Below are 53,128 nucleotides of genomic sequence, written 5' to 3' on the forward strand. Positions count from 1 at the left end.
GCATCATCATCGCCACCATCGGCGCTGTAGTGCTCACATTGATCGTTCGGCTGATCAGCGGCAACCGGCGAGCAACTGCCTAGCGCCTCACTTCGATTTGCGGGCTCGCCGATAACCCTCGGCGAGCCACTCAATCGCCGCCTGCACACCCACCCCGCCGTGCAGCAGGTGCGCGACTTTCCCAGGCTGCGCAAAAAAAGTCACTCCAATAAGCTTTGTAACAAGGGCACGGCTTCAGCCGGGCCAATAAGCTCCCTGAGGATCTGTTGGGCTTCAAAAAACGTCACTCCAATAAGCTTTGTAACAAGGGCACGGCTTCAGCCGGGCCAATAAGCTCTCTGAGGATCTGCGGGGCTTCAGCCCCTGCTACGACTGACCTACCCAGAATCCCGCGTTTCCCGCAGCCCGATCAGCCCGCTAAACCTCCTGCAAGGGCTCTGTAACAGGGCGCGACTTTCCCAGGCTGCGCAAAAAAAGTCACTCCATAAGCTTTGTAACAAGGGCACGGCTTCAGCCGGGCCAATAAGCTCCCTGAGGATCTGTGGGGCTTTAGCCCCTGCTACGGCTGACCTACCCAGAATCCCGCGTTTTTCCCGCAGCCCGATCAGCCCGCTGACAAACCTCCGGCAAGGGCTCTGTAACAGGGCGCGACACTGTTTTGAAAGGGCACGAATTCCAGCCTGCCCGGAGCGGAGTCGAACGGTGCCCATAACCATGCACCCGTGACCGCCATCACTGACCGGAAATCAAAACCTGTCACAATAGCAAAGCCGCCGGGTGACTTGAGACCTGACCGTCAAATCGCAAAAGAATCACCCTAAGTTAACCAGAAAATTAATAGGTCATTGTTTTTCGCTCCCTGCGCACGCCGAGGGCCACTGATTGAAAAATAGAGACTTAGGTGGTCGACTACCTGTGATGCAGCTCACTTTTGCTGAAGGATTTCCCCGGTGCTCAAAGGCCGTGTTTCCAGCGAACCTAATCAGTAAGATGATCGATCAGTAAACAGACCCCCATCCAGCCCTTAACCACCAGAAACTCCACTCCTAGTAAACTGGATGTGAGGTTTGTATGCCAGAGATTCAGCGCAGGAAGACGCCGGCGGTTCGCATTGGCCAGGTCAAGGTTGGCTGGGAGGTTCCCGTCGTCGTCCAGTCGATGACCAACACCGACACCGCCGACATCCAGAGCACCATCGACCAGGTCGCAGCGCTCGCCCTTGCCGGTTCAGAGATCGTCCGCGTTACCGTCAACAATGATGAAGCCGCCGCGGCCGTCCCCCATATCGTCGAGGGCCTTGATAAGCGCGGCATTGCCGTCCCCATCGTCGGCGACTTCCATTACAACGGCCACCTCCTCCTGAAGAAGTACCCCGCCACAGCGCGGGCTCTGGCCAAATACCGCATCAACCCCGGCAACGTCTCCATCGGGCGCAAGGACGACGACAACTTCCGCACCATGGTGGAGTGCGCGGTCGAGAACCAGAAGCCGGTCCGCATCGGGGTCAACTGGGGCTCGCTTGACCAGGCGCTGCTGACCCGCATGATGGACGAGAACAACAGGTCCGCCAATCCCCTCCCCGCTCGCGACGTCATGATGGAAGCCATGGTGGTGAGCGCACTCGACTCCGCCAAAGCCGCCGAACGCTACGGCCTTCGCGATGACCAGATCATCCTGTCCGCCAAGGTCTCCGGCGTGCGCGATCTCATCGATGTCTACACCAATCTCGCCGCGCGTTGCCATTACGCCCTGCACCTCGGCCTGACTGAAGCCGGCATGGGCGCCAAAGGCCTGATCGCTTCCACCGCTGGTCTTGCTCCGCTGCTCCTCGCCGGCATCGGCGACACCATCCGCGTCTCCCTCACCCCCAAGCCCGGCGGCGATCGCACCGAAGAAGTTCAGGCCGCGCAGCAGATCCTGCAGTCGCTGCAGATCCGCAGCTTCATGCCCCAGGTCACAAGCTGCCCCGGCTGCGGCCGCACCACCAGTACCTACTTCCAGGAGCTCGCCGAGCAGATCCAGAACTACCTGCGCACCTCCATGCCCGAATGGCGCAAGGTCTACCCCGGCGTCGAAGAGCTCAAGGTAGCGGTGATGGGCTGCGTCGTCAACGGCCCCGGCGAAAGCAAGCACGCCAACCTCGGAATCTCTCTTCCCGGAACCTTCGAGGAGCCCAAAGCACCCGTCTACGTCGACGGCAAGCTCCTGAGGACCCTGCACGGCGACACCATCATCGCCGAGTTCAAGCAGATCCTCGACAACTACGTACTGAGCCACTACGGCAAAAAACAGGAAGAGCTGGTCGGAGCGCGCTAACTTCACTCAAGCTCCATGCGAGGCCGGACAGCAGAATGCTCTCCGGCCTTTTCTTCGTCTCCAAAGCCCACTCTCTGCTATCGTGCTCTACATCCCGGAGGCACGATGAAAGTCCGTTCTCTTGCAGCAGCACTCTCCCTGATGTTCGCCGGATCGTATGGCTTCGCGCAGCAGTCGCACTGGGCGGATGCCGGCGATGCCGTCGCCAAAATGGTGATCGACTCTGAGCGCAAGTGGGCCGAATCGAGCTGCGATCACAATCGCATTGGTGAGACCATCCTGGCAGACGACTTCTACGGCACCGCGCCCGACGGCTCTCGCTATGAACGGGCCAAAGAGATCGAAGGCGATTCGTCGCGCAAGGGTCGCGATTGCAAGCTGGATGGCGCCCGCGTACGCTTCTTTGGCGACGATCTGGCGATGGTCTACGGGAGCGAACGAGCCACCATCCCAGATCACGAGGGCAAAGACGCCCTTCGTTGCCTCGTCTGGTCCGACACCTGGCTCAAACGAAACGGCAAGTGGCAAGTCATCTCCGCACAGGACACAGCCGTAGCCTGCCAGTAGCTCGCAAAGAACGCGTTCCCATGAGGAAGACGGACCTAATCGTGTGCTTGCTCCGCCAGAGCAGGCGCAAAGCGCGCCCCCGATCCCAGAATGATCGCCGACGCCACCAGCGAAACCAGCGTCACCCCCAGCGCCAGCCGCAGGTTTGTCCGGTCCGAAACCGCCCCAATGATCTGCGGCGAAAACGTGTCGCCAAAGAAATGAATGCAGAACAGGTTCACAGAGATCGCCGTAGCCCGCACCGGCGCGGAAACCGAATTCACAATCGCAGCATTCAGTGGCCCGGTGTTGAGGAACAGAAAGAACTCCGCCGCGAATAATGCCGGCAGCGCCCAGGCCCGCGGTCCGAAGAACACCAGCGCTCCAAAAGGAATGGTCAGCACGACACTCCAGAACGACAACAGATAGAGCGCCTTATGGTTGGTCTTCAGCCAGCGCTGCGCAATGAATCCGCCCACGGCAGTTCCCGCGATGCCATCGATCACCGTGATCGCGCCTACCCAGGTTCCGGCCGCCGCGGTCGACATGCCCGCGAAGCGCTCCAGAAAGACGGCGATCCAGTTGGAGATGCCGCCCATGGCAAAGGTCAGCATCGCAAGGCCCAGGGTCGCGGTCAGGAACGCCTTGTTCTTGAACAGACCCCGGAACGTGGTCCGGTCGCCGGTAGCCTTCAGGTGATCGCTCCCGCCCCGCACCGGTTCGCTGCCAAAGACTCCATACAACGCCGCCACCACCAGGCCCGGAATGGCACAGACAAAAAACGGCGCCCGCCAGCCGTATGCGGTGCCCAGTTGCCCTCCGGCCGTGTACCCAATAGCTGCGCCTACGGGGATGGCCAGATAAAAAATGGACAGGATGCGGTTGCGGCTGCGTTCATCGTAAAAGTCCGAAAGCACGGCCGGCGCGAAAATGCCAAACGACGCTTCCCCCACTCCCACCAGGGCGTGTCGCACATACATGCTCCAGTAGTCGTTCACCCACGCCGTCGACAGCGTGAGCAGGCTCCACAGGATCGCTCCACCCACGATGAGCGGCTTGCGGCTGACGCGATCGCCAAGCCAACCCGTGAGCGGAGCACACAGCATATAGACCACGAACATAGCCGTGGTCAGCGCGCCAACTTTCTCGTCGCTCCAGCCGTATTCCTTCTGGATCAGCGACTGCACGCCCGGAAGGATGTAGCGGTCAATGTAATTGAGAAGATTAAGGCAGAGCAGCAGGCTCAGCGTGACAAACGCTGGACTGAAACGTGAACGCCGAACGGGTTGGGTCAGAGTGGACACCGTGCGATCAGAATACAGCGATCAGACATGAATCGATTCCGCTGCGCGCGATCAGCCCTACCACGCCACCTTCTCCGGCAGAAACTCCGCGAACAGCTCGTCGTAGTAAGGCTTCACCGCCTTCACATCCGGCTTCGTGTGCCCCTTGGAATAAAGATCGTACTGGTTGAACTTCAGCACCCACGGCAGCATCGCGCGGTCCTGCTCGTTCGCCAGATGCTCATAAGCTCCGTGCTTGTGCCACGGATAGAACGAGTGATAGCGCAGCATGTACAGCGCTTCGATATTCAGATACGGCTTCATCGCTTCAGCGATGTACCCATCGTGGCTGAACGACATGTGCAGCTTGTCCAGACCGCAACCCGGCTCGTAGATCCCGCACTGCGTCTGATACTCGCAAACTAAGCGGTCAGGATTGTTAGCAAAGTACTCGTGATAAACAATGTGCTCTGACCATGCGCAGCCCACCGGGAAGGTGTCACCCACCACCGCCCACTGCGGCTCGCCGTACAGGCAGAGGCACTTGCCCAGATCGTGCAGAAACCCGGTCAGCACCATCCAGCGCGGATGGCCATCGCTGCGGATCGCCTCCGAAGTCTGCAGCAGATGCTCGATCTGCGTGAGGTCGGTGTCCGGGTCGGAGTCGTCCACCATGGTGTTGAGGAACTCAGCCGCCTCCCAGATCGTCTTCATGCCCTTTTGCAGCGAAAAGTACTGCTTCTCTTTTTCAAGAACGAAGGCGACCGTCTGGTTTTCGTGATTCAGACGGTAGAACTCGGCCACACCGGGGTTCGCAGCCTTGTCGTACTGGCGGAACTCTTCGGTCGATTTGCCTTCGCGATACCGGCCTTCGACAAAATCATCCCATTGATCAAGGCTGGCAAGCGGGTTCTGGGCAGTCGGAGTAGCACTCATGGAAACCTCCTGCAGGCTGGATGGAAAGGATCCCATCCGGTCACGCAGCTAGTCTCTCAGAAATCTCTCGTGGGCGGATAGATTCCATGATGGGGATCAATGGTCTTGCGGCTGGATGCGGCTCATTCGATCCACAAGGCAGACTGAGCTTCTCGCAGATCAGTTCGAACAACTCGCCTTCGGTGCGCACCTGCTCCAAACGGGCGTTCTCCAACTCCGCGAATTCCTCGTCGCACCACAAAACCAGGTCAACCACATCGAGGCCCACTTTGATTACTCCTGCGGCCGCGGCCACCTTGCCACCACCGTCGTCCCAATCCCGCCCCGCGGCCGGAACACGCCCTTGACCTCAGCCCATACCGGCTCTGTAGCCTTCACGATGTCTTCCAGTACCTGGTTGCAGATGTTCTCCTGGAAAATCCCCAGATTGCGATAGCAAAACAGGTATTCCTTCAGCGACTTCAGCTCCAGGCAGCGCTCCCGCGGCATGTAGCGAATCAAAAGCGTCCCGAAATCAGGCAGGCCGGTTTTCGGGCAGACGGAGGTCAGTTCGGGGTCGTCAATCTCGATCTCGTAGCCCGGAAATTGATTCCTCCATGTTTCGATCGCGGGGAAGGCAAAGTCCAGGCCGGCCTTGGCGTGATCGTCCGTATAGCGGGGTTGCGTCGTTGCCATATTTCTATTGTACGGATTCTCAAATTCCGAGGCTAACCTGCCCCAACTCACGCCTTTGCATGGATTTTGCGCAACTTCGACCGCACTCATGAGTCCTATATACTGACCTAGGCTTCCGAATGGCTAGAGAAAGCAAACAACTGGACTGGCGTTGGGTTTGGCTCGGCGCCGGCGTAATCCTCATACTGGTTTTCTTCTCGGTTCGCTCGCTCACGCGCGATCGGCTGCAGGTGCGCGTGGTCGAAGCGGCCAATCAGTCGCTGGAAAGCACTCGCAGCACCAACGGGCGCGTTGAGCCTGAGATGAACTACGGGGTATTCAGCCCGCTCTCCACCACGGTGAAAGCCGTAACCGTGCAGACCGGCGATCACGTCGATGCGGGGAAACTGCTGGTATCGCTCGACGATATTCAGGCTCGCACCCGGGTAGCGGCCGCCGAAAGCGGCCTGAAGACGGCCCAGGCCGCACTGGAAGCCGCGCAGCATGGCGGCACGCTGGCCGAGCGGCAGGCTGCCTCGTCTGAGATTACCCGGGCACAGATTGACCGTGACCAGGCGCAGCACGACGTCGTTGCCCTGACCAAGCTTCATGCGTCCGGCGCTGCCTCGGCCAGCGAAGTGGCGGCGGCAGAACAACGGCTGCAATCGGCCAACGCCTCGCTCGAGGCCAGCCAGAACAGTTCCAGGAACCGCTATGCTCCGTCTGACCTGGCCCGTGCGGAAGCCGCCGTGCACGATGCCGAGACCGCCCTCGCCGCAGCACGCGATACCCAGAGCAGGACCGTGGTGCGCGCGCCGGCTCCGGGAACCGTCTACACCCTGAATGTGAAGCCCACCGATTTCGTCGAAGAGGGCAAGCTCATTCTGCAGCTTGCCGACCTGAAGCACGAGCGCGTACGCGCCTACTTCGACGAGCCGGAGATCGGCGTGTTGTCCGTAGGACAGTCCGCCGTGATCAAATGGGATGCCAAGCCAGGTCAGGTGTGGAAGGGCCACATCGAGCGCGTTCCCGTAACCGTCACGCAATATGGCACGCGCAACGTCGGTGAGGTGCTGGTGGCTGTCGATGGCGACGCCGACGGCCTCCTGCCGGACACCAATGTCACCGTCACGGTCACCACGTCCAGCCAGGCCAATGCACTCAGCATTCCGCGCGAGGCCCTCCACGTCGAAAACGGGAAACCCTACGTCTTCCGCGTCATAAAAGACGAGTTGAAGCGCACCCCCGTTCAATACGGCACTATGAATCTGAACCAGGTAGCCATCGTATCCGGACTGAATGCAGGGGATTGGGTGGCTACCGGATCCATCAGCGGCCAGCCATTGCAGGAAGGCGTGCCGATCAGGCCCGTGAAGTGACGCGCCTCGGAACGGCAATACTCGCAGCAGTGTCCCTGTGCGCAGCAGCGGCAGAAGCTCCCGTGCAGGCCGTCGGCGGCGGCATCGGCCAGGCCAGTGCCGCCCTGCAGGCCGGTCAGGCCGACTTGGCGATTTCCATTTTGAGTTCCCTCCCCCAACCCGAGTCCAACTCCGCTGATGCCCACGGCATTCGCTGCCGCGTGCTCTTCACGCTGGAGCAATACGACCTCGCGCAGCCTGAGTGCGAGAAGACCGTCGCGATGGACTGGCAAAACTCGATGAATCATCTCTGGCTCGGCCGGGTGCTCGGCGAGCGCGCTGAAACCGCATCGTTCGTCACCGCTTACAATCTGGCAAAACGCGCACGCGGTGAGTTCGAACAGTCCGTGCAGTTGAATCCTCGCAACGCCGAGGCGCTTGCCGATCTGGGTGAGTTCTACTACTCCGCTCCCGGCGTGGTGGGCGGCGGCATCGGCAAAGCCCAGGGCGTCGCCGCACAGTTGGACAAGGTCGATCCGGCACGCGCCCATGAGTTGCGCGCCGCCATTGCGCAGGAAAATCATGACTACGTGACGGCAGAGAACGAATTCCGCCAGGCCATCGCGGCCAGCCCCCATCCGGCTTTTCAGTGGATGCGGCTGGCGAGTTTCTTTCGCAAGAACAAGCGGGATCAGGAGATGCAGACCGCCCTGCAGAATGGCAAGGCCGCCGCGGAGCGCGATCGCCAGCACTCGGCCGTAGCGCTGTTCAATGGCGCATCGGTCCTGATCAAAGCGAATCAGAATCTCCTCCTTGCCATCAAGTTCCTGCAGCAATACATCGCCTCCAGCAATCAAACAGAAGAGGCGCCCGTCTTTGTCGCGCACACCTGGCTGGCCCGCTTGTACAAGCAGACCGGCGATGCAGCCGGCGCGGCGCGCGAACGCAGCGCCGCCTTGGCACTGGCGAGCACCTATAGACCCGCACAGGATTTGAAGATTTGATCGGACGCAGATTGAACATCAAAGCCATACCGCTGACTCGCTTCGGACTGCCTCTCGCAGCGGCCCTCGCATTTGCCGCAACCGGCAACCAGGCGCGCGGACAGGTGTCGTTAAAGACGGTGGTCGATCTCGCGCAGCGCAACAGTGCCACGGTGCGGATAGCCGAAGCCGACGTCGCAAAGACCCGCGCAGCCTTCGAGCAGAGCAGAGACGCCTACATTCCCTCGGTAAATTTTGGAACCGGAATTCCGGCGTTCCCGTCAGTTGGATTTACGGGCAGCCCGCCCTCGATCTACACCATGACAGTGGAATCGCTGGTCTTCAGCATTCCGCAAAAGCACTACATGGACGCGTCGCGTAGCGGATGGCGCGCAGCGGAATCGCGATTGAAAGATGCGCGCGAGCAAGTGGCGCTGGATGCAAGTAACGCCTATATCGAACTCGACACCGTGACTAACGAGCTTGCCGCCGCCAAACAGCAGGAAGCAGCCGCCAACCGCCTGGTCGAAATAGAACAGCAGCGCGGCGAGGCGGGAGTGGATTCGGTGCATGCACTGCTCGAAGCAAAGCTCACCGCGGCAAACATCAAGGTGGCGCGCCTGCATCTGGAGACGCGCGCTGGCACCCTCTCCAAGCAACTGGCCACCCTCACGGCTCTGCCGGTTGGGTCCATCTCGCCCGATCACGCCAGCATTCCGGAGATACCCGAGATACGCGGCGACATCAAACCAAAAACAATCTACGCCATTGAAGCAGCTCGCCTGGCCGCGCGTGCAAGGTCTCAGCTGGCCACCGGCGACAGGCAGACAAACTACATCCCTACCCTGAGCTTCGGCGCGCAGTACAACCGCAATACCACCATTCTGAACGAGGTAAACAAGTTCTTCGCTCAGCCGTTGCCCGCCAACAACTTTGCGTCGGGATTCAACGTCCAGGTGCCGCTGTTCGACATGGTGCACCGCGCCAAAGGCCGCGAGTCTGCGGCCGACGCATTGCGCGCCACCGCAGAGGCGGAGCAGGCCGAGCGCCAGAACGATGTGGTCATCGCCGAGCTGACCGGCACGTTGCGCGAAATGGACGCCCAGGCTGAAGTCGCCAGCCTCAAGCAGCAGATCGCAGCCGATGATCTCAAGACCGTCCAGACCCAGATGCAGACCGGCAACGGAGCAGGCGTCGGGCCGGGGGCTCCAGCGCAGATCTCACCCACCCAGGAACAACTCGCGCAAATCGACGAGAGGCAGAAATTTCAGGATGCCCAGGAGACCGGGCTGAATCTAACCAAGGCGCGCCTCAATCTGCTGCGGGCCCTCGGCCATATGCAGGACTGGTTGAACCAAGTCCATAGTCACTAAGTAGTTAGCCGTCAAACACCGGTCAGAAAAACTGCTCGATGTTAGAATTGAAGGGATGTCTATGCCTTTGAAAACCCTCTTCCTCAACCCACCATCGTTTGAGAACTTCGACGGTGGTGCCAGCTCGCGCTGGCCGGCGACGCGCGAGATTGAGTCGTATTGGTACCCGGTTTGGCTCACCTACCCTGCGGGCATGCTGGAAGGCTCGCGCCTGCTGGATGCGCCGCCGCACCACGTTTCGGCTGAAGAGACGATCAAGATCTGCAAGGACTACGAATTCCTGGTGCTCTTCACCTCCACCGTGGGCTGGGAGGGCGACCAGCGCCTCGCCGAGGCCATCAAGGCCGCCAATCCTTCTATCCGCGTCGCCTTTGTCGGACCGCCGGTGACCACCGACCCCGAGCGCGCTCTGAACGAGTGCTCGGTCCTCGACTTCATCTGCCGCCGCGAATTTGACTATTCCGTCGTCGAGTTCGCCCAGGGCAAACCGCTCAGCGAAATCCTCGGCATCAGCTATAAGCAGGACGGCACGATCATCCATAACGCCGATCGCCCCCAGGTGGAAGATCTCGACGCGATGCCGTGGGCGACCAAGATCTACAAGCGCGACATGGACGTGACCAGGTACAACGTCCCCTTCCTGCTGCATCCCTACATCGCGCTCTATTCCACGCGCGGCTGCCCGGCGCAGTGCACCTTCTGCCTCTGGCCCCAGACACTCTCCGGCCATGCGTGGCGCAAGCGCAGCACGGACGACGTTGCCGCGGAGCTCAAATGGGCCAAGGAGAACTTCCCCTTTGTGAAGGAGTTCTTCTTCGATGACGACACGTTCAACATCCAGAAGCAGCGCACCATTGAGCTGTGCGAGAAACTCAAGCCGCTCAACCTGACCTGGAGCTGCACCTCGCGCGTCACCACCGACCGAGATACCCTCAAAGCCATGAAGGACGCGGGCTGCCGCTTGCTCATCGTCGGCTTCGAGTCCGGCGATCCGCAGATCCTCAAAAACATCAAGAAGGGCGCCACAGTCGAGCGAGCGCGCGCCTTCGCCAAGGACTGCAACGACCTTGGCCTGGTGGTCCACGGCGACTTCATCCTCGGCCTCCCCGGCGAGACTAAGGAATCGATCCGCAACACCATCAACTTCGCCAAGACCCTGGACTGCGAGACCATCCAGGTGTCCATTGCCCACGCCTATCCGGGCACGGAGTTCTACGAGTTCGCCAAGTCCAACGGCTTCATCACCAACGAGAAGATGGAAGACGGCGGCGGACACCAGATGGCGCACATCGAGTACCCCGGCCTGCCCGTCGATTACGTGATGGAGATGGTGCACCGCTTCTACGACGAATACTACTTCCGTCCCAAGGCGGCCTTCCGCGTGGTCTGGAAAGCAATCGTCAATCGCGACGTGCCGCGCCTTTACGTGGAAGCCAAGGCCTTCCTGAAGCTGCGCTCGCAGCGCAACAAGATGGTGAAGGAAGCCCGCAAGGGACAGCCCAAGCCGCAGGCACCAGTCGGCGCCGGCGCATAGCGTGAGAGCTGTATCTCCATCGGACTTTGCTTTTCTTGCTGTCATTGCCGAAGGGAATCTGCTGTTGCTCTCTTTCGCAAGCCCCCGGAAACTGCTCGAGTGCAACCTGAAAGGGCGGCGGATTGCCGCCCTTTCCTTTTGCGGCTAAAGGAACCGCACGCGACATGGCGCAATACCGGCTCACGCCCCAACAATGGATGATCCTGGGACTGGTGGCCTTGTGCGCGCCGCTCGGAGACACGTGCCTTTCGCGTGGCATGACCCATTTGCCGGCCATCTCCCTCGCCGCACCGGGCACGCTGGTTGCGGCCGTGTTCACACCTTGGATCGCGGTGGGGATCGCGCTGCTGATCGGGTTCTTCGCAAGCTACCTTACGGCGCTGTCTTGGGCCGATCTGACATTCGTGCTGCCTGCAACGGCGTTCGGCAACGTCATCGTGGCGCTGTTCGCACGGTTCTGGCTTCATGAAGAGATCTCGTTGCAGCGCTGGGCGGGCATCGTGCTCATCACCGTGGGTGTAGGATTTGTGGCGCACGGGCCAGCGGTCACGGAACGGCCAGTGCCTCTGGACCAGGCGCAGGTTCCCGCGCCCAAAGAGGAGCACGTACGATGATGCTCTCTCACGCAGGCGCGCCCGTGAGCGCATGGGCAGCGGCGGGCATGATCGCCGCCATCGTGCTCACTTCCACCACGGGCGAAGTGCTCACGGCGGCGGCCATGAAATCCATCGGCGATCTCGATGACATTCGCGCGCACTCGGGCATGAAGGGCGCAATCAAGGCTGTGGTGACTTGCCCTCTGTTCTTCGCTGGAGTCTTCTTTCTCGCGGTAGCGTTCTTCGCGCTGCTCTTTGCGCTGAATCACCTGAACCTGAGCCTCGTCGCACCCGCGTCAGCTTCACTTACCCTCGTCACGAATGCCGTGGCCGGCAAGCTCTTCCTGCATGAAAACGTGGACCGGCGCAGATGGGCTTCAGCAATATTCGTCTGCATCGGCGTATATCTGCTGGCCCACTGAAACACCTTGCTGGACCCGGCTTGTATCTGGCGTATCCAGCGCGAGGCTCTCAAATCGGCCCTTACCTGAAAGCTTGCGGAGAAACCGCGAGTCGGCTGACCGGATGTCACACAGCTGGTCCGGCGCCTATCCATTCAGGGTGCGACACGACCAATCAGCCTCATCAAACCACGCGGCTTCAAATCGGGCTCAAAAAACTTCGACGAGCTACCCGCGGTTGCCGCAAGGGCTTCCGCCGCCAGATGCCCTGACCGCGCCGCGCTCTCCATCGTCGACGGCCAGCCCGTCTGAATCCAATCCCCCGCCATAAACAGATTCGGCCACGGTGACTTCGCCGAAGGCCGCGCCGCGTCAATACCCGGCGGAACCCCAAACGTAGCGCGGACTTCTTTGATGAGCGCCGCTTTGACGACACGCGCGCTACGCGCCTCCGGAAAAAACTCGCCCACCTCCGCAAGCGCCTGCTCGATGGCCCGCTCGCGCGGCAGCGCCGCGAAAACGCGCGAGGCGGACTGCACCAGCTCGATGTAGTTACCCGGACGATTCTGCAGCTTCGACTGGTTGTACATCCAGTGCAGCTCGCGGTCGAGAAGCACAGCATGCTCCAGATCGGTGACCTCTCGATCGAACCAGAGATGCACGCTCGAGATGGGCCAGTGCACATGCCTCGAAAGCTGCTGCGTCAGTAGTTCGCTGCCCTCGTTCGCAGGCAGCCGCGGCAGCAGTTTCGCAAAAGCTTCAAACGGCAGCGCCAGCACGACGAAGTCAGTGACCAGCGGCGCATCTTCGCCGCGCACCGTGAGCATCCACCGTCGCGAGCCTTCATTCCACTCGAGGGTGTCCACGCTGGCATTCAGCAGAAGCCGCCCCCCACGCGCGCCAAGAAACTCGGGCACCGGCGCGTAGAGATCGCTCAACGGCACTGTGCTCATTCCCAGGGCGCCTGCTTCAGCCGAATCCATGAAGAGGCCGCGGATCACCATCGACGCATAATTCACGCCGATCTGATCGATGTCGGAGTTGAGCGCCGAGGCGATCACAAGACGCCAGAAGCGCTCCATGGCGCCCCGCGACTGGCGCTGACGCCGCAGCCACGCCCCCAGTGATTCGCGCGGATCAGTGCCGCTGCCCAGCAGAATCGCTGTGAAGGCCCGCGTCAGCGACACTTTATCCGCCAGCGAAAACGCGCCGCAGGTAAGCAGCTTGGGCAAACCATGCAGCGGCGCCGGCAAGCTCGTAGCGCCGAGCGCCGACCTGCGGCCGCCCGGCTCGATCATCGTATAGTTCGTGGTCCAGTGAATCTTGTCCGCGACGCCGATGCGGCGATAAAACCCAAGCAGGTTGGTGTACGCGCCGATCAGCGCGTGCTGGCAGTTGTCGATGACTTCATTCACGCCGGGATGAAGATACGACGACGCACGCCCCCCCAGGTAGCCGCGACGTTCGATCAGCGTGACGGAATAGCCCGCGTCGGCAAGCGCACACGCGGCGCTCATGCCGGCTACGCCGCCGCCAACAATGGCCACGCTCGTCATTTGGTCAGGCGGGCCCAGCCCATGCGCATCATACCCACAGCCAGAATCTCAAGCTTCATGAATGTCGGCACGCTCTGGCGATGCGAGAACACGTCATAATTCGCGCGGCGGATGCATATGAGCAGGCGATGATAGATGCGCACCAGCACCCACAACGCGGGCCGGCTCTCGCGATCGATCAGCGGCAGCAGTGCCTTCGCGGACTGGTAGTACTTCTCCGCCCGCGCAGCGATGTCGGCAAGCAGCGCGCGCTCGTCCGCATTGGGCGGAGTGCCGCCCTTCCGATGCAGCAGCGAATCAAGCGCCACGTTGTGCGCGGCCAGATCCTCAAGTGGAAGATACACGCGATTGCGCGCCGCATCTTCGGCCACGTCGCGCAGAATGTTGGTGAGCTGAAATGCAATGCCGGTCTCTTCGGCCAGCTTCTCGGCACGCGGGTCAGAGTAGCCAAAAATGCGGATACACACCAGGCCCACCACCGACGCAACCAGGTAGCAATAGCGATAGAGATCGTCAAACGTCGCGTAAGTGTCGGGGTGGTCCGTCGCCGTGTGTTCCAGATCCATCGTGGTGCCGGCAACCAGTTCGTCCAGCAGCGTGAGCGGGATACGAAAGCGCTGAATGGCATCGCGCGTCGCAACAAAAACCGGGTCGCTGGTTTCAGCACCGCGGCTTACCGCGTGCCACTCCGTGCGCCATCCGTCCAGCTGTCGCATACGCTCGTCACGCGAGAGGCTCTCGTCGTCTGCAAGGTCGTCAGCCCTGCGCATGTAAGCGTAAATAGCGCAGATCGCATTGCGGCGCGGCTCCGGCAGAGCCACAAAAGCGTAGTAAAAATTCTTAGCCTCGCGTTTAGCGATAGCTCGACACTGCGCGTACGCCTGCTCGATGCTGGGCTCGGCCGATATCGCTGCGGTGCTCAAGCTGCCTTCCCCGCTTGCCCGCCAAGACGCAGGAAGGGCAGAAACTTGCCCGTAACCGCGCGTAGAGCCAACTGCAGCTTAGTCGCCTTGCTGATCGATGGGCGCGCGCTCAGCACGTCGAAGTCGCGCTGCTCAATCGCATTGAGAATCTCGAGCCCGCCGCGGCTGAACAGATCGAGATCGATCGCGAGTTCGCGGTTCACCATGCCGATCAGCGGCAGCCCCTGCTGAAATAGGTTGCGCGCGTAGCCGACTTCATGCCGAAGCAGCGCGCGAAACTCGGCCGTTGCCACACCCGCTGCAATCGTCGCGTCGCTCACACCAAAGCGCTGCATGTCGTCCTGCGGCAGATAGACGCGGTCGCGCACCTGGTAGTCGCTGCGCACGTCCTGCCAGAAGTTGGCAAGCTGCAGTGCTGTGCAGGTTGCATCCGACAGCCGAAACTTCTCGTCCTGCGTTTCCGGCGTAACTTCACCGCACGCATAGAGCACAAGCCGGCCCACAGGATTTGCCGAATACTCGCAGTAGTGAAGCACTTCCTCCATGCTGGCAAACCGCGTGACGGTCTGGTCCTGGCGGAACGCGACCAGCAAATCCGCAAACGGCTTCTTGGGGATCCCGCACGCGCGGATGGTCTCAGCCAGCGCTACAAAGACGGGATGCCGCGCCCGGCCCTCATAGCACGCATCGAGTTCGCGGCCCCAAAGATCCAGCAACGCCACAGCCGCCGCGCGATCGGGAACCTCATCGCCAAGGTCGTCTGAGATGCGGCAATACGCGTAGATCGAATGAAAGTGCGGCCGCAGCGCCTTGGGCAGAAACCACGAGGCTACATGGAAATTCTCGTAATGCGACTCCGCCAGCTTCCTGCACCAGGCGCGCGCTCCTTCAAGCGTCGGCGCAACCTCGGGAATGCGATAGGACGCCGGCAATGCCGCCCACCCGCGGGCTATCAGCTCTTCGTGTTGGGCAGCAGTTTGCATAATTACATCCTACGGTGCGGACAGGGCGACTGAAACCGCAACAACTACGGCACAATCGCAGTCTTAATCTCGCTGCTCCGGTTCATCAGCTTCTCAAACACGCGGTTCAGCTCGTAAAGATGCGCCCGGCCCGTGATAAACGCCCCCGCCTGGAACCGCCCGCTTGCGATCAAATCCAGTGCGCGACGGCAGATGGCCGGCGTGTGATGAAATGTGGCGCGGAGCGTGATGTCGCTGTAGTGAATCCGGTTGGTGTCCAGCGTGACGTGCGTGCCCACCGCGCACCCGCCAAAAAAATTCACAGTACCGCCCTTGCGAACCAGTTCCACGGCTTCCTGCCATGCCTCTGGCACACCCACAGCTTCAATGGCGATATCCACTCCGCGATCGTTCGGCGTCAGAGCACGCGTCAACTTGATGGCTTCTCGAATGCTGCGCGTCTTCACCACATGCGCGGCGCCCAATTGCTTTGCCGCCTCGGCCTGCCCATCGTGGCGCACAATAGCGATCACCTGGCATCCGGCCAGCGCAGCCACGTGCAGAATCATGAGCCCCAGCGGCCCGCCGCCGATCACCGCTACGGTATCTCCGGCACGCGGGTTCGAATCCTCAAATCCATGCACCGCGCACGCCAGTGGCTCGGTCAGCGCGGCATGTTCCAGCGGAACCCCGTCCGGAATGCGAAGCGTGTTCTTGGCCACGATCCGCGAAGGAATGCGAATGTACTCGGCATAAGCCCCATTATTAAACAGCAGGTCGTCGCACAGGTTTTCCTGATCGCGCGTGCAAAAGTAGCACTTGCCGCATGGCGCGGAATTCAGAGCCACAACGCGATCGCCCGGAACGAAGTTGGTTACACCCTCGCCGGCCTGCACCACCGTGCCCGCAAGCTCGTGCCCAAACAGTGCCGGCGGCACAATCATGCGCGCGTGATATCCCCGGCGGAAGACCTTCAAATCGGTTCCACAGGTTAGCGCCGCGCCCACCTGCACAATGATCTCGCCAATTTCAGCCTGCGGTACCGGCACGCTTTCAATGCGGATGTCTTCGCGCCCGTGCAGCACCGCTGCCTTCATGGTCGCGCGGCCCAGAATGGCATGTTCCACGGTTCTGCGGCCCAGGTTAACCGCAGATTCTACCTTCTTGCGGCCGCCGATCACCGCCGCCTCCACCGTGTTCAGGCCGGCCTCAACGACAGTCTCAACCGTGTCGAGTCCGCCTTCGACAACGGATTCCACCGTCTGGCGGCCGCGGAGGATTGCAGCCTTCACGGGGCCTGGCGGGGGGCCTTGCGGGGGGCCTGGCATCGTTTCCTCCTCCCTACCGTGCTCCGGCCCCAAGCACCGGCTCGATCATGATCTTCATCGAGTCGGCTTTGGGATGCGAAGCAATGTCGATAGCCGCCACGGCGTCTTCCGTCTGAAAGCGATGCGAGATGAGCTGCGTCAGGTCGAACCCGTTGCGGTAGCCGTTGAAAACCAGGTCCGTGACTTCATCCAGAATGTCGAACGACGACGAGTAGGAGCCCATCAGGGTCTTCTCATCCATACAAACCACGCCCGGATCGAAAGTTGCTTCCTCATGCTGGGTCTGCGCAAACAGCATTACCTTGCCGCCCGGCCGGCATGCATCCATGGCGGTCTTGATCAGCGCTTTTCCGCCCACCGCGAGAATCACCGCGTCGGCGCCCCGGCCTTCGCTTTCCGCGAATACCCGCTCCACCACATTCTCCTGACCGGCATGAATGGGATGCTTAAGGCCAAACCGCGCCGCAATCGCGTGGCGCTCCGGGTAGAGATCGGACGTGAGCACCTTCGCGCCCGTGCGCTGGCACAACACGGCATGCATCAGCCCAATCGGCCCCTGGCCGATTACAAGCACCGTGTCGTCCGGCCGCAGGTTCAGCATCTTCACACCCTTGAGCACCGTGTTCACCGGCTCCACAAAGGCTGCCTGCTCAAACGGAACCCCGTCGGGAATACGAACCACGCCGCCGTTATTCACCACAAAGTCCATCACGCGAATGTACTCGGCGAATCCGCCGCCCGAGGCCTCAAAGCCCGCAGTGACGCCGGTCTTCTTATAAAGCGGGCACTGCGCAGGCGTGCCCTTGCGGCAGTAGTAGCACTCATAGCACGGCACGTGATGATGAACCACCACCCGCTCGCCGAGCTCAAACTTTGTCACTCCCTGGCCGCACGCAACCACCGTGCCGGACATCTCGTGCCCGAAGATGCGCGGAGCCGAATGCGAGCCGTAGTGCACTTTCTTTAGATCCGTTCCGCAGATGCCGCATGTAGCCACCTGGACGAGAATTTCGCCCGATCCGACTTCTGGCACCGGCACGGTCTCAATGCGCATATCGTTGATGCCGCGATAAACAACCGCACGCATGGTGGTGGGGAGCTGGCGGGAAATGTCGAGTTCAGGGCTGGAGATTGGAGTAGCCATTCGAATTCCTGATTTGACCTCCTGCATCGAGAAACTCGAACAGGGATTGGGCGATAGCTGCAGCGGCCTTCCTGCTATTTTCGCCCATTCGGATCAGTGCAGGCCAGTGCCAGGGACGAATGGCCGCAAAAAGAACGAAAGCACGCATGCGAAACTTGCCGTCCGGCGCGATAAAGCGGTTGAGATCGGGCAGCCGCGCATCGAGACTGTCGCTCACACCCTTGATGCAATAGAAAGGAATCTCCCGCATCGCCGCCAGCCGGGCAATCGCCGCCGCCTCCATGTCGACCAGGGATGCCTTGTACGTTTTCGCCAGGCGCAGCTTCTCAGCTCTACCGGCCACGCGAGGGCTGGTCGCCAGCCATAACGGCCCGGAATCGGCATCGCAGTTGAAGCGCTCTCCCGTGCGGACGTCAAATACGCCGGCCATATTGTGGGCCGTCCCTCCGGCGATACCCGCGCTCAGCGCGCCGGCCCAGCCGACCGAAAACACCAGCTCAATGGGCCCGCCCTCTTCAAGCGCCGCAAACGCGCGCGTCGCTGCGTCCTGCCCCGCCCCGGCACAGGCGGCAATCCACTCCTCTTCCTCGTCCCGCTGCGCCCAAAAGTCAATCCCATTGCGGGTCGAATGCGGCCAGCCGCGAACAAACGGCTTCAGCTCGCCCGGAAGAGCGGCAATGATGGCGACGCGGGTCATGCAGGGATCATTCCTCGAAGCAACAGCCGCCATTGAGTTCTCGCCCGATCGGGCAATGAAGTCAGGCGGCTCTTGTGACTAAAACAAGATGGTCTTCTGTCCAACAGAACGCACCTCCTGCAGAATCTCTTTAAATTCCGAACCACGGTAAACCCCATCGAACGCACACGATCTCCCCACTCAGAAGAATGTCAAAAACATCCCCGGCGAGTCTCACCTCGAAGTCACGCCTCTTGTTCCTCGATGAGCCTTTCTTCGTTCGGCTCATGAAGTCTCTCCGGATTTTTGGCTTAAGGCGCGTAGCCGTGGCCGCGGAACCATTCTATGGCGGCGCGCATCGCCGGATAAACAGGCAGTATCCGGAACCCCAGCTCCTGCTGCGCCCGCGCACTCGACGCGAACATCTTCTTGCGCCCTATCCGCACTTCTTCCAGCGTTGCGCGAGGCTCCTTGCCGCGAATCTTCCCCGTGATCAGCTCTTCAAAAAAAGCGTACGTCGCCGCCACAGCGAAAGGAATCTTCGTCTGCGGCGAAGGGATACCCGTGATCGCCGCCATCTTGTCCAGGATCTGCTTGAGCGTGAGGTTCTCGCCCCCCAGAATGTATCGCCGCCCTGGCGTGCCCTTCGTCAGCGCCAGCACATGCGCGCGCGCCACCTCGCTCACATCCACCAGGTTCAGCCCCGTATCCACGTACGCCGGAAATTTCCGGTTAAGAAAATCCACAAAGATCCGCCCTGTCGGCGTCGGCTTGGCGTCGTTCGGCCCAATAGGCGTCGTCGGATTCAGCACCATCACCTGCTGCCCCGCCTGGGCCGCTTTAAGTGCCTCCTGCTCCGCCAGAAACTTTGAACGCTTATAGTGACCCACCATGTCTTTGAGCGACACCGGCGTGTCTTCGTTGCTCACCACGCCATTGCTGAAGAAGTGCATCGTCGCCACGCTCGATGTATAAACAACGCGCCGAACGCCCGCTTCCCTCGCCATGCGCAGCAGTTCGCGGGTGCCGTCCACGTTGGCGCGGTACATGGCATCGGGATCCGGAATCCACAGCCGATAGTCCGCCGCCACGTGCACCAGAGCGTCGCAGCCTGCCAACGGCACGCGCAGCGACTCGGGATCCGCCAGGTCGCCCACGCGGGTGTCGCCCTTGATGCCCTCCAGGTTGGCAAGATTGCTGGTCTTGCGAACCAGCAGGCGCAGATCGGCCCCCTCGTCAGAGAGGGCGCGGGCCACGTGATGGCCCACAAAGCCGGTAGCACCTGTAACAAAGATTCGCATGTGTATCCAGTTTAAATGTCGGTCGTTGGCGAGGCCGAGCGCCACCCCCTTAACCGTTTTCACCACTCCGCCGCCCTCACAGGGTTGTGCGCCGTCACAGCCCGCAGCCTCGGTTCTGCGCTATCCTCCCCTGTTCCTGAAAAGGAGGAGCCATGGAACATCTTGTGCTGGTGGCCTATGCGACCAAATACGGATCCACCGAGGAGACGGCGCGGATCGTCGCCGCAGTCCTGCACGCCAACGGGCTACCCGTCGACGTCTGCGCAGTCAACGACGTGCGGGGCTTCGTGCACTACTCCGCCGTCGTGCTGTGCGGCGCGCTCTACATGGGAAGGCTCCATCGCAACGCGCGCAGATTTCTCCTGGCTTGGCGCGAACAGCTTTCGCGCATCCCCGTAGCCCTCCTCGTCGCCGGGCCCGTGAACATGGACCCAAAAGACTGGGCTGGAGCAGAGCAACAATTAAACAAAGAGCTGGCGCGGCTCGATCCGTGGTTCCTTCCCATCGATCAGAAAATCGTGGGAGGCAAGTGGGACCCGGCGAAGCTCCGGTTTCCGCTCAGCCTGATACTAAGAAAGATTCCAGCCAACGACGCGCGCGACTGGGCGGCCATCCGCGCCTGGGCAAATAACCTCGCCGGCAAACTGCAGCCGGCATGGGCGACTTAGTCGATCTTGTCCGGGTGCAGCGCGATGCCCTTCTCGCCCGCCGCCTTGCGCTCGTTGTAAGCCTTCACCCAGTCTTCCCAATGCTTGCCGGCCGCACGGTCCTTGCCGCTGAACTCCATGCGCGCGATGTCCGCGTAACTCATCTTCTGCTTAGCCGTCACGTTGGGCGCGAAATACTGAATGTACGAATCCTGCAGCGTCGCACCGGTCTGGCGGTTGAACACATACGCTTCAATCTTCGCGCCGGCCCTGGTAGTAATCGTCACGTCGCCACGATAGTCGAACGCCTTCTCCAGCGCCTGCCGCACTTCTTCGTCGCTGGCAAGCGAAGGCACCCATCCCTCAAGCTGCTCGTGCTCCGTGCCGGGTGCCAGTTCGAGTGCTTCAATCTGTTCGAGCGAATATTTCTGAACTTCTGCGGTCATACGGTCCTTCAACATAGCTAGCTTGGGTTCGGTTCTACCAGTTGGTCCATGAATCGAACGGGAGCTTTCTAACAGGGCATGACTTCAGTCGTGCCGCAACGACGCCCGCCGAACCTCCCGGGCTTTAGCCCCTGCGTGGATACACCAACCCTACGCGTTGGTCTCTTCGAGCGAACGCGCGCCCGTCTCAATCTGCACCAGCGGTACATGCGGCTGCGGCTTCCATTCATCCAGAAGCTTCTGCGCATGCGGGTCCTTGTACTTCGAAAATGTTCCGCGCACCATGCCCCAGAAACCCTTCAGCGAGCCAAAGCCCTCAATCACCGCCGTCGGCTCATAGCCGCAGCTCACCATGCAGTTGGCGCACTTCGAGTTTCCGCTGGCGACGCCGTACTCCTCCCACTGCGTCGTCTCCATCAACTCCTTGAACGTCTCGACGTAGCCGTCCTGAAGCAGATAGCAAGGCTTCTGCCATCCGAAAATGTTGTACGCCGGCGAGCCCCACGGTGTGCACTCATACTTGCGGTCCCCCATCAAAAACTCGAGGAACAGCGGCGACATGTTGAATTTCCAGTTCGGCTTGCGATTCGAAAGAATGGCCCGGAACATGCGCCGCACCCGCGCGCGGCCCATGAAGTGTTTCTGGTCGGGCGCCTTGTCATAGCTGTATCCAGGCGAAAGCACCACGCCTTCCACGCCCATGTCCATCACTTCGTCAAAGAACGACCGCACCGACTTAGGATCGGTGCCGTCAAAGAACGTCGCATTGGTAGTCACGCGGAATCCGCGCTTCACCGCTTCCTTGATCCCGTCCACCGCAAGATCCCATCCACCCTCGCGGCACACGCTGAAATCATGATGTTCGCGCTGCCCATCCAGATGGACGCTGAACGTCAGATACTTCGACGGCGTGAACTCGTGGATGCGCCGCTTCAGTTCAAGCGCATTCGTGCACAGGTAGATGTACTTCTTCCGCTCCACCAGCCCCTTCACGATCTCCACAATCTGCGGATGCAGCAGCGGCTCGCCGCCGGGAATCGACACCATCGGCGCACCGCATTCTTCCACCGCGGCAAAACACTCCTCCGGCGAAAGCATGCGCTTCAGCACATGGGGCGGATACTGCACTTTGCCGCAGCCGGCGCACGCCAGGTTGCAGCGGAAGAGCGGCTCCAGCATCAGCACCAGCGGATACCGCTTCTGCCCGGTGAAGCGCTTCTTCAGTACATAACTTGCAACCGTCCACATCTGGGACATCGGAACAGCCATCGTGTGTCAATCCTTCAGGGGCGGTGGCCCCGAACTGCAGCTTTCAGCCGTCAGCCTTCAGCGGTCGTGCCGGGAATTCAATTCAATCCCCTTCGTTCTCTCTTGCTCTATCGCCCGAGTAAACTCGAGCCCCTCTAAACCCAGCCTTACGCCGCCCGCTCCATGGCGCGGTGATACGTAGTCAGCGCCATCAAGGGGAAGTACTGCCGGTACAGCGTATATGCCAGGTAAAACACCTTGGGGAATCCCGTGCCCGTAATGATGCTCTCCACGCGCGCGCCCTCGCCCATCCGCTCGTCCCAGCTCCCGTCCTGCTTCTGCCGCTCCAGCAGCCAGCGCACGCCCTTCGCAATCGAGTCCGAACGATCATCGCCGGCCGCCAGCAACGCCAGCATCGCCCAGGCCGTCTGCGACGGCGTACTCACGCCCACGCCACGCGTATCCGGATCATCATACGTCCCGCACGATTCGCCCCAGCCGCCGTCCGCGTTCTGCACCATGCGGATCCACTCCGCTCCCTGCTGCACCTGCGGCTCATTGTGATCGAACCCGACCGCCTCAAGCCCGCGCAGCACCAGGAACGTGCCGTAAATATAGTTCACCCCCCAGCGCCCGAACCAGCTTCCATCCGGCTCCTGCTCGCTGAGAATAAACTTGATCGCCTTCTGCACCCGCTTGTCGTCCTGCGTGAAACCGTAGGCCGCCAGCATCTCCAGCATGCGCCCGGTAATGTCCACCGTCGGCGGATCAAGCATGGCGTTATGATCGGCAAACGGAATGTACTGGAAGATCATCTTCGTGTTGTCTTTGTCGAAGCTGCCCCAGCCGCCGTTCCTGCACTGCATCGCGAACTCCCATTCAATCGCGCGCTGGCACACGTCATGCTGCCGCCGCTCACTGGGATGGTTCACCTTGTTCAGCGCCAGCAGAACCTGCGCCGTGTCGTCCGTGTCGGGATAAAACTCGTTGTTGAACTCGAAATACCAGCCGCCGGGCTGCGTATTCGGGACCTTCACGGCCCAGTCGCCCTTGTGGCGCACCTCTTTCGAGAGCAGCCAGTCCGCGGCCTGCACCATCCGCGGATCATCCGCCGGCACACCCGCCTCGCCCAGCGCAAACACCGCCTGCGCCGTATCCCACACCGGCGAAACACACGGCTGCATGCGGAACGTCGGCTCCGCCATCACATCGCTCGCCGGCTCTTCGATCCCCAGCTTCTCAAACTCGTCGCGCGCCCGGATCACCTGCGGATCGTCTTCCGAATAGCCCAGGCAGCGCAGCGCGATAATCGCATTCATCATCGCCGGATAAATCGCGCCCAGCCCATCCGTCATCTCAAAGCGATCCAGCATCCACTTCTCCGCCTTCTTCAGCGCGAGCTTGCGGACAGGACGCAGATGCACAGCTTCCGCCCAATGCATGACGCGGTCAACGCCAATGAAGAAATTGCGCCACGAAACCAGCTTCTTGCTGTCCCACCGCAGGCGGAGATTGGCATTCTCACGGCCACCCACAAAGAGCTCATCAATTCCCTGCTCCGCCGGAACCTTCTTGAACGGCTTCTTGGCATAAATAATCGCCAGCGGAACCAGAATCGAACGCGACCACGAAGAGATCTCGTAGATGTTGAAGTAAAACCACTTGGGAAAAAGAACGATCTCCGGCGGAATCGCAGGCACCGCATCGTAGTCGTACTGGCCCAGCGCGCACAGATACATCTTCGTAAACGTGTTGCACGCCACCACGCCGCCATTCGCCAGCGCCCACTCCCGCGCCTTCACCATGCGCGCATCGCGCCGATCGATCCCCATCAGCTTCGCCGAAAAGTAGCACTTCACGGTCAGCGAGATGTTCCCCGGGCCGCCCGGATAAAGGCTCCAGCTGCCGTTCTCGTTCTGGTACCGCATCATTTCCGTCAAAGCGCGCCGCAATCGCGCAGGCTCGCCGCTTTCAAGAAGCGTATGGAGAAAGATGTAGTCCGCCTCCAGCATCGAGTCGGCTTCGAGTTCGCCGCACCAATAGCCGTCAGGATGCTGCCGCGAAAGAAGGTACTCGGCAGACTTGGCGACGGCTGCCTTCACGTCTCCCAGGTCCGCGTCCAGCCGCCCAAAACGGGGGGCCGTGCTCGGATGTAATCCCTGCGGTTGACTCATGCGTTTGTCAGAATGCCTCTGTTACCGTTCCCGGAAAATCCCGGACTTGAATACGCGCGGCCAAAAAGGGCTTTTCCGGCTTTCCCGCCAATGTACATGAAAAGCCGGCAAGCACGGCCGTCCGCGCACTGGTATGAATCGATCTGGTCCACCCGGGTGGTCCGGATGACCTCACTCGGAGTGCCGGTCAGCGTACGGGCACAGCTTCCGCGCCGCTTGCCCCGCCAATTGCCTGCACAATCTCCGGAGGCAGGCCGAATCGAACATTCTCCGGCATAACCTCTACTTCTTCGACGCTGCTGAACCCGTTTTGACGCAAGTAATTCACCACGTCTTCCACGAGCACTTCAGGAGCGGAGGCGCCGGCCGTAACCGCAACGTTAGTCACGTTTTCCAGCCACTTTGGATCGATCGCGCGGGAGTCATCAATCAGGTACCCCTTGGTGCCCAGGTTCCGCGAGACTTCCACGAGCCGGTTGGAGTTGGAGCTGTTGGTCGATCCCACCACCAGCACCAGATCTGCGTTATGCGCCACGTTCCGCACCGCAACCTGCCGGTTTTCAGTGGCATAACAGATATCCTGCGAATGCGGGCCCACAATGTTGGGGAACTTCTGTTTGAGCGCGTGGATGATGTCCCGCGCTTCGTCCAGCGAGAGCGTAGTCTGCGTCAGGTAAGCGACACGATTAGGATCGGGAACCTCCAGCGTATCCACCTCTGCCGCGCTCGAAACCACCTGCGTCACATCCGGCGCTTCGCCCAGCGTTCCTTCGATCTCGTCATGGTCGCGGTGGCCGATCAGCACCAGCGAGTAGCCCTGCTTGGCGAATTTGACCGCCTCGATGTGAACCTTGGTCACCAACGGGCAGGTAGCGTCAATCACCCTCAAATTGCGGCCCTTTGAACGGTCGCGAACCGCCGGCGATACCCCGTGCGCCGAATAGATCACCCTCTGCCCATCGGGTACGTCGTCAATCTCATGCACAAAGATCGCGCCCTTGTCCGCTAACTCATTCACAACATAGCGGTTGTGCACAATCTCACGGCGGACATAAATGGGCGCGCCGAACGTATCCAGCGCGATCTTCACGATGTCGATGGCACGTACCACGCCGGCGCAAAAACCGCGCGGCTTCAGCAGCAGAACTCGCTTGGTGGTCGTTGCTCCGGGGTCGGCGCCGTTCGAGATGGATTCGAGGACAGTTGAGGTCACATTACAAGTATACCAACGGGCGAGTTTTCTGCACGCCCCCAACCCCGCACGACCCACCAGAGCCAACAATGCGAGCCCTCCTGCACGAGCCCTCCAGCAGGAAAATCTCAGGGTTCCAGTGCTTTGTAACAGGGCATGACTTCAGTCGTGCCGATCAAGCTGTTCAAAACTATCAGTCTGGGCTTTACAGGCTGCGGAAAAACTCAAAATGAGCAGGGTTTGTAACAGGGCACGACTTCAGTCGTGCCGCTAATGCTAATAGAATGTGTGGGCTTTAGCCCCTGCCACTGCCCGACTCACCACAAAACCAGCCTTTTTTTCCCAGCCTCTTTAGCCCCTGCTGCACGTTCCATTCTGAAGAGCGCCTCTTTCAGGTTTTCCGCGGCTTGTTCAATCGTGCCAGAAAAGACCTGCAGGCTGCGCCGAAGCGGCTTTTCCCCGCAGCCCTGTAAACTTCCCCTTAAACAGAGGTCCCAATGAACGACCGCAATTTTGCCGCAATCATCCTCGGTGGCACCGGCCAGGTCGGCAGTGCGGCCGTCGCGGAACTCCTCTCGCTTCCGCAATGCCGCCAGGTCGTCATGGTCACCAGAAAACCCATCGCCGCGCCGCCGCGGGTGCGCAACGTCGTTCTCGACACCGGCGCCGCTGATTTCGCCGACCGCACCGCCGCCCTCGCCCGCGAGGTTCTTAGCCAGGGACCCGCCAGCGCCATCAGTTGTGTGGGCGTCGGCTCCGGCTCCATGCGCTGGAGCGAAGAACAGTTGAAACAATTGGAACTCGGCGTGGTCGGCGCCTTTGCCCGTGGCTGCCGTGATGCCGGAATCGTCCAGTTCTGCCTTCTTTCCGCCGTTGGGAGCACCGCCCGCAGCCGCTTCCGCTACGTCCGCGTTATGGGCATGAAAGAAGACACCGTCCGCGCCATCGGTTTCACCCGCCTCGCCATCTTCCGCCCCGGCATCATCGTCGGAAACTCCCATACCCCTGCCTGGGCAGGCTGGTTGGGGAACCTCGTCCCCGGGCGGTACGGCAACATCCGCCAGCAAATCCTCGGCCGCTCCATCGCCGCGGAGATCGCCCTCCACAGCCGTGACTCCGGCGAAGTGCTCCGCGAGAATGCGGCCATGAAGGAACTCGCGGCGCAGCTCAACGGCTGATCGGGCTGCGCACCGGCCCCGTTCTCGATTTCGCCCCCTAACGAATCCTGTGCACCACCGCGGTATAGCCGTCGCAGACCACCAGAACGTCACCCTCTGGACTGAGGACGGCAACCCGCTCGCGCGAACGGAACATGTCTTCTTCGCGGTACACCTCGGCGCCCGTGTCGAGATCGAATACCTTTGGGGCGCGCTTTGCCGGTTTTCAGATGAATGAAAGTTGCAGCCGTAGCCGTCGGAATGTGGAAATCCCCGCGGGGATTTCCAAGCGTGTGCGAAGAGTGGAAAGCCGGCTTCATGGCTTTCCATGCTTTCCACACCCCGTCATTTCCAATGGCCTGAATCTCCGCCACGCTGTAAACCATCGCTCCGGTCGCCTTGTAAGCATCTCCCGGGTTTGCTCCTGCGATTGGCCCCCTGGCGCGGAACAGCACATCGAATGTGACAGCGCTCACAGCCATCCCAAACCAGTCCGTTGCATACTCCTTACTGCCGCCCCGCTGGGTGCTCGAAAATCAATGCCCTCAAAAAACCCATCCTCGGTCCGCAACTTCTCCCGACACCCGACCCCTGCGCATCCACATGTTTACCAGAACGTTACGGAGATCCCTTTTTTTTGCTGTTTCGCTCGTGACCAAAAATAAACTCTTTGTAAACAATGCGATACAGATTTCCATATGTGATGTATCTCACCATTTTAAGGGCCATTCCTGAGGCGACCCCCTCCATTTCAACAGCGTGAGCTCATTCATCACTTCCTCGCATTCCCCGTTTGTGTACTGAAACGTTACGCCCGTTTGAAGGGACCGCACTCGGCAACCCGGCCCACAGGCGAAAGCAGTCGTCTCCCCATCCCGGCCCCCCCCAGGGCGGAAGTTATTGGCCCATCTGCCCCGCCAAGTGCGCAACCGCACCCGCGCAGCCGCTCTCAACCTCCGGCACCGCATCGAACTCAGCATGGAAGAACTGCAGGACGACGTACAAGAGGTCGAAGAGCGCAAGGGTCGCCATGGCATCTGGGCCCTGGCCGTGGGAGCGATCCTCCTCGGCCTTGTCGTCGCGCTGATCCTCATTCCCTCGGTGCTGGTGAACGCCGCTCTCTGGACCCCGTTCGGCAGCTTCAAATGGGGCCGCACCACCCGCATCGATACATCCGCACCGTCCGTGGTCGAAAAGATTCGCCAGCTGTCCCGGCTCGAATCGGTCCAGTACTCAATCGATAAAATTGTGGAGGGAAACCGCCAGGCCCCCGGCATTCCTGACTTCCTCGCCGGCGACCGCCTTCTCTTCATAGCGCATGGCGACGTGATCGCCGGCGTCGATCTCGCGCAACTCGGCAAGAACGATGTGCGCGTCGATGGAGAAGCCGTGCAGGTGCGCCTGCCGGCTGCGCAGATCCTCACCGCGCGCATTGACAACGAGAAGAGTCGCGTCTACCAGCGCAACACCGGACTGCTTGTGCCCGTCGATCCAAACCTGGAGTCGCAGGTGCGCCAGGCGGCCGAGCAGCAGATCACCCAGGCCGCCCTGGACGACAAAATCCTCGATAAGGCCCGAGACAACGCGCGCGTCAGCGTGACCGGCCTGCTCTACGCACTTGGCTTCCGCAAAGTCGACGTACAGTGAACCGCGCTCGCCTTCCGGCCTAAGCCGCTGCCGGCCCGCGATCCCGCGACACCCACCACAGCACCTCGCCAAACACCTTCCACCTGGACGCATTGCTGACATCCAGTGGCATGTGCCGATGGTTCGCTGAGAGGAGCAGATCGGTATTCTCCAGCCGCTGCAGGCGCGCCACCTTGAAGCCCAGATCGCGGTGCGACACCACGACGATCTTCTGATCCAGTTGCTCGCGGTCCGTCTTTGCCGTGTCGACAAAGAGGATGGAACCGTCAGCAATCACTGGCATCATCGAATCCCCTTCGACGTGCATGCCAATCATCTGGTCGGGATTCGGACACCATGCCAGCGGAGCCAGCAGAATCGCCTCCACCTCTACCTCCGCCAGGCTCACGTTCTCGCGCGGAGGCACCTTGTCTCCGTAAGCTGAGACGCGCAGCAGCGGTATGGCAACCGCATTCGCCGCATCGGTGAGCTGCTTCGAGACACGGCTGCCCGCGATCAGGTTCAGCTCATCCAGGTTCACGCGGACCGAGGAAGCCGCTTTATTGATGCTGGCATCGGGCAGGTTGGCAACGTCCATACCCGCGCGTTCCCAGAAGTACACCGCATCCCGGCGCGGAGAAAGATTCCCGAGAGCCACATAGCCTTCAGCCGTGGGTTCGTGTTTGCCCTGGATCCAGCGCGACACTGTCGCTGGAGAAACACCCAGACGTTCCGCTAGTCTGGCCTGGGTGATTTTAAGGTCTGCGATGAGACGCAGAATTCGTTCCGCCCATTCAGGCACGAGTGGATGTTGTACCGCCATTGAAGACTCCGGTGTCAACTTTACCTTCCCGTAAGTTGTTCCATCCATGGAATTTCTAAGATGGAAACAATGTTTGGAGCCCGTGCAGGTATCCTAGCAGGATTTCCCCCGCATCTAACTAGTCCGTGGGGCCGCGGAACCATAAACTCACGCACAAATCCTGGAAGGTACGGTAAGGCAGTGGCGCGAGGCGGCAGCCGGAACGCCGTCTGATTCGCTACCCGATAGACGCAACACTCGGTTTTGCGGTTAGCATGCGCGGGACGAAGTGCAAGCAGAATGGCACCGCGGAAGCAGGCAGGCGTTAGTCGAGCTCGCTTGATGTTTGGAGTTCTATTTCATACACTGCATTGCCACTCCGCCCTGGGATCGTTTTCATCATTCTCCTCGGGCGCGGAAACCAGAGCTGGCGATGGCGGCAAGGAGCAAGACGATATGCCAGGCCTACTAGGCAGCCGCAAAATCATGGTGGTCGATGATGAAGAGACCATCGCCGACACGCTGGCACTGATCTTTTCTTCGAATGGCTACGACGCGAAGGGCGCTTACTCCGCAGAGCAGGCTTTGGAGATGCTGGAGGTGTGGCGGCCTGACCTGGCCATCATCGACGTCGTGCTCCCAGGCATGAACGGCATTGAGTTCGCCATCTTTTTAAAAGCCAGCTACCCTGACGTGCACTTCCTGCTCTTCAGCGGACAGCCCGGATCAGGCGGCTTGCTGGAAGAAGCCAAAAAGAAGGGGTACCTCTTCGAAATTCTCGCCAAGCCCCTGCATCCCACGTTCATGCTGGCTACCGTGGCCAATATGCTGTCGGCGCCACCCATGGACATGAGCCACATGCCGAACTGATCACACCCACACGGTTTAAAGATGAGATAGAAACGCGCCGCGCGCGCAGATGGAAACCCCGATAGTTTGCATCTGCGCGTGCGGCGCGCTGTCTATAGACTGCAATCGCTCTGACCGCAGGCTGCTACTTCTGCGGCTGAGGCGCGGGCTGGCTCGGTGTCGGAGTCGGCGTAGAGCTGGAGCCGGCGGCTGGTTCACCCGCTGCCGGGCTCGGCGTGGGAGTGGGCGTCGGTGTAGAACTACTGCTCATGGTGCTCTTCCTTTCAAATGGGGAATTTGTGAGGATTGTTTGAACCATGGCGCACCCGAAGGAAGCTCGGGATCGCACTAACCCGGAGAAGGATTCTGCCGGGGTGATCCATACTACAACGCGCCCCGGGCAGGTGCGAATATGAATTTTTTAGACAGTCTCAGGCGCTCGCCGGCTCCTACCTGCTGGCGGCAATCATCTGTGCCGCGTGCTGCAGGCTTGTCTCCGTCACTTTGGCGCCACTGAGCATGCGCGCTACTTCATGCGTGCTTTGGCGCTGATCCAGAAGCCGGATCTGCGTCTTGGTGCGCCCGTCAGACTCGCGCTTGTCGATGAGAAAATGCTGATCGGCGAAGGCGGCGATCTGCGGCAAATGCGTCACGCATAATATCTGCTGCCCCCGGCTCAGAGCCTTGAGCTTCTGGCCCACAGCCTCAGCCGCGCGCCCCCCAATGCCAATATCGATTTCATCGAACACCAGCGTACGCGGCGTAGGCGTCTTCCTCTTCGACTTCGACGTCGTCTCTTCCACGGCGACTTTGAGCGCCAGCATCACGCGGCTCATTTCACCGCCGGACGCAATCTCGTGCAGCGGCTTCAGCGGCTCGCCGGCGTTGGTGGCGATGCGGTATTCCACGTCATCCCAGCCCGCCGCGCTCCAGTGCTGCTCGTCCTCGCGCGCCGCCACAACGATCTCAAATCGAACCTTCATGGCAAGCGAATTGATCTGCGCTTCCGCCTGCTTCGCAAGGCGCACCGCGGCGGCTTTACGCTCTGCGCTCATTGCTGCGGCGGCTTTGCGATACTCCGCTCCCGCCTCATCGACCTCCGCCCTAAGGCGTTTAAGAATCTCGTCGCGATCTTCCACTTCGGCGAGCTTGCTCGAAACATCCTCCCCGAACGCGAGAATCTCTGCGACGGTCTTGCCATACTTGCGCTTCAGGCGATCGATGATGGCCAGCCGATCTTCGATCTCTGCCAGGCGATCGGGGCTGGCATTAATCCCCTCGGCATAATCGCGAAGGCTCGTTGCCACATCGTCAATGATGGCGCGTGCAGAATCGAGCTGCTGTTTCGACTCGTTCAATTTGTTGTCGTAGCGCGCCAGTTCCTCCACGTGCTTGATAGCGGCTCGCAGGCACACTTCCACGGAGATGCCGCCCTCATACAGTTGATCGAATGCGCCCATCGCCGCGGCATAGAGCTTCTCGGCATTGGCAAGCACGCGCTTCTCCGTCTCCAGCGTTTCGTCTTCGCCGGGTTCGAGCTTGGCGGAGTCGATCTCTTTCGACTGGTATGTCCACAGATCCACCATGCGCAGCCGGTCCTGCTCGCCCTCCAGCAGGTCAGCCAGCTTCTCGCTCGCCTGCTTCCACTTGGCATGTGCATCGGCCCCAGCCTCGAGCGAGAGCCCCGCGAAACGGTCCAGCAGATGCCGTTGCTGTCCCTGGTCAAAGCTCGTCAGCGTCTCGGTCTGCGCATGCACCAAGGCAAGCTCCGGCGCAAGCTGCTTCAGCACCGCAACCGTGGCAGGCTGATTGTTCACAAAGACTCTTCCCTTCCCCGTCGAGAGAATCTCCCGCCGCAGAATCACCTCCGTGCCTTCCACGTCGATGCCGTTCTCTTCGAGGACCGCTTCAGCCCCCGCCGTGGCTTCGAACACGCAGGAGACTACGGCCCGGTCCGCGCCGTGACGCACAACCTCGGCCGACGACTTGCCGCCCATCAGCAAGGCCAATGCGTCCACCAGAATGGATTTGCCCGCGCCGGTTTCGCCGGTGAGCAGGTTCAACCCCGGCCCGAAAACGGCGATGGCGTGGTCGATAACAGCGTAGTTCTCTGCGCGGAGCTCTATAAGCATATTTGGAAGAGGCGGTCCGAGCGCAGCATAGCATGGCAGGAGCGTCCGCGTGGCCTTCTACTCACATCCAATACTGCAGGGGGCATCCGTTCGATAACTTGGAGCGCACCCGTCCGTCTGATACCGTTAATGATGAGGTGAATGCCGATTTTTACCCCTCTAGCCCTTGCTTTTCTATTGCAAAATGATGCCGCTCCGGCTGCCGATGGCGGCGGCGTTTCGCACGGCGCCGGCGCGCTGATGGACCTGCTGAGCCAGATCGGCCCCGTGGCCATCGGCGTCCTCCTCGTGCTGCTGCTTTCGAGCCTCTATTCCTGGACCATCATCTTCCGCAAGTGGAGCACGTTCCGCACCGCCACCAACGCCAGTAAGCGGTTTGTGCGCACCTTCCGCAAGGCCAGCCGCCTGCAGGAGATCGCGGCCATAACCGGCGATTACAAAGACAGCCCGCTGGCGCAAGTCTTTGAAGATGTCTACGAAACCTACAAGCGCCAGACCGGCGGAGCCGGTGCGCCGCGCAATCTCACCCCGCTCGAGCGCAGCGCGCAAACCGCGGCCAGCGAAGCCGTCACAAGCCTGGAGCGCCGCCTCTCATGGCTCGCGACGATCGCCGCTGTAAGCCCGTTTGTCGGACTGTTCGGAACCGTGATGGGCATCGTCGAAGCCTTCCAAGGCCTCGGCACAGCCGGCGCCGCCACGCTCCGCGCCGTCGCCCCCGGTATCGCCGAAGCTCTGATCACCACGGCTGCCGGCCTGTTTGTGGCCGTTCCCGCCGTGGTGGCTTACAACCAGTTCGCTGCCCGCATTCGCGTATTTGCTTCCGCCATCGATGACTTCTCGCGCGAACTGCTGAATTCGCTCGAAGAGATCCAGGTCCGGCCCGCGGCTCCTCCGCCCCCCATGGCTGCGCCTGAGCAGGCAAACCCCTATCCCGCTCCGGCTGTGGCTCCGGCGCCTCTCTCGTCGCGGCCGCTTTCTGGAAGCGGCGGCCGCGAACTTCCGTCGCGAGGTTAAACCGTGGCCTTCACCACCGCAAACGGCCGCACACAGACTTCGCTGGCGGAGATCAACATCACCCCGCTCGTGGATGTCGTGCTGGTGCTGCTGGTGATCTTCATGATCTCCGCGCCCGTGCTGCAATCGGGCATCGAAGTCGCCGTACCCAAAACGCGCACCGTGAAAGAAATCACAGAGCAGCGCGTGGTCGTCACCATCGATCGCGACCAGCAGGTGTTTCTCGGCGACTCGCCAGTCAACATCCACGACCTCGGGCAGAAGCTGCACGAGGCAAGCGGCAGCGGCGACACTGTCAAGCAGGTCATTTACCTTCGTGCCGATGAACGCGTCCCCTTCGGTGCTTTCGCCAGCGTGATGGACGCCGTCAAACAAGCGGGGATCACAAACATCTCCATCGTCACCCAACCGGTAGACACAAAAACCGGCAAGTAAGACTCGAACGCCGCCAACTCGCTAAATCGCCAACTTGCTAACCCGCTAACCCGCTAGCTTCCTGATCTGCCAACCATGAGTGTCCTACTCGAACGCGAAGAGCAACTGGAACTCGAGCTGACCGGCGAACCCATCGCCGCGCCTGCCACGGGATCGGTGTTGCTCCACCTCGCGCTTGCAGGAGCGGTTGCTGCCTTCTACTTCGTCAACATCTCACACAATCTCTGGGGCGGCCCAAACGTCGGCGGAGCCATTCAGGTAAACCTCGTTTCCAGCGCGATTCCCCTCCCCAGCGACGTGCCTCCCAATCAGAACGTGCTGGCAACGGAGAAGCCCAGTCCCGCGCCCGCGCCCCCCGAGCCCAAGACCGCCGCACCCAAAATCGACGACGCCATTCCCATCACCGGCAAGAAGGAACCCATCAAGCCGCAGCCCACGCCCCAGAAACAGCAGAAACTCCCCCAGCCGCAGCAGCAAAACAAAGCTGTATATGGCGAGCAGGCAGCGAACAATTTGCCGCGCGCCGTGCAAGGGCAGACCAACCCCGGTCCCACGTCGATCACGCAAGGTGACTTCGGCACCCGTTTCGCCTGGTATGTCGACGGCATCAACCGCAAGATGTCGCAGGTTTGGAATAAATTCGAAGTCGATCCCCGTACTCCGAAGGGCGCGCGCGTTTTCATCATCTTCCCCATCTCGAGGAACGGCCAGCCGGGCAATCCGCAGCTCGATCGCTCCAGCGGCAGCCCCACGCTTGATCGCTCCTGCCTGCGCGCCGTACAGCGGGTTGACACCTTCGGTGCGCTTCCCAACGGTTACAACGGCAGCAACCTGAACGTCTCGTATTATTGTGAGTACTGATTCTTCGTCACGATCGATATTGAGCTCGATCGCCCGCGCCGGAGCGCGCCCACACCTGTGCTCTTGAGGAAGGATTCCACTGATCATGAAGGTAAAAATCCCTTGTCTATGTCTGCTACTTGTTGCCCTGATCGCAGTTTCCGCTTCCCTCAACGCCCAGGACTGGGTCCATGCCGGCACCAATCTCGGCAACGCCCGCATCCGCCTCGGCGCGGCTGACTTCAAGCCCGTCGGCGCCGATCCCCAGACCCCAGCCCTTAAGGCCACCTTCGACGCCACGCTCTTCAATGACTTGCAGAACGCCGGCATCTTTGACATGGTGTCGAAATCCATGGCGCCCCAGGGCACCCCCGGATCGCAGCAGGAGATCAACCTCGGGCAGTGGTCCGCCGATCCCGCCAAGGCAGAAATGGTGGCCTTCGGCGCGCTCAGCAGCAATGGCGGCCGTCTGGTCGTCTACGGCTTCCTTGACGACACCCGCAACACCCAGAGTCCGCAGGTGCTTACCCAGCAGTACAACGAGGCTTCCAGCCAGGAGATGGCCCGCACCGTCGCGCACCGCTTTGCCGACGCCATCATTGAACGCCTGGGCGGCGGCATCAACGGCATCGCTGAAACCAAGATCTACTTTGTTTCCAACCGGACAGGCACCAAAGAGATCTGGGCCATGGACTACGACGGCCAGAACCAGCACCAGATCACACACCTGGGCAGCATTTCCATCTCGCCGCGCATCTCACCGGACAATAGCCGAATTGCGTTCGCTTCCCTGGGCACCGGGGGCTGGGCGATCCGGATGTATTCGCTGGAGTTAGGGCGAATGGTCAGTTTCCCGGGAGGAACCACAGGTGGCAACAATCAATCCCCAGCCTGGTCAGCCGATGGGTCGAAAGTCTCCTTTTCGTCCGGACGAACCGGGGACCCGGAGATATGGGTTGCCGACGCGAGCGGTGGAAATCTGCGTAAGCTCACGTCGTTCCGCGGACCCGACGTCTCACCCACCTGGAACCCCCGCACCAACGCGCAAATAGCCTGGGTTAGCGGGCGCACCGGGTTGCCCCAGATCTACATCATGGATCAGGATGGCGCCAACGTTCAGCGCATGACCGACGGCGGCTACGCCATCTCCCCCTCCTGGCACCCCAATGGAGCCATGCTCACCTTCAGTTGGAATCGCAAGTACGGGCCCGGCGCTCCCGGCGGCCAGGACATATACGTCATGGACATCGCCTCCAAGCGCTGGATGCAGCTCACCCATGAGTCCGGCTCCAACGACTTCCCTTCCTGGTCGCCCGATGGCCGCCATATCGTCTTCGAACGCACCGTGGGCCGCCACACCCAGCTCTGGACCATGCTGGCCGACGGCACCCAGCAGCAGGAGCTCACCCGCGGCGGAGACAACTTCATGCCCAACTGGAGCTGGAAGTAGAAACACACACAACAAGCGATCCTCGGCAATCGCATCCCGAGGAATGCCTCGGGCCACCAGCCCCGCCGCCGCTATACGCACCAGAAATCTACGTAGCTGACGGCGGGACTGCGCAGATCGCGCGGCCCCGCAATGCGTGGCTATCCCACAATTACTCGCCATTTTTAACTAATACACCCACAATAGTCCCCACAGCGCGCTTCCGCGAAGAGGCCGGCAGTGAATTCAACGCCACCAAGAGCTGCAGTTTCCATTCGTCGAAACGTAGAACCGCGACAGGTCAGCGACACGGATGGATCGGTAAAGCATGAGTGCGAACCTCTCGCGATAATCTAGTGTTGCTATTGGCATTGGAAGTTGCGGGCATCCTGGGTGTCACCGGATCCGTTGTACTGGGCGTGTTTTGGATATGCACAGAGTGGGCGACTCCTGCCGTGGAATGCCTGGCCTGTGGCTATAACGGAATCGGGCGCGGTTCCTTTCTCCACCCAGTCGACGACAGCGCTGAGCATGTCGAAATGATCGAGAGACGGGCCGCCTCCACAATGAGCCATCCCAGGCACGAGGAAGAAACGGCTCCACGCAGTAACCTTGTAGGTGCCCCCGTTGGTTTCATCCAGGGATTTGTAATAGCCGAGTGTATCGAGAGGCGAGAACCACGGATCGCTGTCGCCGTGGAAGAAGATCAGCTTGCCACCGTTAAGCGAGAACGTCGAGAGGTTGGTGGACGCGGGCTCGACGAGCGGATCGGAGGCGTGAAGAGCCAGCTTGTCAACATCGATTTCTGTCGCAGTGGTGTAGGGACCGAAGAGGCCGTTGGGGCCGAGTGCCAATAGTCCCGGAGCGAATCCCCTGGCCACGATGCCGGCGTCATAAAGGAAGCCGGGGTAGACTTGCGTGCCGTAGCCATTCTTCGGTCCGGCAAATGCCTTCTTGATAGCAGCTATCTTCTCGGGCGCGATGCAGGCATCATTCTGGCCGGACTTGCAGGCGAGGACACTGGGGTCGAAGTCGCAGCCGAGAGGGTCGGAGATCATGCCATCGGCAACACCGTCTTTTGCGTCGCATTGTTTCATCAGCGCATCCATAAAGAGCTTGCGATCGCCTTCGGTGAGGAACTTATCGATCTGCGGCTTGCCGGAGCCGTCTTTGGGAGCGGCCTGGTTGTAAGCCACTGGGATCCATTGCGCGATGGCGAGGTTCGACAGTCCAGTGCGCATGGCCGGATCGCCGGAGACGATCCCGTTGAATACGGTGGGATAGCGCTGCGAGAGGATCATGCCTTCGCGCCCGCCTGTAGAGCAGCCGACGAAGTAGGAGAAGGCCGCGGGTTTTCTGTAGTAGTCCGCGATGATCTGCTTGGCGACCCCGGCGACTTCAGCGTTCGCGACGAAGGCGAAATCGAGATAGGCCTGCTGGTCGCGCATGAAGGAAAAGTCGAAGGCTCCGGTCTTTGCTTTGTGTCCTGTATCAGTGCTTGCTACGGCAAACCCGCGAGAAAGAGCGGGTCTATCGCCGGAATAGCTCGCGCCGGCGGGATAAGCAACGATGCCGTTGCCACCTCCGCCGCCCTGCATCATGAAGTCGCCGTTCCACGCGGCCTTGTCGGGCAGAGCGAGCGCAAAGCCGATGCCGAATTCTTGGCCATCGATACCTTTGCGGCGGTTAATGATGCCGTCGACACGACAATGCGCGGGAAGCGGACCGATCGCGGGGGCACCGGGGTACGGCGGCGAGACGGTTGTGCCGGCGGGAACGAGTTGTGCCGTGATGATTTCAACGCGGTCGAGCTTGAGGCCTGTGAGATTCGCACATGAGCCAGGAGATTGAGCTTCTGCAATCGTTACTGAACTGGCGGCGACGGCGAAGAGAATCAGTATTGAATGCTTCATAAAGGCCCTTCCTTTCACGTAAACAAATCGATCGCCGAAGGTGCGCGTAGCAACTTTACTCAACCGTTGTTTGAATCTCTTTGCCTTCGTAGGTGACCTCGGCGTTTGCCGAGTCTGTGACTTCGGCGCCGACCCCGTGCCCACTGCTGACTAAAACGACACGAAATCCGCGGTGTTCGACCATTCCATGGAAGGACCCCTCGCGAGTGCCGATTGTCAGCTTGCCAGCGCGATCGTCCCAGCGGATTGGAACGACAGAATGCTCACCCTTCTCGTACTCGTAGCCGTCGCCCGCATCTTCATACAGATCGAATTTGCCATCGGCACCGCGATAGATTCGTAGCTCGATGGGCCCAGCAGGATCCTGCGCGGCGTACTCGATTTGCGGGCCCAAGGGAAGGATGGAACCGGCGCGCACGAAGAGCGGCATGCGATCGAGAGGCGCCTCGGCTTCGATTTCATGGCCGCCAGCGAGAGACTTGCCGGTCCAGAAGTCGTACCACGCGGCAGCCGCAGGCAGATACACGCTGCGCTTTGTCACGTTGGCTTTGAGCACCGGATTGACAAGGAGGGCCGGGCCAAACATGAATTGATCGCCAAGATTCCAGGTCTCCGGATCCGTGCGCCAGTCCATGACGAGGGGACGCTGGATAGTGTAATCGGCGCTCGTCACCTTCCATGCCAGCGAATAGATATACGGCATCAGACGGTAGCGGAGCTTATCGTAGCTCACAAGGATGGGCTCGACTTTGTCGAAGGCCCACAGCTCATTATGCGGTCGATGCCCATGCGTGCGGAAGATCGGACAGAACGTGCCGTATTCAAACCAGCGCGCATAGAGTTCCTGGAATGCGGGGTCCGCGAGAGGGTCATCGTGGGGCGGCCAGTAGCCACCAATGTCGGTGGTCCAATATGGGCTGCCAGACAAGGCAAAGTTCAGCCCCGCAGGCACCTGGCGGCTTAGGCCCCAGTAGGTTCCGTAGACATCACCCGACCAGACGGTGGCGCCTACGCGCTGCTGCCCGAGGAAGGCAGAACGAGTGAGCAGGAAAACGCGCCTGCCCTGGTTCTGCGCCTTCCAGTGGTCCTGGACTCCGAGGGTATGCATGAGCGGAAAGACGTTTGTGAATTCGGCGCCGTTACCGATAGCGATCTGGCGGCTACTGAGGATTGCGTCGCCCATATGCGGCCAGTATTCTTCGGGCTCTGCACTATCGAGCCAGAACGCGTCCCACCCCTGCGCCAGCAACTTGCCTGGCAAGTTTTCCCAATAAAGGTTGCGCGCGTCGGGATTGGTGGCATCGTAGACGTGCGCCTCTAGTACGAGTTCATGCTTTGCGTCGAGAAGCTTGTATGTTTCGGATTGGGGATCGAGCAGGCCCCACACCGAGATCATGGCGTGCACGTTCTCTTTGTGCAGGACTTTGAGATCTTGCGCCACGTCATGATAGTTGGAATTGAAGACCGGATCTCCCTCGGTCTTCCACCAGAACCAATCCTGCACCATGGCGTCGAGCGGAATATGTTCCCGGCGATAGCGCTCTGCGATCTCGCGAATCTCGTCGAGCGATCCGTAGCGATCCTTCGATTGAAAAAAGCCATAGGCCCACTTCGGCAGCATGGGCGTGTGGCCGGTCATGGTCCGGTACTCGTGAAGAACAACGTCGATCTCCCGGCCGTAGAGGAAGTAGTAATCGATCGACTTGCCGGCGATAGAAGTCAGCTTCATATCAAGCGGGAATCGATTGTCAAAATAGGTGAGCGCCGCCGTGTTCCACATCAGCCCGTACCCCTTGTTCGAAATCAGCAGGGGGATTGCGACATCGGTGTTGTTTTGACCCAGCTCTACTGTGGCGCCGCGATAGTTGAAGATGCCGCTCTGGTGCTGGCCCAGCCCGTAGAGCGCTTCTGTGATCGGAGGGGAAAAGCGGTCCGTGACGCGGTAGGTGTGTTCTCCATTAAGCTCGACCGGCTCGTAGGTGCGGGGAATACTGTTTCCCTCGTTCAGCAGCGATTCTTCACTGGACGTGCGAAAGGAGAGATTGCCGCGCTCGATGTTCACGATCACCTCAAGCTGAGCAGTCTTTATGGTGGCCGCCTTTGCGTCCTGCGCAAACGCGAATGGCGCTCCAGGGCAGGATTGCTGTGGGTCGAGCATCCACGGGCGGGGTGAGGTGGAAGCGGAAGGTTCTGGCGTTGCAACGACGTGAATCACCGAGTCAGAACATACCGTGACGTCGAGAACTTCCCTTCCCGCAGTGGCGCGGAGACCGTGGCTTGTCTGCTCAACTTGCTCCGGTGGAGGACCAGGCGCCTTTTGTCCCGGCATTTGCGCAGTCGCAATTGTCGAAGCTGCGAGCAAGAGAATGACAACGGGAATTCGTTCCGAAAAACCGACACTCGATTGGAACGCTCGCTCAATTCGGAGCATGTTGAATCTCGACTTTCTGTTCGCCAGCATCTTACCGCGCGATTCATGATTGCAATTGATCTCAAACCCATGAGCAGCCAGACAGCGATCTGGTCGCTAACGACAATCTGCCGTAAAGCAAAGGTTCTTGCTGAAGAACGGCAGCACATGGTTCTGGAATCGATCGGCAACTGCGCTGACATGCGTGCCGGAGTAGATCTCAAAGCTGTTGGCGATTCCGTAGTTATCTAGAATGGTGTGCAGCTTGGTGGCATCGAATCGCAATCCGTCCTGATCGCCCACGTCCATAGAGATGGCGCGGTATTGCTTGAGATTGCCGATGTACTGATCGACGAACGCGAGCGGGGAGTTAGCCGTGTATTTCGCTACGATATCCGGCTGCAGAACACCGTCTTTGGTAGGCAGGTCGAAGTAGAGGGGAGGGTTCTTTGGATTGGGAGCCCACGCCGCTGCCGTTGCATATTGTGCGGAGGCGAAGCCGGGCGACTGTGCTGCCAGCTCAGCCGGAGACTTGGCCGCGGCAACCTTCCTCTCGCTGGCGATCGCCCGCTCCTTGATCTGATCGGCGGTCCCCGGTCCGCCCCCGACCATCGAAGACATGCAGCAGGGACTCATGACGTAGAGAGCGCCGAAGACGTCAGGATGCTTCATGCCGATGCGCGACGCACCATACCCGCCCATGGAGTGACCGACGAGACCGCGACTGGTGCGATTTGGGATGGTGCGATAGTGCGCGTCGATGTAGGCAACGACGTCGTGCCATATGAACTTCTCGAAATCGCCGGTTGTGACGGAGCTTGAATACATGGAGCCGTTGTAGATGGTTTTGGAATCAGGCAGAACGACGATCATCTCCTGCGCACCCGTTGCAAACGCGCCTTCGATGGTCTGTGGCACATGGATCTCATGCGTCCACTGCTCGGCGCCGATGGAGTATCCATGCAACGCATAGACCACGGGATAGCGGCGCTTTTTGTCATTCGCGTAACCGGGCGGCAGAAAGACGATGACGTCGCGATCGACCGCGTCCCCTTCGAGATTGCCTTCGAGGGCAGCGCAATGGACCTTGATGTGCTCGACCGTGGCGGGCTTTGCGCCCGGGACGGGATCGGGGACGTTAGTCTGCACCTGGCCCGTGGCCTGTGTTGCCGGCGCGATTGCGATGGCGAATGCGCATGCAAAGAACAGCTTCATTATGTTCATAAGGACCCTTTCTCGAATCAACTCGGCTACTGCACCGGGTAGGAATAGATGTTCACGCTGAAGGGGCGCACTGTGATGGTTGCGGGCAACGCACCGAGTGGCTCTTCTTCGATCTGGACTTCAGGCTTCTTGTCGACCTGTACGGTCGCATCGATGGATGCGGGAGCCATCCGCCACAACTTCCCCTCACTCGCGAGCTTGGTTCCGTTGATTGCGATCCGTATGCTCTGTTCTGACTCGGAAGGATTGAGTACGGCGATGGATAGAGTCTTGCGATCTTCGCTCAATGCGGCGCTGACGTCGAGCGGATAGGTGTCGCTGCCGGGATTGATCGCGGGTTGGTCCCCACCGGCCGGAAATGTAGGCTTCGGCTGCGGTGAGTCGCCGGTTACCTCGACAGGAAGGGTGCCAAAGTGATCGCGGTACATCTTGAAGAGCATTCCGGTGGGGTTGAGTACAGCTTCGGTGCGGTTCTCGCTCATCGTCGCAGTCGCAAAAGTAAGTGCACCCATTTGAAAGAGATCGGAGTGGCGAAACATTTCGTGGAAAGCCCATGCATAAGCCGGAACTACCTTGTAGCCGTCGCGATTGCCACCGAAATACGCCCACTCGTCGATGGCAATTGGAACCGCTTTGGCACGGAGCGCAGGGATGCGCTTCAAGTACTCCTGATAGTGCTCGTATTTCGCGCGCACCTGCACGGCCGGTGCGCGTTCCCATTCGAGCAGCGACAGAGGAGGCTCGATGGGCACCTTCTTTTGCAGCTTCATGTCGGTGTGCTGCGTGCCAGATGCGTAGTAGTGCTCGCTGACCAGGTCGATGTTGTCTAGGCAGTTCAGGAGCATCTGGCCGGTCCAGTCTGCTGGGGAAAGATAGTCAGGAACATACTGGCCGTTGATGCGGCGGGACTGGTCGGCGCCTTCCATCACATCGGGCATGGCGCCGCCGGCGATCAACTTGATGGATGGGTCAACCCCTTTCATCTCCTTCGCGAATAAGTTGTGCTTCAACTCGAATTGCGGAAGGGACATCGCGCCCATTTGGTAGTCGCCCCAAGGCTCGTTACCAACTCCCCACCACTTCACCTCGTAGGGCGAAGGGTGGCCATTTGCGGCTCGCCATTTTCCCATTGGCGTGGTGGCAGCGCCGTTGGTGTACTCGACCAGCTCTCGCGCCGACCACGCGTCGCCGAAGCCGGCATTGACGGTGATGTAAGGATCGACGCCAAGAAGACGGCAGAGCGTGAGGAACTCATCGGTGCCAACGTCGTTGGGCTGCACTGCGTGCCAGACGAGATCGAAGATCGGCGGACGCTTGTCGATGTCGCCGACGCCGTACCGCCACTCGTAGGCGGAGACGAAGTTGCCGCCGGGGAATCGCAGAACGCCAAAGCGCAGTTGCTTGAGCGCGGCGATCACTTCCGGCCGGAAGCCTTCGATGTTGTCCGCGGGCATGAGCGAAAGCGCGCCGACGTGGAAGGAGCCTGTACCTGTGCCCGTGATCTCCAGTGTTGCGTCGTCACTGTCCGTTGCGGCGGTGTAGCGCAATGGGAACTTGCGATATCCTGCGCCGATCGTATGGAGATTGATTGTCTGACGATCGCTGGGCTCCTTGCCCCAGATGAGCGTGACCTTGACCAACGCGCCAGGAGAACCGGCGAGTACGATGCGTCCGATGTAGGCCTTGCCTTTGCGAACCGCAATTCCGGACTGCCCGAAGCCGCGTGGCTCTTTCGCATGGAGCTTGACAAGTGGAGAATGATCGCCGGCGTAGGCCAAACTCGTATCCATTGTTATTTCTTCGGCTCCGCCAATCGGCGTCCACCAACGAGTGGGCACGCGATTGAACCGGGGATTACCGCCCGCATTTCCGATCACCGGAGGAGGGTTAGGAGCCGTCGCAGCGACTGGATAAAAGAACTTGCGATCGACAAGCATCTCAGACCACACGCCGGTATTAACGATGTCGCCGCCGTGCTCGAGAAACTGGCCGTAGATGTTTTTCGAGATAGGCACGCCGGTCTTAGAGGTATCAATGGCTGCGGTGACCGTGCGAGTCTGAGCCGAAGCGGCTAAAGTAAGCGCAAGCACCGCGAGAAGGCACGATGCCTGGCGTTGAGAAAGCGTTTTCGCGAGCGCAGTCTGCAATGAGTGCATGGTCGTTTTCTCCCGGGTGTTGGATAGTATGCGATGCCTGCTTGTTGAACTTCGAATGGACTGCACAATCATCCGCGGCTCTCACGGAGGTTGGTTCGCGACTACGGCTCAATGGAGACTACGGTCACTGATCGAGGCTCCATCGTTAGGGATAACTTGCCTCCCTGCACCTTCACCGCTGCAGGCTTCGGCACAACTGAAGCCGGTGCATCAAAGGTGTTCACACTGTCCACTGCGGCCCCCGTTAACGTCTCCGTCTTCGCCGATTTTGCGGTTATTCCTGCCAGGTCTGCGTCGATGACCGCGGGATTTTCCGCATCGGGGTTAGTGATCTCAAGCAACACCTTTCCGTCGGCGCTTTTTGCGGCGATGGCATCCACGCGCGGCAGGGTTGCGCTGCCGTGGGTGTGGGTGCCCGCGTCGAAGACGACGGGAATAAAGGTGGCACCTTGAAATGGAACGTACATCTTGAAGACTCAGTAGGTGGGAGTCAAGACCATTTTCTCTTTGTCCGTAAGGATCATCGCCTGGAGAACATTGATCATCTGGGCGATGTTGGCCATACGCACGCGGTCGGCGTGACGGGCAAAGATGTTCAGGTTGAGGGCGGCGAGAATCGCATCGCGAACGCTGTTCTGCTGAACGAGAAACGCGGGATTAGAGCCGGTCAGCGGTGCATGCCAGGCGCCCCACTCATCCACAGACAAGGTCACTTTCTTCTCCGGATCGAACCTGTCCATTACCGCCTCCTGCTTGCGCAGGAACTCATCCATGAATAGGGTCGATTTGAGAGTCTTAGCGTATTCGTCTAACCCGAATTTGTCGGAGGGTGTCGATGGCGGCCAGCCGTTTGGCACTGTAAACCAGTGCAGCGACACGCCGTTGATGTCCCACGCCCAGGTGTGCTTCTTCCAGGCTTTCATCACGGCTTCCGTCCACTCGGTGTCCGGCGTGCCGGGCCCACGGCGATCTTGAGCATCTGGTCTTGGGTTCGCTGCGCCGGATTCATGTTGAGCACGAAGCGGCTGTAAACCTTCATCAGGCTGACGTAATAGTCGGATGTCATCGCACCGCCGCAGTCCCAACTCTCGTTGCCGAGGCCGAGAAAGCCGACCGTGTACGCCGCGGGATGGCCATTGGCGGCTCGCTCTTTGGCAAGAGCCGTGGGCGCAGCGGCGGTCATATACTCCAGCCATTCGGCTGCTTCCTGGGGTGTACCCGAGCCGACATTGACAGACACGTATGGTGAGCTGCCGATCTGCTGGATGAAATCCATAAACTCATCGGTGCCGAAGGCATTCGTATCGATCACATCGCCCCATGCCGAGTTCACGGTGGCCGGGCGCTTGTCGCGGGGGCCGATTCCCTTGCGCCAGTGATACTGGTCGGCAAAGCAGCCGCCGGGCCAGCGGACGTTGGGTACCTTGAGTTCCTTGAGGGCGGCTACTACATCGTTACGAATTCCGCGGGTGTTCGGAATGGATGAATCGGGGCCGACCCAAATTCCTTCATAGAGTCCGTGGCCGAGATTCTCGGCAAACTGGCCAAAAAGGTTGCGATCGATCTTCGGGCCCGGCTTCGTCGCGTCGACAGATAGACGAACAATGTTGTCTGCAGCCAACAAAGGCGCAACCGAAGAGAAAGCAAGCAGACCTAAAACAGCAAGAATGCGACGCGCCACAGACCCTGCCTCCGTTGATCCGTCGGAAATTCGAGGCACGAGTTTACAGCCGCCGTTCTCGTATTCCGTTCCAGAACCCTCGAATATACACAGGGCAAGCCAGAGCAAACAAGCCAAATAAATCGCTTTATTTGTCCAGGATGATGGCTTTAACATGCCGAGGGTTGAGGTTTGCAGACTGATCCGGTCCCCAAGCCTGCTCTTTTTCGGTAAACGTTTGCGTGGAGGTGCGTTTTGAAGGCAATTGGATTTGTGATGCTCCTGGCAGCGAGCTTCTGTTTTGCGCAGGAGCCGAGTGATTTCCAGCCCGCAACATCGAACGTTCTGGATTCACAGTATCCGAAGGTGGACGGCAACTCGCGCGTGCAGATTCGGTTTAGAGCGCCTGACGCGACGAGGGTGAAGCTTAATTTCTGGAGTGGTCCGAAGGTCGACATGGAGAAGGCAGCGGACGGGTATTGGACCTTTACAACGCCGCCCATGGCCCCTGGACTCCACTACTACACGATCATCGTGGATGGCGCGGAAGTCAGCGATCCCGCCAGCACCGCGTACTTTGGTGGAAGCAAATGGGCCAGCGCCGTCGAAGTGCCTGAAGCCGGAGCGAACTATTACCTGCCGCAGGAGGTCCCCCACGGGCAAGTGAGCGAGATCTGGTACCACTCCAGCGTGACGGGCACGTGGCGACACGCATTCGTTTACCTGCCGCCGGATTATGACGCGCAGACAAAGGCTCGATATCCGGTGCTCTACCTTCAGCATGGCGGCGGCGAGGACGCATCCGGATGGATCCGACAAGGCAAGGCAAATTTCATTCTCGATAATCTGATCGCCAGCGGCAGCACAAAACCGATGATCATCGTGATGGCCAATGGATATGCCAGCCGCGCAGGATACATAGTCCCTGACCTGACCGGAAAGCCATTCGGCTCGCCGGAATTCATGAAGGTGATGCAGGAGCGGATGGGTGCGTTCGAAGATGATATGACGCAGGTGCTGATTCCGTTCATCGACAAGACGTTCCGCACGATTCCCAATCGCGATCACCGCGCCATGGCGGGGCTTTCGATGGGTGGCATGCAGACTTTCCAAGTGACTTTCAATCATCTTGACCTTTTCTCGTACGTTGGCGGATTCAGCGGAGCTGCCAACGTATTTGCAATGGGCAACAACAAGCTGGATACGAAGACCGCATTCAACGGGTCCATGGCCGATCCGGCGGCATTCGCCAAGCGGGTGCATCTGCTTTGGATCGGTGTGGGTACCAACGAGCCCGAACGCATGAAGACGGGACTCGAGAATCTCAACGCGTCTCTGGGCGAAGGTAAAATCCAGCACGTGTTTTACGAGTCGCCGGGTACCGATCACGAATGGCAGACATGGCGCCGCGACTTGAAAGATTTCGCACCACGACTATTCCAGGCATCAGCGCAACCAGCGACTTCCGCGCGATAACTGAGGATCACATGAGCAGATACATGACGCATATGAAGCGGATTTTTGTTCTGGGTGCTGGATCGCTCTTCCTTGCCTTGGCCCTACAGACTGCGGTCGCGCAAGGTGCAGCGAGTCCTGGGTATCTGGACACCAATTTAACGCCTGAACAGAGGGCTACCGACCTGGTTCACCGTATGACTCTTGCGGAGAAGGCTACACAGATGCAGAACAACTCCGCGGCAGTTCCACGGCTCAACATTCCCGCGTACCAATGGTGGAGTGAGGCCCTTCACGGAGTGATCAATGAAGGTGTAACCGAGTATCCCGAGCCCATCGGCCTGGCTGCAACTTTTGATGTGTCGGGCATTCACACAATGGCGGCTCAGATCGGTATCGAGGGGCGCATTAAGAACGTGCAAAATGCGCGCGAAGGTCACACGGGAATCATGGGAGGTCTCGATTTCTGGTCACCGAATCTGAATATCTTTCGCGACCCGCGCTGGGGACGAGGTCAGGAAACCTACGGCGAAGACCCATTCCTCACTGCTCGCATGGGCGTTGCCTACGTGACCGGACTGCAGGGAAACGATCCAAAGTACTATCTAGCCATCGCGACCCCGAAACATTATGCCGTACACAGCGGTCCGGAGCCGACGCGCCACTTTGCCGATGTGGACGTGAGCAAGCACGATGAAGTCGACACCTACGAGCCCGCTTTCCGCGCCGCCATCGTAGAAGGCAAAGCTGGCTCTGTGATGTGCGCGTACAACGCAATCAATGGCGAGCCCGCCTGCGCAAGCCAGTACCTGCTTCAGGACCAGTTACGCGGCAAATGGGGTTTTCAGGGGTATGTGGTATCGGATTGCGACGCTGTTCGCGACGTAGCTGCCAATCATCGCTACCGCCCAACCCAGGCACAAGGCGCGGCGATTTCTGTAGTCAGAGGCATGGACAACGAGTGCGTCACCTTCACCTCAAGATTTGGAGAGCCTGTCGAAAAGGCATATTTCGATGCGGTGCAGCAGGGATACCTGCCTGAAAGCACACTCGACACGGCGCTCGTCCGCCTGTTCACCGCTCGGATCAAGCTCGGGATGTTTGATCCTCCGGATATTGTTCCGTTTACCAAGATCGATGAGAAGGAACTTGACAGCGCCGAACATCGTGCGCACGCACGCAAACTCGCGAATGAGTCCATGGTCCTGCTCAAGAACGACGGTCTGCTTCCCCTCAAGCCGGGGATCAAAAAGATCGCCGTCATAGGCCCGCTGGCGGACCAGACGAGGCCTCTGATCGGAAACTATGCTGGTCAGCCAACCCATATCGTCTCCATCCTCGACGGCCTGCGCGCAGAGTTCCCGAACGCAACGATCACGTTTGTCCCTGGTACCCAGTTCCTGCGCACCGATGGAACATCTGTGCCGGACAGCCTTCTCACCACTCCCGACGGCAAGCCCGGCCTAAAGGCTGACTACAACGAAGGCATGCGGAGGGGACCTGGGGAAGCGAATACCAAACCCCTCGTCAGCCGTACGGAAACCAATGTCAAGCTCACGGAAAACAATCTGCCGGCAGAAATCGCCCCTAGGAAGACCTTCGGAGTGCAATGGTCTGGATTCTTCACACCCACAGAATCGGGCGACTTTCTGCTCGGGATTCGCTGCGAAGGATTCGGCAGGCTCACGGTCGATGGTAAGCAGATAGCCACTGCGTGCGGCGGTGGCTCGCGAGGACTCTCATCCGGCGTGGGCCGCGTTCACTTCGAAAAGGGACACAAGATCGCTCTCGAGGTCTCCTACGGAACCAGAAACAGCGGAACCAGGAGCACCAAGCCGAATGCCGAGCTGATCTGGGCTAAACACAACGACGCTCCTTCGCAAGAAGCCATTACCGCTGCAAAGAACGCCGATGCCGTGATTACCGTTGTGGGAATCACGAGTCAGCTCGAAGGCGAAGAGATGCCCGTAAGCGAACCGGGATTTCTCGGCGGAGATCGAACCAGCATTGATCTTCCTCAGCCGGAAGAGGATTTGGTCGAAGCCGTGGCAGCTACCGGCAAACCGCTTGCCGTGGTTCTCCTGAACGGCAGTGCCCTGTCGGTCAATTGGATCAACGAGCATGCCAACGCCGTCCTCGACGCGTGGTACCCGGGAGAAGAAGGCGGAGCGGCAGTGGCCGAAACGCTCAGCGGAAAGAATAATCCTGCGGGTCGGCTGCCGGTTACGTTCTACACCGGCGTCAGCCAATTGCCAAATTTCGAGGACTACGGTATGGCAAACAGGACCTACCGCTATTTCAACGACAAGCCGCTCTACCCCTTTGGCTATGGCCTCAGCTACACGACATTCAATTACAGCGACCTCAATGTTCCGGTGCAGGCGGTGCCTGCGGGGCAGCCTGTGAGTGCCGATGTGACGGTGACGAACACAGGCAAAGTCGCGGGAGATGAGGTTGTTCAGGCCTATATCAAATTCCCTGCTGTGAAGGGCGCGCCGCTCACAGCTCTTCGCGGATTTCAGCGCATTCATCTCGAACCGGGTGCGAGCCAGAAGGTTCATTTCGACTTGAAGGACCGCGATCTGGGCATGGTGACTGAAGATGGAAATCCAATCATCGCGCAAGGCGATTACATTATCAGCATCGGCGGAGGCCAGCCAGACACAGGAGAACCAGCAGTTACTGGAAAGTTCCGTATCGATGGCCAAATACCGTTGCCGGAATAAAGCCACACATCTGGTTGGCGTCCAACAACAAAGGGGGATGAATGCACAGACGGGATTTCTGCAAACTACTTGCGATCGCCGCAGCATCCAAAGGTGTGCCATCCACGGGGCAGACAGCACAGGAGAGCCAGCCTGGATTGCCAAGTGGGTTCAACCAATACACGCAGGACTACGCTCAGTTTTGCGCTCTGCCGCCGGAGAAGAGGGTCTTCTACAAGGTGAGCGACGGAAAGATTGTGGAAGAACGGCTGGACGAAGCGACGTGGCAACCCTCGGCGTGGAACTACAACCCCGTAGCGCAATCAGTCGCGGGCGGACTGTGGGACGATGTGCCCTTGCAGTCGCCCATCCAGGATCTCGCGGGCGATGGTCCGTTCAAACCCACGTGGGATTCACTGCTCGAGTACGAAGCGCCAGATTGGTACCAGGATGCTAAGTTCGGCATCTGGGCTCACTGGAGTCCGCAGTGCGTTGCCGAAGCCGGTGACTGGTACGCGCGCAACATGTATATCGAGGACCAGCGCCAATACAAATACCAACTCGAACACTTCGGTCCGCCGTCACTGTTCGGGTTCAAGGACCTTTGCGCCCAGTGGACTCTGCTGAACTGGGATCCGGACGAGCTGATTACGCGCTACAAAAATGCGGGCGCGAAGATATTTGTCGCTCTGGCAAATCACCATGACAGCTTTGACGCGTGGGACTCGAAGCATCAGCCCTGGAATGCTGCTGCAATTGGTCCTCATCGCGATGTGATCGGTACCTGGGCAACAGCGGCGCGAAAACAGGGTCTGCGATTTGGCGTGACAGTGCATCAGGCGCGTAACTGGTGGTGGTTTCAGCCGTCGCACGCCGCCGACAAGTCCGGCGCAAAAGCGGGCGTTCCATATGATGGCCATCTTACCCAGTCGGAAGGGAAAGATCAGTGGTGGCAGGGGCTCGATCCTCAACGGCTTTATGGCGTGAAACACCCAGCGAGTGCATTGCCCGATGCATCCTATGTCAAGAACTTCTACGACAGGACGCGCGATCTCATCGACCAGCACAATCCTGACCTGCTTTACTTCGACGACTCGCTCCTGCCGCTCGGCTGGGCAGGGATGAATATCGGCGCGTACTTCTACAACCACAGCATTCGGCAAAACGGTGGCAAGAACGAAGCCGTTCTCAACGTCAAAGACGTTCCCGACCGGCTGGCCAAAGCTGTTGTCGCTGATTATGAACGAGGGCTGACTGCCGAGATCATGAAGCATCCCTGGCAGTCCGAGACCTGTATTGGCGCCTGGCATTATCTCCGCGCTCTCTACGAAAAGCCCGGTCCATACGGCGGCTATCTGCCCCCGCGGGATGTTATCCATTGGCTGATCGACACTGCAAGCAAGAACGGAACATTCATTCTGGATGTTCCGGGTAGGCCCGACGGAACCATTGACAGCAAGGAAATCGCAGTGCTCGACGGCATCACAACGTGGATGCGGACCAATGGTGAAGCAATCTATGAGACTCGGCCATGGAAGATCTATGGTGAAGGGCCCAACAGCATAAAGGCGGGATCTTTCCAGGGTGGGAGTGTGAGCAAACTGGGAGAAACAGATATCCGATTCACGTGCAATAAATCCAGGACTGCGATTTTTGCGCTGGTGCTGGGCTGGCCGACAGAATCGTTCGCCGTGCAGTCTCTGGGACTTTCAGCCGCAACAAAACCAGGGAAAGTTGCGAAGCTCGAACTTATCGGGACCGACCAGAGAGTGAGTTGGAAGCAGCAGACCGATGCTCTAAGAGTTGAACTTCCAAAGCTCTATAAACCAGCGGTTGACTACGCTGCTGTGCTCAAATTGACATTGGCCTAAGCTAAACAGCTGCGGCTCGCTGGTAGATTAGCCGATGTCTTGTAGTCCGATCTAAACGTTGCGAAAACAGGTGCTAACATCACGTCGATTGTAGGAATCAGAACTTCAAAGCTCCGGAGAAGAACAAATTTATGCTTCATTCCTTCATGCGGCGCATGTGTATCGTTGTGCTTGGATTTCTTGCAGTCTCGCTCGCTTCCGCTCAGTCGAATCGGAACTCGTTGCGGGAAGTCGTCGCCAACGTGAAGGACACACGCGGTCCGGTTGACCACTTCTTCGATCTCTCAGTCGGCTCAGACTATCCCGGAACGTTGATTCGGGATGACAGCCAAGCCCAGCTCAAGCTTGTCACAGGCGAACTCGGTTTCCGCTACATACGGTTCCACGCCATCTTCCATGACGTCCTGGGAACGGTCCGCATTGAAAACGGAAAGATCGTGTATGACTGGACGAAGATCGACCAGCTCTATGACGATCTGCTGGCGCGGCATATCAAGCCATTCGTCGAACTCGGCTTTACTCCAAAGGCGTTGGCGACATCCGACAACAGCATCTTCTATTGGCATGGGAATACATCACATCCGAAGCCGGATGGCTGGCGCGACCTCGTTGACGCTTTTGTCCGGCACCTGGAACAGCACTACGGAAAGGACGAAGTTCGCACCTGGTACTTCGAGGTGTGGAATGAGCCGAACCTTGCCGGCTTCTGGGAGGGCGGCGATCAGAAGGCATACTTCGAGCTCTATGACCTCACCGCCAGGACAATCAAAACCGCCGATCCCAACTTGCGCGTCGGCGGCCCCAGCACTGCCGGTGCAGCATGGGTACCGGAATTCCTTGCCCATGTGAAGCAGAGCGGCGCTCCAGTCGACTTTGTGACGACTCATACCTACGGCGTCCAAGGCGGATTTCTGGATGAGAACGGAAAGAGCGATACCAAGCTCGATCCGTCTCCAGACGCAATCATCGGGGACGTGCGGCACGTCCGCGAGGAGATTGCAGCATCAGCGTTCCCCAGCCTTCCGCTCTTCTTCACCGAGTGGAGCACCAGCTATACGCCGCGCGATTCGGTGCACGACTCCTACATTAGCGCGCCCTACATCCTCAGCAAGCTAAAAGCCGGTCAGGGATTGGTGCAGGGTATGAGCTATTGGACGTACACCGATCTTTTTGAAGAACCGGGACCGCCAACGGCTCCCTTTGAAGGAGGATTTGGATTGCTGAATCCTCAGGGAATCCGCAAACCGGCCTACTTTGCGTACAAGTATCTGCATGCGCTTGACGGAAACAGCCTTGCAACATACGACCCGCGATCAATGTTGTCCACCAAAGACGGAAACGTAACTGCTGTCATCTGGGACTTCGAACAACCCGACCAGAAGGTCAGCAATCGCTCCTTCTATACAAAGGTGATTGCGTCCCATCCAGCCACGCCTGTGCATTTGCTTCTGACACACCTTGGCCCAAGTACCTCGTATCGCCTGGAAGTGCATCGCACCGGGTTTCATTCGAACGATGCCTACACAGCCTACGTCGAACTCGGTTCCCCGAAGCAACTGACTGAAGCACAGATCGCGCATCTTAACGACCTCACGCAGGATACTCCGGAGACGGACAAGGTCGTGCGCACTGGTGCCGACGGCACTATCGATACCACATTCCCGATGAACAGCAACGATATTGTCCTGGTGAAGCTGATGCGCAACGAGGCAACCAAGTGATTGATCTGCGGCGTTCATTACCGAAGGAGAGCAGATGAGCGAGAGGATGCGTCGAAGACTCTACAAGAATAGCTCCGTGTACTTTTTCGTCCTGCTAATCGCTATCACCTCTCTTGGTCCCTCGGGCCCCGCACTGGCCGCGGAGGACGCCT

At 59.8% G+C, this 53,128-nt stretch carries 42 protein-coding genes and 1 pseudogene; 20 read left to right on the forward strand and 23 right to left on the reverse strand.

Features of this window, described 5'->3' with window-relative positions; all coding sequences use genetic code 11:
* Positions 1-1,071 precede the first annotated feature (1,071 nt).
* On the forward strand, positions 1,072-2,316 hold the full coding sequence (gene ispG, locus VGL22_RS03890; RefSeq protein ID WP_465265573.1) for a flavodoxin-dependent (E)-4-hydroxy-3-methylbut-2-enyl-diphosphate synthase: 1,245 nt from the start codon (positions 1,072-1,074) through the stop codon (positions 2,314-2,316).
* Between the two features lie 105 nt (positions 2,317-2,421).
* Entirely contained in the window at positions 2,422-2,883 is a 462-nt protein-coding gene (locus VGL22_RS03895; protein ID WP_465265574.1) for a nuclear transport factor 2 family protein, read from the forward strand.
* 35 nt (positions 2,884-2,918) lie between these two features.
* On the opposite strand, the gene VGL22_RS03900 is transcribed toward VGL22_RS03895, so the two are convergent.
* Genes VGL22_RS03900 through queF form a run of 4 tightly spaced genes read right to left on the reverse strand, consistent with a single transcriptional unit; the run spans position 2,919 to position 5,756 of the window.
* Positions 2,919-4,166, reverse strand: coding sequence for a spinster family MFS transporter (locus tag VGL22_RS03900; RefSeq protein ID WP_465265575.1), 1,248 nt, complete (start codon positions 4,164-4,166; stop codon positions 2,919-2,921).
* Between the two features lie 57 nt (positions 4,167-4,223).
* Positions 4,224-5,081, reverse strand: a complete 858-nt coding sequence (locus tag VGL22_RS03905; RefSeq protein WP_465265576.1) for an inositol oxygenase family protein — start codon at positions 5,079-5,081, stop codon at positions 4,224-4,226.
* 40 nt (positions 5,082-5,121) lie between these two features.
* Positions 5,122-5,349, reverse strand: coding sequence for a hypothetical protein (locus VGL22_RS03910; RefSeq protein WP_465265577.1), 228 nt, complete (start codon positions 5,347-5,349; stop codon positions 5,122-5,124).
* 5 nt (positions 5,350-5,354) lie between these two features.
* A complete protein-coding gene (gene queF / locus VGL22_RS03915; RefSeq protein ID WP_465265578.1) occupies positions 5,355-5,756 on the reverse strand; it encodes a preQ(1) synthase in 402 nt (133 codons plus the stop codon).
* A gap of 119 nt (positions 5,757-5,875) precedes the next feature.
* Here queF and VGL22_RS03920 point away from each other — a divergent pair, with 119 nt between their 5' ends.
* From VGL22_RS03920 to VGL22_RS03945, 6 genes are all read left to right on the forward strand, one after another.
* Positions 5,876-7,114 (forward strand): efflux RND transporter periplasmic adaptor subunit, encoded by a 1,239-nt coding sequence (locus VGL22_RS03920; protein ID WP_465265579.1) that lies wholly within the window; start codon positions 5,876-5,878, stop codon positions 7,112-7,114.
* Positions 7,111-8,097 (forward strand): tetratricopeptide repeat protein, encoded by a 987-nt coding sequence (locus VGL22_RS03925; protein ID WP_465265580.1) that lies wholly within the window; start codon positions 7,111-7,113, stop codon positions 8,095-8,097. Before VGL22_RS03920 ends, VGL22_RS03925 begins: the two co-directional genes overlap by 4 nt.
* On the forward strand, positions 8,094-9,449 hold the full coding sequence (locus VGL22_RS03930; RefSeq protein WP_465265581.1) for a TolC family protein: 1,356 nt from the start codon (positions 8,094-8,096) through the stop codon (positions 9,447-9,449). Before VGL22_RS03925 ends, VGL22_RS03930 begins: the two co-directional genes overlap by 4 nt.
* 61 nt (positions 9,450-9,510) lie before the next feature.
* The gene (hpnJ, locus tag VGL22_RS03935) at positions 9,511-10,983 is read left to right on the forward strand and encodes a hopanoid biosynthesis associated radical SAM protein HpnJ (protein WP_465265582.1); all 1,473 of its coding nucleotides are present in this window, start codon (positions 9,511-9,513) and stop codon (positions 10,981-10,983) included.
* A 164-nt stretch (positions 10,984-11,147) separates the two neighbouring features.
* Positions 11,148-11,597, forward strand: coding sequence for an EamA family transporter (locus VGL22_RS03940; protein ID WP_465265583.1), 450 nt, complete (start codon positions 11,148-11,150; stop codon positions 11,595-11,597).
* Entirely contained in the window at positions 11,594-12,001 is a 408-nt protein-coding gene (locus VGL22_RS03945; RefSeq protein ID WP_465265584.1) for an EamA family transporter, read from the forward strand. Before VGL22_RS03940 ends, VGL22_RS03945 begins: the two co-directional genes overlap by 4 nt.
* Positions 12,002-12,135: 134 nt before the next feature.
* Here VGL22_RS03945 and hpnE read toward each other — a convergent pair whose 3' ends face one another.
* The 7 genes from hpnE to hpnA all read right to left on the reverse strand — a co-directional run bounded on the left by hpnE (position 12,136) and on the right by hpnA (position 19,870).
* The gene (gene hpnE, locus VGL22_RS03950; protein ID WP_465265585.1) at positions 12,136-13,536 is read right to left on the reverse strand and encodes a hydroxysqualene dehydroxylase HpnE; all 1,401 of its coding nucleotides are present in this window, start codon (positions 13,534-13,536) and stop codon (positions 12,136-12,138) included.
* Positions 13,533-14,459 carry a phytoene/squalene synthase family protein gene (locus VGL22_RS03955; RefSeq protein ID WP_465265586.1) on the reverse strand — a complete coding sequence of 309 codons (927 nt, stop codon included), beginning with the start codon at positions 14,457-14,459 and terminating at the stop codon, positions 13,533-13,535. The genes hpnE and VGL22_RS03955 overlap by 4 nt, the downstream gene beginning before the upstream one ends.
* Positions 14,456-15,442, reverse strand: a complete 987-nt coding sequence (gene hpnC, locus VGL22_RS03960) for a squalene synthase HpnC (protein ID WP_465265587.1) — start codon at positions 15,440-15,442, stop codon at positions 14,456-14,458. The genes VGL22_RS03955 and hpnC overlap by 4 nt, the downstream gene beginning before the upstream one ends.
* 44 nt (positions 15,443-15,486) lie before the next feature.
* Positions 15,487-16,749, reverse strand: coding sequence for a zinc-dependent alcohol dehydrogenase (locus VGL22_RS03965; protein ID WP_465265588.1), 1,263 nt, complete (start codon positions 16,747-16,749; stop codon positions 15,487-15,489).
* A 13-nt stretch (positions 16,750-16,762) separates the two neighbouring features.
* A complete protein-coding gene (locus VGL22_RS03970) occupies positions 16,763-17,893 on the reverse strand; it encodes a zinc-dependent dehydrogenase (RefSeq protein ID WP_465265589.1) in 1,131 nt (376 codons plus the stop codon).
* Positions 17,868-18,590, reverse strand: a complete 723-nt coding sequence (locus VGL22_RS03975; protein ID WP_465265590.1) for a phosphorylase family protein — start codon at positions 18,588-18,590, stop codon at positions 17,868-17,870. Before VGL22_RS03975 ends, VGL22_RS03970 begins: the two co-directional genes overlap by 26 nt.
* Positions 18,591-18,880: 290 nt before the next feature.
* Positions 18,881-19,870, reverse strand: a complete 990-nt coding sequence (gene hpnA, locus VGL22_RS03980) for a hopanoid-associated sugar epimerase (RefSeq protein ID WP_465265591.1) — start codon at positions 19,868-19,870, stop codon at positions 18,881-18,883.
* 152 nt (positions 19,871-20,022) lie between these two features.
* Between hpnA and VGL22_RS03985 the strand changes: the two genes are divergently transcribed.
* Positions 20,023-20,538 carry a flavodoxin domain-containing protein gene (locus VGL22_RS03985; RefSeq protein WP_465265592.1) on the forward strand — a complete coding sequence of 172 codons (516 nt, stop codon included), beginning with the start codon at positions 20,023-20,025 and terminating at the stop codon, positions 20,536-20,538.
* Here VGL22_RS03985 and VGL22_RS03990 read toward each other — a convergent pair.
* From VGL22_RS03990 to VGL22_RS04005, 4 genes are all read right to left on the reverse strand, one after another.
* Entirely contained in the window at positions 20,535-20,963 is a 429-nt protein-coding gene (locus VGL22_RS03990; RefSeq protein WP_465265593.1) for a hypothetical protein, read from the reverse strand. The genes VGL22_RS03985 and VGL22_RS03990 overlap by 4 nt on opposite strands.
* A gap of 150 nt (positions 20,964-21,113) precedes the next feature.
* On the reverse strand, positions 21,114-22,232 hold the full coding sequence (hpnH, locus tag VGL22_RS03995) for an adenosyl-hopene transferase HpnH (RefSeq protein WP_465265594.1): 1,119 nt from the start codon (positions 22,230-22,232) through the stop codon (positions 21,114-21,116).
* Positions 22,233-22,378: 146 nt separating this feature from the next.
* Complete coding sequence (shc, locus tag VGL22_RS04000) at positions 22,379-24,385, reverse strand: squalene--hopene cyclase (protein ID WP_465265595.1); 2,007 nt, start codon at positions 24,383-24,385, stop codon at positions 22,379-22,381.
* Between the two features lie 187 nt (positions 24,386-24,572).
* A complete protein-coding gene (locus VGL22_RS04005) occupies positions 24,573-25,598 on the reverse strand; it encodes a 4-hydroxy-3-methylbut-2-enyl diphosphate reductase (protein WP_465265596.1) in 1,026 nt (341 codons plus the stop codon).
* A 476-nt stretch (positions 25,599-26,074) separates the two neighbouring features.
* Between VGL22_RS04005 and VGL22_RS04010 the strand changes: the two genes are divergently transcribed.
* Positions 26,075-26,755 (forward strand): NAD-dependent epimerase/dehydratase family protein, encoded by a 681-nt coding sequence (locus VGL22_RS04010; RefSeq protein WP_465265597.1) that lies wholly within the window; start codon positions 26,075-26,077, stop codon positions 26,753-26,755.
* Positions 26,756-27,634: 879 nt separating this feature from the next.
* Positions 27,635-28,381 carry a DUF4230 domain-containing protein gene (locus tag VGL22_RS04015; RefSeq protein ID WP_465265598.1) on the forward strand — a complete coding sequence of 249 codons (747 nt, stop codon included), beginning with the start codon at positions 27,635-27,637 and terminating at the stop codon, positions 28,379-28,381.
* 19 nt (positions 28,382-28,400) lie between these two features.
* Here VGL22_RS04015 and VGL22_RS04020 read toward each other — a convergent pair whose 3' ends face one another.
* On the reverse strand, positions 28,401-29,183 hold the full coding sequence (locus tag VGL22_RS04020; protein ID WP_465265599.1) for a LexA family transcriptional regulator: 783 nt from the start codon (positions 29,181-29,183) through the stop codon (positions 28,401-28,403).
* 435 nt (positions 29,184-29,618) lie between these two features.
* Between VGL22_RS04020 and VGL22_RS04025 the strand changes: the two genes are divergently transcribed.
* The gene (locus VGL22_RS04025; protein WP_465265600.1) at positions 29,619-30,032 is read left to right on the forward strand and encodes a response regulator; all 414 of its coding nucleotides are present in this window, start codon (positions 29,619-29,621) and stop codon (positions 30,030-30,032) included.
* A gap of 428 nt (positions 30,033-30,460) precedes the next feature.
* On the opposite strand, the gene recN is transcribed toward VGL22_RS04025, so the two are convergent.
* Complete coding sequence (gene recN, locus VGL22_RS04030) at positions 30,461-32,143, reverse strand: DNA repair protein RecN (protein WP_465265601.1); 1,683 nt, start codon at positions 32,141-32,143, stop codon at positions 30,461-30,463.
* A 141-nt stretch (positions 32,144-32,284) separates the two neighbouring features.
* Between recN and VGL22_RS04035 the strand changes: the two genes are divergently transcribed.
* The 4 genes from VGL22_RS04035 (at position 32,285) to tolB (ending at position 35,882) form a co-directional block, all read left to right on the forward strand.
* A complete protein-coding gene (locus VGL22_RS04035) occupies positions 32,285-33,157 on the forward strand; it encodes a MotA/TolQ/ExbB proton channel family protein (RefSeq protein ID WP_465265602.1) in 873 nt (290 codons plus the stop codon).
* Between the two features lie 3 nt (positions 33,158-33,160).
* Positions 33,161-33,592 (forward strand): ExbD/TolR family protein, encoded by a 432-nt coding sequence (locus tag VGL22_RS04040; protein ID WP_465265603.1) that lies wholly within the window; start codon positions 33,161-33,163, stop codon positions 33,590-33,592.
* A 75-nt stretch (positions 33,593-33,667) separates the two neighbouring features.
* Positions 33,668-34,453 (forward strand): energy transducer TonB, encoded by a 786-nt coding sequence (locus VGL22_RS04045; RefSeq protein WP_465265604.1) that lies wholly within the window; start codon positions 33,668-33,670, stop codon positions 34,451-34,453.
* A gap of 85 nt (positions 34,454-34,538) precedes the next feature.
* Entirely contained in the window at positions 34,539-35,882 is a 1,344-nt protein-coding gene (tolB, locus tag VGL22_RS04050; protein ID WP_465265605.1) for a Tol-Pal system beta propeller repeat protein TolB, read from the forward strand.
* Between the two features lie 341 nt (positions 35,883-36,223).
* Here the strand turns inward: tolB and VGL22_RS04055 are convergent, their stop codons facing one another.
* From VGL22_RS04055 to VGL22_RS04080, 6 genes and pseudogenes are all read right to left on the reverse strand, one after another.
* Entirely contained in the window at positions 36,224-37,774 is a 1,551-nt protein-coding gene (locus VGL22_RS04055) for a tannase/feruloyl esterase family alpha/beta hydrolase (RefSeq protein ID WP_465265606.1), read from the reverse strand.
* 55 nt (positions 37,775-37,829) lie between these two features.
* Positions 37,830-40,235, reverse strand: a complete 2,406-nt coding sequence (locus VGL22_RS04060) for a glycoside hydrolase family 31 protein (RefSeq protein ID WP_465265607.1) — start codon at positions 40,233-40,235, stop codon at positions 37,830-37,832.
* A gap of 66 nt (positions 40,236-40,301) precedes the next feature.
* Complete coding sequence (locus VGL22_RS04065; protein ID WP_465265608.1) at positions 40,302-41,408, reverse strand: alpha/beta hydrolase; 1,107 nt, start codon at positions 41,406-41,408, stop codon at positions 40,302-40,304.
* Between the two features lie 26 nt (positions 41,409-41,434).
* Positions 41,435-43,564 (reverse strand): alpha-N-arabinofuranosidase, encoded by a 2,130-nt coding sequence (locus VGL22_RS04070; RefSeq protein WP_465265609.1) that lies wholly within the window; start codon positions 43,562-43,564, stop codon positions 41,435-41,437.
* A gap of 101 nt (positions 43,565-43,665) precedes the next feature.
* A pseudogene (locus tag VGL22_RS04075) lies at positions 43,666-44,487 on the reverse strand (alpha-L-arabinofuranosidase C-terminal domain-containing protein).
* Positions 44,487-45,245 carry a hypothetical protein gene (locus tag VGL22_RS04080; RefSeq protein WP_465265610.1) on the reverse strand — a complete coding sequence of 253 codons (759 nt, stop codon included), beginning with the start codon at positions 45,243-45,245 and terminating at the stop codon, positions 44,487-44,489. Before VGL22_RS04080 ends, VGL22_RS04075 begins: the two are co-directional and overlap by 1 nt.
* 234 nt (positions 45,246-45,479) lie before the next feature.
* Between VGL22_RS04080 and VGL22_RS04085 the strand changes: the two genes are divergently transcribed.
* From VGL22_RS04085 to VGL22_RS04100, 4 genes are all read left to right on the forward strand, one after another.
* The gene (locus VGL22_RS04085) at positions 45,480-46,700 is read left to right on the forward strand and encodes an alpha/beta hydrolase-fold protein (protein ID WP_465265611.1); all 1,221 of its coding nucleotides are present in this window, start codon (positions 45,480-45,482) and stop codon (positions 46,698-46,700) included.
* A gap of 11 nt (positions 46,701-46,711) precedes the next feature.
* The gene (locus VGL22_RS04090) at positions 46,712-49,405 is read left to right on the forward strand and encodes a glycoside hydrolase family 3 C-terminal domain-containing protein (protein ID WP_465265612.1); all 2,694 of its coding nucleotides are present in this window, start codon (positions 46,712-46,714) and stop codon (positions 49,403-49,405) included.
* A 236-nt stretch (positions 49,406-49,641) separates the two neighbouring features.
* Complete coding sequence (locus VGL22_RS04095; RefSeq protein ID WP_465265613.1) at positions 49,642-51,255, forward strand: alpha-L-fucosidase; 1,614 nt, start codon at positions 49,642-49,644, stop codon at positions 51,253-51,255.
* 131 nt (positions 51,256-51,386) lie between these two features.
* Positions 51,387-52,976 carry a GH39 family glycosyl hydrolase gene (locus VGL22_RS04100; RefSeq protein ID WP_465265614.1) on the forward strand — a complete coding sequence of 530 codons (1,590 nt, stop codon included), beginning with the start codon at positions 51,387-51,389 and terminating at the stop codon, positions 52,974-52,976.
* The last annotated feature ends 152 nt before the right edge of the window (positions 52,977-53,128 follow it).

It is taken from the genome of Occallatibacter sp., from assembly GCF_036502485.1.
GTDB lineage: Bacteria > Acidobacteriota > Terriglobia > Terriglobales > Acidobacteriaceae > Telmatobacter.

Excerpts from the sequence above, each read along its gene's own strand:
- hpnH (WP_465265594.1), bottom strand. The coding sequence starts at position 22,232 with ATGGCTGTTCCGATGTCCCAGATGTGGACGGTTGCAAGTTATGTACTG.
- hpnE (WP_465265585.1), bottom strand. The coding sequence starts at position 13,536 with ATGACGAGCGTGGCCATTGTTGGCGGCGGCGTAGCCGGCATGAGCGCC.
- VGL22_RS04070 (WP_465265609.1), bottom strand. The coding sequence starts at position 43,564 with ATGCACTCATTGCAGACTGCGCTCGCGAAAACGCTTTCTCAACGCCAG.
- recN (WP_465265601.1), bottom strand. The coding sequence starts at position 32,143 with ATGCTTATAGAGCTCCGCGCAGAGAACTACGCTGTTATCGACCACGCC.
- VGL22_RS03945 (WP_465265584.1), top strand. The coding sequence starts at position 11,594 with ATGATGCTCTCTCACGCAGGCGCGCCCGTGAGCGCATGGGCAGCGGCG.
- hpnJ (WP_465265582.1), top strand. The coding sequence starts at position 9,511 with ATGCCTTTGAAAACCCTCTTCCTCAACCCACCATCGTTTGAGAACTTC.
- VGL22_RS03965 (WP_465265588.1), bottom strand. The coding sequence starts at position 16,749 with ATGCCAGGCCCCCCGCAAGGCCCCCCGCCAGGCCCCGTGAAGGCTGCA.
- VGL22_RS04020 (WP_465265599.1), bottom strand. The coding sequence starts at position 29,183 with ATGGCGGTACAACATCCACTCGTGCCTGAATGGGCGGAACGAATTCTG.
- VGL22_RS04055 (WP_465265606.1), bottom strand. The coding sequence starts at position 37,774 with ATGAAGCATTCAATACTGATTCTCTTCGCCGTCGCCGCCAGTTCAGTA.
- VGL22_RS03895 (WP_465265574.1), top strand. The coding sequence starts at position 2,422 with ATGAAAGTCCGTTCTCTTGCAGCAGCACTCTCCCTGATGTTCGCCGGA.
- VGL22_RS03970 (WP_465265589.1), bottom strand. The coding sequence starts at position 17,893 with ATGGCTACTCCAATCTCCAGCCCTGAACTCGACATTTCCCGCCAGCTC.
- VGL22_RS03940 (WP_465265583.1), top strand. The coding sequence starts at position 11,148 with ATGGCGCAATACCGGCTCACGCCCCAACAATGGATGATCCTGGGACTG.
- ispG (WP_465265573.1), top strand. The coding sequence starts at position 1,072 with ATGCCAGAGATTCAGCGCAGGAAGACGCCGGCGGTTCGCATTGGCCAG.
- VGL22_RS04035 (WP_465265602.1), top strand. The coding sequence starts at position 32,285 with ATGCCGATTTTTACCCCTCTAGCCCTTGCTTTTCTATTGCAAAATGAT.
- VGL22_RS03990 (WP_465265593.1), bottom strand. The coding sequence starts at position 20,963 with ATGACCGCAGAAGTTCAGAAATATTCGCTCGAACAGATTGAAGCACTC.
- VGL22_RS03920 (WP_465265579.1), top strand. The coding sequence starts at position 5,876 with ATGGCTAGAGAAAGCAAACAACTGGACTGGCGTTGGGTTTGGCTCGGC.
- hpnA (WP_465265591.1), bottom strand. The coding sequence starts at position 19,870 with ATGCGAATCTTTGTTACAGGTGCTACCGGCTTTGTGGGCCATCACGTG.
- VGL22_RS03905 (WP_465265576.1), bottom strand. The coding sequence starts at position 5,081 with ATGAGTGCTACTCCGACTGCCCAGAACCCGCTTGCCAGCCTTGATCAA.
- VGL22_RS04090 (WP_465265612.1), top strand. The coding sequence starts at position 46,712 with ATGAGCAGATACATGACGCATATGAAGCGGATTTTTGTTCTGGGTGCT.
- tolB (WP_465265605.1), top strand. The coding sequence starts at position 34,539 with ATGAAGGTAAAAATCCCTTGTCTATGTCTGCTACTTGTTGCCCTGATC.
- queF (WP_465265578.1), bottom strand. The coding sequence starts at position 5,756 with ATGGCAACGACGCAACCCCGCTATACGGACGATCACGCCAAGGCCGGC.
- VGL22_RS03975 (WP_465265590.1), bottom strand. The coding sequence starts at position 18,590 with ATGACCCGCGTCGCCATCATTGCCGCTCTTCCGGGCGAGCTGAAGCCG.
- shc (WP_465265595.1), bottom strand. The coding sequence starts at position 24,385 with ATGAGTCAACCGCAGGGATTACATCCGAGCACGGCCCCCCGTTTTGGG.
- hpnC (WP_465265587.1), bottom strand. The coding sequence starts at position 15,442 with ATGCAAACTGCTGCCCAACACGAAGAGCTGATAGCCCGCGGGTGGGCG.
- VGL22_RS04045 (WP_465265604.1), top strand. The coding sequence starts at position 33,668 with ATGAGTGTCCTACTCGAACGCGAAGAGCAACTGGAACTCGAGCTGACC.
- VGL22_RS04065 (WP_465265608.1), bottom strand. The coding sequence starts at position 41,408 with ATGAACATAATGAAGCTGTTCTTTGCATGCGCATTCGCCATCGCAATC.
- VGL22_RS04100 (WP_465265614.1), top strand. The coding sequence starts at position 51,387 with ATGCTTCATTCCTTCATGCGGCGCATGTGTATCGTTGTGCTTGGATTT.
- VGL22_RS04010 (WP_465265597.1), top strand. The coding sequence starts at position 26,075 with ATGAACGACCGCAATTTTGCCGCAATCATCCTCGGTGGCACCGGCCAG.
- VGL22_RS04025 (WP_465265600.1), top strand. The coding sequence starts at position 29,619 with ATGCCAGGCCTACTAGGCAGCCGCAAAATCATGGTGGTCGATGATGAA.
- VGL22_RS03985 (WP_465265592.1), top strand. The coding sequence starts at position 20,023 with ATGGAACATCTTGTGCTGGTGGCCTATGCGACCAAATACGGATCCACC.
- VGL22_RS04060 (WP_465265607.1), bottom strand. The coding sequence starts at position 40,235 with ATGCTGGCGAACAGAAAGTCGAGATTCAACATGCTCCGAATTGAGCGA.